The organism is Mycobacterium sp. E2497 (assembly GCF_001668695.1).
Taxonomy (GTDB): Bacteria; Actinomycetota; Actinomycetes; order Mycobacteriales; family Mycobacteriaceae; genus Mycobacterium.
Map to the genome: position 1 here is coordinate 1 of NZ_LZKD01000124.1, position 41,687 is coordinate 41,687.

Consider the following 41,687-nt stretch of genomic DNA (forward strand, 5'->3'; position numbering starts at 1 on the left):
CTCGTCACCCTCGACACCCTGCCCGTCACCCTCAACGGCAAACTCGACACCCGCGCCCTGCCCGCACCCGAATACACCAACTCCGGCTACCGCGCCCCGACCAATCCCACCGAGGAGATCCTGGCCGGCATCTACGGACAGGTGCTCGGCGTCGAGCGGGTCGGCATCGACCAATCGTTCTTCGACCTCGGCGGAGACAGCATTTCGGCGATGCGCGTGATCGCCGCGGTCAACACCGACCTCGACAAGTACCTCTCGGTGCGCGCCATCTTCGAAGCGCCCACCATCGCCCAATTGGCACCCCGGGTCGGCGAGGGCGCGGGAGGCCTCGCGCCGCTGGTGGCCGGCCCCAGACCGGCGGTGGTTCCGCTGTCGTTCGCCCAGAGCCGGTTGTGGTTCCTCGACCAATTGCAGGGCCCGTCACCGGTTTACAACATGGCCGCCGCCATGCGCCTGCGTGGTCGGCTCGACGCGCAGGCGCTCGGGGCGGCGCTGGCCGACGTGGTGGCCCGCCACGAGAGCCTGCGGACCGTGTTCGCCGCACCCGAGGGCACGCCACAGCAGGTGGTCATCCCCGCCGAGCGGGCCGACTTCGGCTGGCGGTTCATCGACGCGGCTGACTGGTCGGCGAGTCGACTGGACGAGGCCGTCAAGGCCGCGGCCCGCGAGACGTTCGACCTGGCCACCGATATCCCGTTGCGCGCCTCGCTTTTCCGCGTGGCCGGCGACGACCATGTGTTGGTGGCTGTCGTCCATCACATCGCCGCCGACGGTTGGTCGTTGCGGCCGCTGGCCGCCGATCTGGGCATCGCGTACGCCGCCCGCTGCGTGGGGGAGCCCCCGCAGTGGCCCGAATTGCCGGTCCAATACGTGGATTACACGCTGTGGCAGCGCGCGCAGTTCGGCGACCTGAAGGACAGCGACAGCCGCATCGCCGCCCAGCTGGCCTATTGGGAAGAAGCCCTGGCCGGCATGCCGGAGCGGTTGCAGCTGCCCACCGACCGGCCCTACCCGCAGGTCGCCGACCAGCGTGGGGCCACGGTGGCGATCGACTGGCCCGCCGACTTGCAGCAGCAGGTCACCGCGGTCGCCCGCGAGCACAATGCGACCAGCTTCATGGTGGTGCAGGCGGCGCTGGCGGTGCTGCTGTCCAAGGTCGGCGCGAGCAGCGATGTGGCGGTGGGCTTCCCGATCGCCGGACGCCGCGACCCCGCGCTCGACGACTTGGTCGGGTTCTTCGTCAACACCCTGGTGCTGCGGGTCGACCTGAAAGAGCTAGGCGGCGATCCCACCTTCGCCGACCTGTTGGACCGGGTGCGCACCCGTAGCCTGGAGGCCTTCGAACATCAGGACGTTCCGTTCGAGGTGCTGGTGGAGCGGGTCAACCCGACCCGGAGCCTGACCCATCACCCGCTGATCCAGGTGATGCTGGCCTGGCAGAACTTCGGTGGGCAGGACAACGACCCCGCGACCGGACTGGCGCTGGGCGACGTTCGGGTCAGCTCGATGCCGCTGGACACTCAGGTCGCCCGCATGGACCTGACGTTCTCGCTGGCCGAGCGCTGGACCGAGGCCAACGAGCCCGCCGGAATCGGCGGGCGGCTGGAGTTCCGCACCGACGTGTTCGACGCGGAGAGCATCGAGACACTGGTCGGACGGTTGCAGCGGGTGCTGGCGACGATGACCACGGATCCCGGCCGCTCCGTCTCGTCGGTCGACCTGCTCGACGCGGCCGAGCATGCCCGCCTCGACGAGATCGGCAACCGGGCGGCGCTGACCGCACCAGTTACCGCGCCGATGTCGATTCCCGAAGCGTTCGCCGCGCAGGTGGCGCGCACGCCGGATACGCCGGCGCTCGGTTGCGGTCAGTGGTCGTGGACGTATCGGGAGCTGGACGAGGCGTCGAACCGGTTGGCGCATGCGTTGATCGGCACCGGTGCGGGCCCGGGCGAGGTTGTGGCACTGATGTTTTCGCGTTCGGCCGAGGCGATCGTGGCGATCCTCGCCGTGCTCAAGACCGGCGCGGCCTACCTGCCCATCGACCCCGCCCACCCGGCGGCCCGCATCGGCTTCATGCTCACCGACGCCGCCCCCGTGGCGGTGGCCACCACCGCCGACCTGGCCCACCGGCTGGACGGCCACGACGTGGCGGTCATCGACGTGGACGATCCCGCCGTCGAGGCCCAGCCCGCCACCGCCCTGCCCGGGCCCAGCGCGGAGGACATCGCCTACCTCATCTACACCTCGGGGACGACCGGACTGCCCAAGGGCGTGGCGGTGAGCCACCGCAACGTGACGCAGCTGATGGCGTCGGTGGACGCCAGCCTGCCGGACGCCGGGGTGTGGTCGCAGTGGCACTCCTACGGCTTCGACGTGTCGGTCTGGGAGATCTTCGGCGCGCTGCTGCGCGGGGGGCGCCTGGTGGTGGTCCCCGACGCGGTGGTCCGGTCCCCGGAGGACCTGCACGCCCTGCTGATCGCGGAGCGCGTCACCGTCCTGAGCCAAACCCCTTCTGCCGCAGCCATGTTGGACCCGCAGGGCTTGGAGTCGGCCGCCCTGGTCGTCGCCGGCGAGGCCTGCCCGACGGACCTGGTCGACCGGTGGGCGCCCGGCCGCCTGATGATCAACGCCTACGGCCCCACCGAGACCACGGTGTACGCGGCGATCAGCGCAGCCCTCGACCCCGGTTCCCCGGTGGTGCCGATCGGCTCCCCGGTGGCCGGCGCGGCGTTGTTCGTCCTCGACGAGTCCCTGCGGCCGGTGCCGCCCGGGGTGGTCGGCGAGCTGTACGTGGCCGGGGCCGGACTGGCGCGCGGGTACTGGCGGCGCGCAGCGCTGACGGCGTCGCGGTTCGTGGCCTGCCCGTTCGGCGGGCCGGGGGCACGGATGTATCGCACCGGCGACCTGGTCTGCTGGGGCGCCGACGGGCGGCTGCAGTACCTGGGCCGCGCCGATGACCAGGTCAAGATCCGCGGCTACCGCATCGAACTCGGCGAGATCCAGGCGGCGCTGGCCGAGCTCCGCGGGGTGCGTCAGGCGGCCGTCGTCGCCCGTGAGGACCGGCCCGGCGAGAAGCGCCTGGTCGGCTACGTCACCGGGTCGGCGGACCCGGCCGAGCTCCGTACCGCCCTGTCCGAACGGCTGCCCGCGTACATGGTGCCGGCCGCCGTGGTTGCGCTCGACGCGCTGCCGCTGACAGCCAACGGCAAGCTCGACGTCCGCGCCCTGCCCGCGCCGGAGTACTCCGACGCCGATCGCTATCGCGCCCCGGGCAATCCCGTCGAGGAGATCCTGACCGGGATCTACGCCCAGGTGCTCGGTGTCGAGCGGGTGGGCGTCGACGACTCCTTCTTCGACCTGGGCGGCGACAGCATCTCCTCGATGCAGGTGGTGACGCGGGCCCGCGCCGCCGGCCTGACGTGCCGGACCCGCGACATCTTCGTCGAGCAGACCGTCGCCCGACTGGCCCGCGTGGTCGGAACGGCCGACGGCGACGACGGCGTGACCGACGAGGGCACCGGAGAACTGCCCGCAACGCCGATCATCCGGTGGTTGCAGGGCGTGCAGGGCCCGGTCGACCAGTTCAACCAGACCATGGTCGTGGAGGCGCCCGCGGGGACCGACGAGGCCGACGTGCTGGCGGTGTTGCAGGCCGTGCTGGATCGGCACGCCATGCTGCGGCTGCGTGTCGAGGACGGGTGGTCGCTGACGGTGCCCGAGCCGGGTGCGGTGGACGCCGCCGACTGCCTGCACACCGTGGAGGTGTTGTCCGCCGCGGCGGTGCTCGAGGCGCGGTCGCGGCTGAACCCGGCCGAAGGAGCGATGCTGAGCGCGCTATGGGCGGCCTCCACCCGCCAACTGGTGCTGATCATCCACCACCTGGCCGTCGACGGTGTGTCCTGGCGAATCCTGTTGGAGGACTTGAACATCGCTTGGGCGCAGCATCGGGGCGACCAGCCGGTGGCGTTGCCGCCGGGTGGAACGTCGTTCGCCCGCTGGGCCGCCCTGCTCAGCGAGCACGCGCACACCCCGGCGGTGGTCGAGCGGGCCGACGCCTGGAGGCGGATTGCGGCCACCCCGCCCGCGCTGCCGGCCGTGCACCCCGAGACCGACACGTACGAGACCGCCGAGCACCTCTCGGTGCAGCTCGACGCGGAGACCACCCGCACGCTGCTCGGGGAGGCGCCAGCGGCGTTCCATGCCGGCGTCAACGACATCCTGTTGATCGGCTACGCCCTGGCCTGGACGGAGTTCCTGGGCCCCGACCCTGCCCAAGTCGCGCCGATCGGCATCGATGTCGAGGGCCACGGCCGCCACGAGGAACTCGCGCCCGGAGTCGACCTGTCGCGCACCGTCGGCTGGTTCACCACCAAATACCCGGTCTCCTTGACGGTGGGCGAATTGCCTTGGGAGCGTGTGCTTTCCGGTGACCCGGCGTTGAGCGCGGTGCTCAAGGACGCCAAGGAACAGCTCCGGGCGCTGCCCGACCCGTTGACCTACGGGCTGCTGCGCTACCTGAACACCGAGGCCGGCCTGGATGGCCCCGACCCGACGATCGGCTTCAACTACCTGGGCCGGTTGGGCGGCGCCGCGGCCGAGCTGTCCGACGAGTTGTGGCGGATCTCCCGGGACGGCTCCTCGGTGACCGGCACCAGCACGGCGGTGCCCATGCCGCTGATGCACACCGTGGACCTCAACGCGGGCACCGCCGACACCGAGGACGGCCCGCAGCTGCACGCCAACTGGACGTGGGCTCCGTCGGTGCTGGACCGCGCGCAGGTGACCCGGCTGAGCCGGCTCTGGTTCGAGGCGCTGACCGGCATCTGCGCCCTCGTGCGATCCGGCGGGGGCGGGCTGACCCCGTCGGACATTCTGCCGGCCCGGTTGACCCAGCAGCAGATCGACGAGCTCGAGCGGCAAGCCCCGATCGCCGACGTGCTACCGCTGACACCGTTGCAGCAGGGACTGCTCTTCCACGCCACCACCACGCGGGGCGGCCAGGATTCCGGCGACCTGTATGTGGTGCAGCTGGACATCGGCGTCGTCGGCCCGCTCGATCGTGACCGGCTGCGCGATGCCGTGCAGACCGTGGTGAACCGGCATCCGCACCTGGTCGCCCGGTTCTGGGACCGGCCCGACGAACCGGTGCAGATCGTCCCCGCGAACCCGGCGATGGCATGGCGGTACGTCGAACTCGCCGAAGGCGGGGGCGACGGCGAGGGCCAGGACGACCGCCTCCGGGACCTGTGCGCCGCCGAACGCGCCGCGGTCTACGACGTCGCCCATCAACCCGCCTTCCGGGTCGCCATGATCCGCACCGCGGCCAACCGGCACCGGCTGGTGCTCACCATTCACCACATCGTGCTGGACGGCTGGTCGGTGCCGATCCTGGTGAACGAGACCTTCGCCAGCCTCACCGGGCAGCGGTTGGCCCCGCCGCCGCCGTATCGCGGATTCGTCACGTGGCTGGCCGAACGCGACCTGGACGCCGCGCGGTCCGCGTGGGGCGAGGTGCTCGCCGGCTTCGACACCCCGACGCTCGTCGCGCCACCGCACCACCTGGAGCCCGGCGCCCGGGGCCTCGAGACGTTCGCGGTCTCGGCCGACACCACCCGGGCGATCGCCGAGCTGGCCCGCTCCCGCCAGACCACGGTCAGCACCGTGCTGCAAGCCGCGTGGGCGCAGCTGCTGATCTGGCTGACGGGCAATCACGACGTCGCGTTCGGCACCACGGTCTCGGGCCGGCCGGCCGAGGTGGCCGGGGCCGAGTCGATGGTGGGCCTGCTGATCAACACGATCCCGGTGCGCGCGCACATCACCCCGGCAACAACCACGGCGGACCTGCTGGACCAGCTTCAGGGCGCGCACACCGACACCCTCGAGCACGAGCACCTGTCGCTCAGCGAAATCCACCGGCTGACCGGCCACGAGAAGCTGTTCGACACGCTGTTCGCCTACGAGAACTACCCGCTGGAAACGTCCGCGATGGCGGTCAACCACGAGCTGTCCATCACCGACTTCGACGTCTTCGAGCGCAACCACTACCCGCTGACGATGCAAGCCGCCCTGTCCGGCGACCGGCTCGGCCTCCGCGTGGAATACGACGCGGACGTGTTCGACCGGCGCACCATCGGGGCGCTGACCGACCGGCTGGAGCGGGTGCTGGTGGCGATGACCACCGACCCGGCCCGGCGGCTCTCCTCGGTCGACCTGCTCGACGGGCCCGAACACGCCCGGCTGGACGCGATCGGCAATCGGGCGGCGCTGACCCGGCCGGAGCCGGCGCCGGCGTCGATCGTGGACCTGTTCGCCGCGCAGGTCGCGCACCGCCCGGACGCGGTGGCGATCAGCTGGACCGACGTGTCCATGACCTACCGGGAGTTGGACGAGGCGGCGAACCGATTGGCCCATCTGCTGGCCGCGGAGGGCGCCGGCCCCGGGCAGTCTGTGGCGCTGCTGTTTTCGCGTTCGGCGCAGGCGATCGTGGCCATCCTCGCGGTGCTCAAGACGGGAGCGGCGTACCTGCCGGTCGACCCGGCCGCCCCGGTCTCCCGCATCGGCTTCATGGTCGGGGATGCCGTGCCGGTCGCCGCGGTCACCACCGGGGGATTGCGGTCGCGGCTGGACGGGTGCGACGTCCGGGTCATCGACATCGAAGACCCGCGAATCGGCGGCTGCCCGGACACCGCGTTGCCGGTGCCGGCGGCGGACGGTGTCGCCTACCTCATCTACACGTCGGGCACCACCGGCGTGCCCAAGGGCGTGGCGGTCACCCATCAGAACGTGACCCGGCTGATCGGCTCGCTCGACGCCGGCCTGCCCGCCCCCGGTGTCTGGACCCAATGCCACTCGTATGCCTTCGACGTGTCGGTGTGGGAGATCTTCGCCCCGCTGCTGCGCGGCGGGCGCGTCGTGGTGGTGCCCGAGGCGGTGGTGCGCTCACCGCGGGACTTCGGCGCCCTGCTGGTCGATGAAGGGGTCAGCGTGTTGACCCAGACCCCGTCGGCGGTGGCGATGCTGGACCCGGCCGGCCTCGAGGGCGTGGCACTGGTGATGGCGGGGGAGGCCTGCCCCGCCGAAGTGGTCGATCGCTGGGCGCCGGGCCGGGTGATGGTCAACGCCTACGGCCCCACCGAGACCACGATGTGCGTGGCGATCAGCGCCCCGCTCAACGCGGGGTCGGGGGCGCCACCGATCGGCTCGCCGGTGGCCGGCGCCGGGTTGTTCGTGCTCGACGCCTGGTTGCGGCCGGTGCCGCCCGGGGTGGTCGGCGAGTTGTACGCGGCGGGCACCGGGGTGGCCACCGGCTACCTCGGGCGGCCCGGGCTGACCGGGTCGCGGTTCGTGGCCTGCCCGTTCGGCGAACCCGGCACACGGATGTATCGCACCGGTGACCTGGTGCGATGGGGCGCCGACGGGCAGCTGGTCTACGTGGGCCGCGCCGACGAGCAGGTCAAGATCCGCGGCTACCGCATCGAACTGGGTGAGGTCCAGGCCGCGCTGGTCCGGCTGGACGGCGTCGACCAGGCGGTGGTGATCGCCCGCGAGGACCGCCCCGGCGACAAGCGGCTGGTCGGCTACATCACCGGGACCGCCGACCCCGCCGAGGCGCGCACCACGCTGGCCGGACGCCTACCGGTCTACATGGTGCCCAGCGCCGTGCTGGGGCTCGACGCGCTGCCGCTGACACCGAACGGCAAACTCGACACCCGCGCACTGCCGGCACCGGAATACACCGGCGGCGCGTACCGGGCCCCGTCGAACGCCACCGAGGAGATCCTGACCGGCGTCTTCGCCCGGGTGCTCGGCGTCGAGCGGGTGGGCGTCGACGACTCCTTCTTCGACCTGGGCGGCGACAGCATCTCCGCGATGCGGTTGATCGCCACCATCAACGCCGACCTGTCGGTCGACCTCGCGGTGCGCACCCTGTTCGACGCGCCCTCGGTGCGAAGCCTGAGCCGGCGACTGGCCACGGACACCTCGTCCGGCCAGGACGTCGTTCCGGTGCAGACCCTCAAGCGGGGCGCGGGCATCCCGGTGTTCTGCATTCACCCCGCGGGCGGTGTGAGCTGGCCGTACCAGGTGCTCGGCACCTACCTGGACTGCTCGATCATCGGGATCCAACAGGTGCGTGCGGGCGCCGAACGCGAACCGCGGTCGATCCGGGAGATGGCGGAGGTCTACGCCGACAGGCTGCAGGAGGCCTACCCGTCCGGGCCCTACAACCTGCTCGGCTGGTCGTTCGGCGGGGTCGTCGCACACGCAGTGGCGGTCGAGCTGCAGCGGCGCGGGTGCGTGGTCGCCCGGCTGATCCTGCTCGACGCCCAACCCACCATGGACGACGGGGCGGCCCCGCCGGAAGAGGCCCTCGGTGCGGGCCAGCTGCCGGAGGCCTCCCGATCCGGGCGGCTGTTCGACCTCCTCGCCGACAACCTCCGCAAGAACGTCGAACGCTACCGAGCTCACCGGCCCGGCGTGTTCACCGGGGACATCACCGTCTTCTCCGCCGCGCAGGACGGGGGCGACCGCAGCGCCTTCCTGTCGCGGTCCTGGCGGCCGCACGTGTCCGGCGAGATCCTCATGTACTCGGTCGAGTGCGGGCATGACGACATGTTGACCAGCGAGTCGGTGGGTCTGTACGGACAGCGGCTCAGGCGTTTGCTGGTGCTCGCCGAGCGCCGGCTCGAGCTGGCCCAGGATGCTCAGCGCGCGGCGGCGTCGCGGGAGGACAAGGTGTCCGGGGAGCGCGCCGGTTAGCGAATTCGACGCGGTGGCTCAGGAGGACGACGCGCCGACGCTGGCCTTGTGCTGGGGGCAATAGGACGCCACCGAGGCGCCGAGCAGGAAGGCGGCCTCGTGGGCCGACAGATCCGTGGCCCTGGCGACGCCCATCACCAGCGAGCTCGGCGTCCTGCCCTTGTCGAGTCCGGCGCACATGTTGTGTCCGGCGGCGATCGCGGCGCCCCGGTCGGTGACGACGACTCCGTGTCGCTGAATCTCCGCGATGAACGAATCGTCGTTCGGATCGGCGGACGCCGGCGCGGCGAAAAGCACCGCGGCGGATGCGAGGGCGACCGCGCCGAGCGCTGGCCAAGTCCCGCGATGCGCATTCTTTCGTGTCAAGGTCTTCCTCAATCTGCGGCCGGGCCGTGGTTGCCAGTGGTGGCTGAACGTTAACCAGAACCGAGGCGTGTTTCTCGCCGGAGCTAACCGCGCAGCTCACACAATTCGTCTCGCACCGCGGGGTCGGTTGGCGGTTCAAGGCCGGGTGCGCCGGACGGCCGCCTCAGGATGGAGATCGGAACCTGTTGCACGGCAGTCGGTTTCATCAGGAGGCAGCGGTCCGGGGGCCGGCCCACGGGCGGAACCCGCGGGGGCGGACGTCGCGACCGGCCCGGGAGCGTTCCGACGGCGAGAACACACCGCAACCAAGATTTAACCGTCGCGGGGCTCACCGCGCCCCAAATCCGATCCCGCGGGTGGCAAATCCCGGGCGGACGCCGCCGATCCATTTCACAGTGGCCGTACGGGCGCGCCGCGACCGCCTTCGGTATGGTCCAAGGAGTGTGCGGAGTCACCGGGGAGGTACGGCTCGACGGGCGGGTCCCCGATGTAGCAGCGGTGTCGGCAATGGCCGCCGTGATGACCCCAAGGGGCCCGGACGCGTCCGGTGCCTGGTCACAGGGCCGTGTCGCGCTCGGACATCGTCGCCTCAAAATCATCGACCTCAGCGAGGCCGGCGCCCAGCCGATGGTCGACTCGGAGCTGGGTCTGTCCATCGCCTTCAACGGCTGCGTTTACAACTACAAGGAGCTGCGCAGCGAACTCACCGGGCACGGCTACCGGTTCTTCTCGCACAGTGACACCGAGGTCCTGCTCAAGGCCTACCACCGGTGGGGCGACGACTTCGTCAGCCACCTGCACGGCATGTTCGCGTTTGCCATCGTCGAGCGCGACAGCGGCCGGGTGCTGCTCGGTCGCGACCGGCTGGGGATCAAGCCGCTCTACCTGACGGAGGACGCCCACCGGATCCGGTTCGCCTCGGCCCTGCCGGCGCTGTTGGCGGGCGGCGGCGTGGACACCCGCATCGACCCCATCGCGCTGCACCACTACATGACGTTCCACTCGGTGGTGCCCGCGCCGCTGACCATCCTGCGGGGGGTCCGCAAGGTGCCGCCGGCGTCGCTGATCGCCATCGAGCCCGACGGCCGGCGCACCACCACCACGTACTGGACCCCGGACTTCACCCGGCACGACGACCGCGCCGGCTGGTCGGAAACCGACTGGGAAGAGGCGGTGCTCGACGCGCTCCGCGTCGCCGTCAAGCGCCGGCTGGTCGCCGACGTGCCGGTCGGCTGCCTGTTGTCCGGCGGGGTCGACTCCAGCCTGATCGTCGGCCTCCTCGCCGAGGCGGGCCAGCACGGCCTGATGACGTTCTCCATCGGCTTCGAGGCGGCCGGTGGCGTCGAGGGCGACGAGTTCCAATGGTCGGACATCATCGCGAAGCGCTTCGAAACCGACCACCATCAGATCCGCATCGGAACCGACCGGATGCTGCCCGCGCTCGACGGCGCGATCGGCGCGATGAGCGAGCCGATGGTCAGCCACGACTGCGTCGCCTTCTATCTGCTCAGTCAGGAAGTGGCCCGCCACGTCAAGGTCGTGCAGTCGGGCCAGGGGGCCGACGAGGTGTTCGCCGGCTACCACTGGTACCCGCCGATGGGCTCACCGGCCGCGGCGTCGCTGGAAGGGGCGGTCGCCGAGTATCGCGGCGCCTTCTTCGACCGCGACCCGGCGGAGCTGGCGGGCCTGCTGGGGCCGGGCATCATGGCCCCGGGCGACCCCAGCGAGCGCTTCGTCACCGAGCACTTCGCGCGCGCCGGTGCCGAGACCGGCGTCGATCGCGCGCTGCGGCTCGACACCACCGTGATGCTGGTGGACGACCCGGTGAAGCGGGTCGACAACATGACCATGGCCTGGGGTCTGGAGGGCAGGGTGCCGTTCCTCGACCACGAGCTCGTCGAGCTGGCGGCGACCTGCCCCCCGCAGCTGAAGATCGCGCACGAGGGCAAGGGCGTCCTCAAACAGGCCGCGCGGCGGGTGATTCCCTCGGCGGTCATCGACCGGCCCAAGGGTTACTTCCCGGTCCCGGCGCTGACCCACCTGGAGGGGCCCTACCTCGACATGGTGCGCGACGCGCTGTATGCGCCGGTGGCCAAGGAGCGCGGCCTGTTCCGTACCGAGGCCGTCGACGCCCTGCTGGCCGACCCCAACAGTAAGCTGACCCCGCTGCGCGGCAACGAACTGTGGCAGATCGCCCTGCTCGAACTCTGGCTGCAACGGCATGGCATCACGGGTCCGGTGGCATGACCGTGGCCGATCCCCCCGGCGACCACACCGAGGCGATCACGATGGGCCTGCACGACGCCTCGCCGCCGGAGCTGGTGGAGGCGATGGCCAAGGATGTCGAGCTCGAGTTGGGCTGGGGCCGGCTCATCTTCGGCCAGACGTTCGCTGACTCCCAGCAGCTGGTGGAGGCGCTGCGCCGGGAGGGCCCCGGGCGCCGCGACATCTGTATCTACGCCCGCGAATCCCACGTGGTGGTGGCCGAGGCGCCGACGGAGCTCTTCATCGACCCCAGTCACACCTATCGCCTGCGTTTCGCCGACACCGCGCCGGAAGACCTGTCGGCGCCGCCGTTGGGCATCACCGTGCGGACACTGAACGACCCGGTCGACGCCGACGCGATGAACCGGGTCTACGTGCGCTGCGGCATGGTGCCCGCCGGTGTCGACGTCATCTGGAACAACCACCTGAACGTGCCGGCCGTGACTTATCTGCTGGCGGTGCGGGACGCGGACGGCGCCGTGGTGGGCACCGTCACCGGCGTCGACCACGAGTTGCTGTTCTCCGATCCCGAGCAGGGGTCGAGCCTGTGGACCCTGGCCGTCGACCCCGCGGCCGGGCTGCCCGGGATCGGCGCGGCCCTCACCCGGGCGCTGGCCGAGCGCTTCCGCAACGCGGGCCGCGCCTACATGGACCTGTCGGTCGCGCACGACAACGTCGCCGCCATCGGCCTGTACGAGAAGCTCGGCTTCCGCCGCGTCCCGGTGCTGGCGATCAAGCGCAAGAACGCGATCAACGAACCGCTGTTCAGCCCGCCGCCTGAGACGATCGACGACCTCAACCCCTACGCGCGGATCATCGCCGACGAGGCGCTGCGCCGCGGCATCTGGGTCGAGGTGCTCGACGCCGAGACCGGCGAGATGCGACTCACCCACGGCGGCCGCAGCGTGGTGACCCGCGAATCGCTGTCCGAGTACACCTCGGCGGTCGCCATGTGCCGCTGCGACGACAAGCGCCGGACGCGCCGCCTCGTCTCCGAGGCGGGCATCACGGTGCCGCGCGCCCGCCTGGCCACGTTCGACGAAGGCGACTACAACTTCCTCACCGAGGTCGGCGAGGTGGTCGTCAAACCGACCCGCGGCGAACAGGGGAAGGGCATCACCGTCGGCGTGACCGCCGAGAACGGTCCGCAAGACCTCGCCGACGCCCTGGCCCGCGCGCGTGAGCAATACCCGGACGTGCTGATAGAGCAGCGGGTGCAGGGCGACGACCTTCGGCTGGTGGTGATCGACGGCCGGGTGGTCGCCGCCGCGCTGCGGATGCCACCGGAGATCATCGGGACGGGGGAGCACAGCATCCGGGACCTGATCGCGGCCGAAAGCCGGCGGCGCTCCGCGGCCACCGGCGGCGAGTCCCGCATCCCGCTCGACGACCTCACCGAGGCGACGGTCGCCGAGGCGGGCTGGGCGCTGGACGACGTGCTGCCCCAGGGCAGCCGCCTTCGCGTGCGCCGCACCGCCAACCTGCACCAGGGCGGCACCATCCACGACGTCACCGCCGTGGTGAATCCCGAACTGTGCCGCGTCGCGGTGACGGCGGCCGAGGCAATCGGTATTCCCGTGACGGGCATCGACCTGCTGGTGCCCGACGTCACCGGCGCCGAGTACGCCTTCATCGAAGCCAACGAACGGCCGGGGCTGGCGAACCACGAACCGCAGCCCACGGCCGCGGCTTTCATCGACTTCCTGTTCCCCGGCCACCCGGGTCAGCCGGCGGCCTGGACACCCGAGGAGTCGCGCGCCGACCGCGGCTGAGGCTTGCCATCTGCTTCGCTTGGGTAATTCTGAAGATCACTCAGAGAGGAGCCAGATGAGCGGAAGCGTGCAAACCGGGACCATCACCACGCACGTGCCGGCGCGGCTGGACAGGCTGCCCTGGTCGCGATTCCACTGGCGCGTCGTGATCGGGCTGGGCGGGGTGTGGATCCTGGACGGGCTCGAGGTCACGATGGTGGGCAACGTGTCCGCCCGCCTGACCGAAAAGGGCAGCGGCATCGACTTGAACGCCGCGCAGATCGGCCTCGCGGCCGCGTTCTACATCGCGGGCGCCTGTCTGGGCGCGCTGTTCTTCGGGCACCTGACGGACCGGTTCGGCCGGCGCAACCTGTTCATGCTGACCCTGGCGGTGTACCTGGTGGCCACCGTCGCGACCGCCTTCGCTTTCGCCCCCTGGTATTTCTTCGTCGCGCGGTTCTTCACCGGCGCCGGCATCGGCGGCGAATACGCCGCGATCAACTCGGCCATCGACGAGCTGATCCCCGCCCGCCTGCGCGGCCGCGTCGACCTGATCATCAACGGCACGTACTGGCTGGGCTCCGCCGCGGGCGCGGCCGGTGCGCTCGTGTTGCTCGACACGTCGCACTTCGCGCCCAACATCGGCTGGCGGCTCGCGTTCGGCGTCGGCGCCATCTTCGGCATCTTCGTGCTGCTCGTGCGGCGCAACGTCCCGGAGAGCCCGCGCTGGTTGTTCATCCACGGTCGCGACGAAGAGGCCGAACGGGTCGTCGGCGAGATCGAGGAGGCGGTGCGGCAGGAAACTGGCGAGCCGCTGCCCGAGCCGCAGGGCCGCAAGCTGAAGATCCGCCAGCGCGAGGCGATCTCGTTCCGCGAGATCGCCCGGGTGGCGTTCAAGCTCTATCCACGGCGCGCGATCCTCGGGCTGGCGCTGTTCACCGGGCAGGCCTTCCTCTACAACGGTGTGACGTTCAACCTCGGCACGCTGTTGAGCGGGTTCTACGGGGTGCCGTCGGGGAAGGTGCCACTGTTCTTCATCCTTTGGGCCCTGAGCAACTTCGTCGGGCCGCTGGCGCTCGGGCACCTGTTCGACAGCATCGGGCGCAAGCCGATGATCACCGCCACCTACCTCGGCTCCGCGGTGGTCGCGGTCGTGCTCGCGATCCTGTTCGTGACCCAGCTCGGCGGCGTCTGGGCGTTCATGGGCGTCCTCGCGGTCGCGTTCTTCCTGGCCTCGGCGGGCGCCAGCGCGGCCTACCTGACGGTCAGCGAGATCTTCCCGATGGAGACCAGGGCGCTGGCGATCGCGTTCTTCTACGCGGTGGGCACTGCGATCGGCGGCATCACCGGCCCGTTGCTGTTCGGGCAGCTGATCAATTCCGGGGAGCGCGGCCAGGTGGTGTGGTCGTTTGTGACGGGCGCGGCGGTCATGGCGATCGCGGGTCTGGTCGAATTGCGGCTGGGCATCGCGGCCGAACGGCGCCCGCTCGAAGAGCTGGCGTTGCCGCTGACGGTCGAGGACGCCGACCACCACGAGCGCGACCACGGGGCGTCTTCTGTTTGAAACCATCGCGGCGATACCGGTGACGCGGGTGTAACAAATTCGCCATCGAGAGTTCCTAAAGTGAGCCGGTCCACCCGTCCGTCGAGGACAAGCGGTGGGCCCCCTTGAGCGATAGGAATTCCATTGAGCGGCAACGCAGTCCGCCTGCAGGCGATCAACAACGTCGAGGCATACGTCCCTCCTGCCATCAGCTTCGTCCCGGGTGAACTGCCGGGCGAGATCTTCGGCTCCAACGTCTTCACGAAGGCCGAGATGCAGGCGCGGCTGCCCAAGGCGGTGTACAAGTCGGTCGTGGCGACCATCGACAAGGGCGCCAAGCTCGACCCGGCTGTCGCCGATGCCGTCGCGGTCGCCATGAAGGATTGGGCGTTGGAGAAGGGCGCCACCCACTACGCGCACGTCTTCTATCCGATGACCGGGCTGACCGCCGAAAAGCACGACAGCTTCCTCGAACCCGTCTCCGACGGGCAGACGCTCGCCGAATTCGCCGGCAAGACCCTGATCCAGGGCGAGCCCGACGCCTCCAGCTTTCCCTCGGGCGGGCTGCGCAGCACCTTCGAGGCGCGCGGCTACACCGGTTGGGACGTGACCAGCCCCGCCTACGTGCTGGAGAACCCGAACGGCAATACGCTATGCATCCCAACGGTTTTCGTGTCGATGACCGGCGAGGCGCTCGACTACAAGACACCGCTGCTGCGCAGCCAGCAGGCCATGGGTGTCCACGCCGAGCGCATCCTGAAGCTGTTCGGTCACCAGGACCTGAACAAGGTGGTGTCCTTCTGCGGGCCGGAGCAGGAGTACTTCCTCGTCGACCGCCACTTCTTCCTGGCACGGCCGGACCTGATCAACGCGGGGCGCACCGTGTTCGGCGCCAAGCCGCCCAAGGGCCAGGAATTCGACGACCATTACTTCGGCTCGGTGCCCGAGCGGGTGCTCGGCTTCATGATGGACACCGAGCGGGAGCTGTTCAAGCTCGGCATCCCGGCCAAGACCCGGCACAACGAGGTCGCCCCCGGCCAGTTCGAGGTGGCGCCGATGTTCGAGCGGGCCAACATCGCCTCGGACCACCAGCAGCTGCTGATGACCGTGTTCAAGACGCTGGCCAAGAAGCACGGCATGGAGTGCCTGTTCCACGAGAAGCCGTTCGCCGGTGTCAACGGCTCGGGCAAGCACGTCAACTTCTCGGTGGGCAATGCGGAGTTGGGTTCGCTGCTGGTGCCCGGCGACACCCCGCACGAGAACGCCCAGTTCCTGGTGTTCTGCGCGGCGGTGATCCGCGCGGTGCACAAGTTCGCCGGGCTGCTGCGCGTCTCGGTCGCGTCGGCCACCAACGATCACCGGCTGGGCGCCAACGAGGCGCCGCCGGCGATCATCTCGATCTTCCTCGGTGAGCAGCTGGCCGACGTGTTCGAGCAGATCGCCAAGGGCGCGGCGACGTCGTCGAAGGGCAAGGGCACAATGATCATCGGCGTCGACACCCTGCCGCCGCTGCCGACCGATCCGGGTGATCGCAACCGGACCAGCCCGTTCGCGTTCACCGGCAACCGATTCGAGTTCCGGGCGCCCGGTTCGGGGCAGACGGTCGCCGTCCCGATGATCGTCCTGAACACCATCATGGCCGACTCGTTCGACTACATCGCAACGATTTTGGAGAAGGCCGTCGAAAGCGGCGAGGACTTCGACGCGGCGGTGCAGAAGCTGCTCACCGAGATCATCACCGATCACGGCGCGGTGGTGTTCAACGGGGACGGGTATTCGGAGAACTGGCAGATCGAGGCGGCCGAGCGCGGCCTGCCCAACCTGAAGACCACGCTGGACGCCATCCCCGAACTCATCAAGCCCGAATCGATCGAAGTCTTCGAGAAGTACGGCGTTTTCAACGAACGCGAGCTGCACAGCCGCTACGAGGTGCGGCTGGAGCAGTACGCGCTGACCATCGGGGTCGAGGCGAAGCTGGCCCTCGAGATCGGGACGACCGTGATCCTGCCGGCGGCCCTGCGCTACCAGACCGAGCTGGCCCAGAACGTGGCGACGCTGAAGGCCGCCGGGGTGGACCCCAACACGGCGGCGCTGGAAGCGGTTTCGGCCCCGCTGTCCGACCTCACCGCCGCGCTGGCGACGCTGCGCTCGGCGCTGTCGGACCACTCGGCGTCCTCGGCGCTCGAGGAGGCCACCCACGCGCAGGAGGCGCTGCTGCCGGCGATGGAAGCGGTGCGCGCCGCCGCCGATGCGCTGGAAGGCGTTGTGGCCGACGACTTGTGGCCGTTGCCGACCTACCAGGAGATGCTCTACATCCTGTGAGGGTCAGCCGTACGCGTCCCACCACGTATGCAGGTCCTCGACGGTGGCCGGGTCGCCGGAGACGTCGCTGAGCATGAGCTTCTCGTCGTTGGTCCAGATGACGTTCGGGTGGTTGTTGTAGGTGCCGCAGGCGATCAGGCCGGCCGTGTCGTTGGGCGTCTGGTCGTAGTGCCAGCTGATCGGTGAGCGTCCCTCGCCGGGGCAGTTCACCAGGCTGACGTTGCCGATGTCGTCGGTGAAGGCCCTCTTGAGCCGGTCGGGCGTGGGGAACAACCCGTAGGTGGCGTGGCTGGGGCCGCCGGGTTGGGTGTTCGGCCCGCACGTCACCATAGCCACCGCGTGCACCCAGATGCTGCCCGACTCCGGGGTCGCGGGCACGCACGTTCCCGCGAGGTAGCCGGGCGGCAGCAGGCTCATCAGCCGCGCCTGGTCGTCGTTGGGGGCGGCGCTGGACGGCGGCGGGGTTTTCGCGACCGTCGACTTGGCGTGCCGCTGTCCGCCGGGTTGCAGCAGCAGCCAGCCACCGACGGCGCAGGCCGCCAGGACGGCCACCGCCCCGGCCGCCACGATCGGCCAACGGTTGCGCTTGCGCGGCGCGGCGGCGGCCGATGGCGGCGCCGGCGCCTGTGGCAGCGGCGGGTCCGCCGACGTCTCGGTGTGGAAGCTGGTGGGCGGCGCACCGGCGGTTTCACCGCGCCGCAGGATCGTGTCGGCGCGCTCGCGTTCGGGGCTGCTGAGCGCCTTGTGTGCGGCATCGGCCAGGGCCCCGGCGGTGGGATAGCGTTCGATCGGATCCTTGGCCATGCCGCCGGCGATCACCGCGTCGAAGGCCGGGCTCACCCCGGATCCCTGCTCGCTGGGTTTCGGGATGGGCTGCATCATGTGCCCGGCGACCAACACGCCCGTGCTCTCGGCGGGATACGGCGGCGTCGCGGTCAGGCACTCGTAGAGCACGCAGGCCAGCGCGTAGACGTCGGCGCGAGGGGTCACCTCGTCGCTTGAAAACCGTTCCGGCGCCATGTATTTCAACGTTCCCACGGCGGTGCCCAGCTGGGTGAGCTTCTCGTCGGTTTTCGCGCTGGCGATGCCGAAGTCGACGAGATAGGCGAAGTCCTCGCCGGTGATGAGGATGTTCTGCGGTTTGACGTCGCGGTGCATCACCCCGGCCGCGTGGGCGGCATCGAGGGCCGACGCGACCTGGCGCACGATGGCCACGGCTCGCGGGGCGGGGAGCGGTCCGTGCCGTTCGAGCAGGCTGCCCAGGTCGACGCCCTCGATGAGCCGCATCTCCAGATACAGTTGCCCGTCGATCTCGCCGTAATCGTGGATGGGGACCACGTGCGGTTCCAACAACCGGCCGGTGATGCGGGCCTCGCGCTCCATCCGCTTGCGGAAAACCGGGTCCTGGCTGAACGTGTGCGACATCAGCTTGAGCGCCACCGTCCACTGCTTGACGGTGTGCTCGGCTTCGTACACCTCGCCCATTCCGCCGCGGCCGAGGAGTCGCTTGAGGTGGTAGGGGCCGAACATCGTCCCCACCCGCGACCCCTGCGCGCCGGTCATCGAGTGACTCCCATCGACTCACAACACCCTCGGGGGGCGCTCGTGCGGCCCACCCATCTCATCGCACGAAAAGTACAGCATCACCGTTCGGCATGCGATCGCGTCGGTCACCAGGCGGTATGGCCGGCTCGGCCCGCGCGGCGCGCGGTGTCCCAGGGCGGCGAATCATGATGTGCGGTAACGCCTGTCACGCCGGCCCGCCACCGATTCCTCGATCGGCCCCGTGGGGCCGCACGGCGTGGCGGCTCAGTCGGTTTGCACGGGCGTTTCCGCGGTCGTGTGACCGTCCCCCTCGGCGGTGGGGGGTCCGGCGAGGTCCATGCCGGGAACGGTTGTGGTTCCCGCGGTCCGGCGAGCGATGACGGGGAAGACGGTTTCCCGCCCACGCCGGCCCTTCAACTCCACCTTTTCGCCTTCGCCCCAGGTGAAGTGGCCGTCCACCGTGCTCCGGACGCCGCTCGTCACGATCACCGCGGCCCGGCCCTGGCGGCCCGCCAACCCGGCCAATCGGAACGCCACGTTGGTCGAATCGCCAATCACCGCCTCCACCGAACGTGTCATGGCCGCCAGCGCCACCGTGCCCACCACCACCCCCCACCCCATGCGGATCGGCGAGTCGTCGGGGCCACGCAACGGCAGTCCCGGCCCGAGTTCCTGGACGAGCCCGTTGGCGGCGAGTGCGAAATCTATTGCCCGCTCGGCGGCGTCGGCGAATTTGCTCGCCTCCCAGATCGCGAATATCGCATCGCCCGCGTAGTGGTTGAGCGTGCCCTGGTGGGCGCGCAGCACAGCGCCCACCTCGTTCCAGAGCGTGTGCAGGCTCCTGGCGACGACGCTCTCCTCCGTCACTTGGGAGATCGTCGAGTAGTTGATGATGTCACCGACCACCATCACCAAGGCGGCTTGGCTGATCCGGGTGCGTGTCAGGCCGTGGGGCATGGCGGCAGCGGCGGCGTTGAACCGTTGCGAGCGGAAGATCAGGGCCACGTCGCCGATTCGGATCTCGTCACCCGGGCGGATCGGCCGTGGCACCGCGCGCTCCAGGCGCATCCCGTTGACCATCGTGCCGTTGGTGCTGGTGTCGATGGCGAAAGCCTGGTCGGCGGCGGCGTCCAACCGGATCTCGAGATGGGTGCGCGAGATCTCCGGATCGCGAATCATCAGCCTGCGTGGTTCGCTGATCCCCGCGCATTCGCGGCCGATGAACAGCTGATCGAAAATGGGCACGCTGCGTTCGGAACCACCGTCGTTGACGACCAGGTAGCCGAGCGGCTCACCCGGCCCCCCACCGGGCATCTCGATCGCTGAAGTCATGGTTGCCTCGCCGCGTCTCATCACCTCGTGCCGGCGGTTTGCTGCGGACAATACCGCAAGGCGCCGCGGTGATCGCGGGAACCGAAGGCGTCCAAGCGGTGTGGCACCCCGTGGGTGAATACGGCGTGAACCGCAGGCGGCGTTCAACCCGGGGTTTGGCGACTAACGAGCGGCGTCTCGATGTTTCGACGGCTCAGCGCCACAACGACTTTCGATTGCCGCGGACGGCGACGCGGTCTGCCGATAAGCTCCCACTACACCTTTCCGTGATCGGTCGGAGGAGCGATGATGCGTCCGGCGGCTTATGAGCGCTAACCAGCAGTGGCATGCGGCCGACGCGCGGACCGCTTTGCGCAAGGTTCCGATACTGGCGGACATCGACGACGAACAACTCGACCGGCTCTGCGCCGCCGTGGAGCGCCGGCATGTTCCCGCCGGCGAGTGGCTCTTCCGGCTGGGCGACCCATCGGATGCCATCTTCGTGATCGACTCGGGCCGATTCGCGGCCTTCGGCGCCGACGGCAGTCTCCTGCGCGAGATGGCCTCGGGTGACTCGATCGGGGACCTGGGTTTGATCGCCGGGGCCGCTCGGTCGGCAGGAGTGCGCGCCATCCGGGACGGCGTCGTGTGGAGGATCGCCGCCGACGTGTTCACCGCGGTGCTCGAGAAGGCGCCGCGACTGCAGTTCGCGATGCTCCGGGCGATGGCACGGATGCTCCGCGAGTCGCGTTCCGTGCACGGTTCGCTGCGTCCCCGCGTGATCGGGGTGTTGGCCACCGGGGAGGTCGGCGCCGGGCCGACGGTCGACGCGCTCGTGGCCCGGCTGACCTGTTACGGCCGGGTTGACGCGCTCGCGCCACCGCCCGAGACGACGGCCGCGGCGGGCGGCGGCGGCGCCTTCGTCGAGGCGTTCAGCGAGGTGCTCGACCGAGTCGAGCGCGGCAACGACTGGGTGCTGCTGGTGGCCGACCGCGGTTCCGGCGAGCAATGGCGACGATACGTTGTCTCGCAATGCGATCGGGTCGTCGTTTTGGTGGATCCCACCCGTCCGCCAACCGACCTCGATCGACCCGACACCGGGCGGCCGATCCACTTGATCACCACGGCCGAACCCGACCCCCGCTGGTGGGACGCCTTGCATCCGGTGTCGCATCATCCGGACAGCGACGACGGCATCGCAGCCCTCGCCCGCAGGATCGCGGGCCGCTCCCTCGGCTTGGTGTTGGCCGGCGGTGGGGCGCGCGGGCTCGCGCACTTCGGGGTGTACGAGGAACTCACCCGGGCGGGGATCGCCATCGATCGGTTCGGCGGGACGAGCGCCGGCGCCATCGCGTCCGCCGCGTTCGCGTTGGGCCTGCCCCCAACGGAGGCGACCGCCGCGGCGCGCAAGTTCATCGCCCAGACCAGCCCCCTGAGCGACTACACCCTCCCCGCGGTGGCGCTGACCAGGGGAGCCCGTGTCGATCGGTTGCTGCGCGAGTTCTTCGGAAGCGCGTTGATCGAGCACCTGCCCAAGGAGTTCTTCTCCGTCTCGGCGGACATGATCACCGGGAACCAGATCGTGCACCGGCGCGGGCCGCTGTCGACGGCGGTGCGCGCATCGATTTCGATCCCTGGCCTCCTGCCGCCGGTGCCACGCGGCGAGCAGCTCCTCGTGGACGGGGGACTGCTGAACAACCTTCCGGCCGACGTGATGTGCGCCGATCAGGACGGTGAGGTCATCTGTGTCGACTTGCGTCGAAAGTTCGTGCCGTCCAACGGTTTCGGCTTGCTTCCGGCGGTCCTTCAGCCACCGCGCCTCGTTCGGCATCTGCTCACCGGGACCGACGCCGCCGTGCCGCCACTACAGGAGACCCTGCTTCGCGCCGTCGACCTGGCGGCCTCGCGCGGGGATCTGCGCGCACTTCCGCGGGTCGCGGCCGTCATCGAGCCCGACATCTCCGCCATCGGGCCGTTGGACTTCAAGAAGATCGATGCGGCACTGGAGGCCGGGCGGGCCGCCACCCGCGCGGCCCTCGAAGCCCAGCCGCACCTCGTCGCGTGACGGCCTAGGCGGGCGTCGCGGCCGCCGCGGGCACGGACTCCAGCGGAAGTCGGACGACGAAGCGGGCGCCGGAACCGGGCTGGCTGCTGACATCAAGCTGCCCATGGTGAAGGTTGTCGATGATGTTCTTGCTGATCGACAGCCCGAGTCCAGTGCCGCCGCTGCCGTGTTTGGTGGTGAAAAACGGCTCGAAGATGTGGGGTAGTGCTTCCGGATCGATGCCGGGCCCGTTGTCGGCGACGACGACGGTCGCCCAGCCGTCCTCGTGTTGCACCGAAACCCGCACCTCGCCCACGCGATCGGTGACCGAAGCGGCGGCCTCGAGCCCGTTCATCACCAGGTTGATCATCACCTGGACGAGGTCGCCTTCGACGCCGCGTACCACCGGGTCAGCGTCGTCGAGTTCGACGTGAATCGCGCATCGCGCACCCTGGTGGCCGGCTCTCCAGGAATGCTCGGCGAGCGCGGCGCTCTGCTCGACGATCTGGTCGAGACGACACGAATGGGCGTCGCCGGCCGCCGATCGACCGACCTGAAGCATCGTCGCCATGACGGCCAGCGCCCGTTCGGCGTGGTGGAGGATCTTGGTGGAGTTCGCCTGGAGATCCGACAGGAGGTCCGACACCGGCTCGTCACCGTCGCCGGTCGTGATCTCGCGGAGTTCGTCGCACAGCTCGAGGTTCAACTCGGCGAAATTCACGACGAAGTTGAGCGGGTTCTTCGTCTCGTGAGCGACGCCGGCGGTGAGTGTCCCCAGGGCGGCGAGCTTGGCCTGTTCGACCAGGCTCAGGCGGAGTTCGCGTTCGGCCGCCCGGCTCCAATCGATGGAACTCAGCAGATAGTTGAAGCACGCCGCGGTCCGGCCGAAGTCGTCCTGGCTGTAGACGGGCAACCCGTAACGGTCCGCCAAGGGCTGCCACGAATCGGTTCCCACGCTGTCTGCGATGTCCCGGCGGGCCGCCGACAGCCGTGTGGAGACCGCATGTAACCGGTGGCCGACGACGCGGCTGACGATGAGGAAGTTCACCAGGCCCACCAGAATGCCGGCGCCCGTGGCGACGGCGAACGGGAACGGTCGCATCGCATGGGCGGCGGGCACGCCGTCCGCCACGGCGATGAACGGATCCCACACGCCGATGGCCAAACCGAAACCGATCATCGCCGCGGCGAGGTTCCAGAAAATCCTCCTGGTCGGCCAGGGGCGCCGCACCTGCGGGACACTGGTTTCTGGTTCCACTTCGCCTCACCGAGTCAGCGTTATTCATGCGCAGTGTAGGACATTTCGCCTGGGGGGCCACGGCACAAAGTGAAGAATTGATGACCGCCGAGTGGCCGGATGCGGTACGTTGAGGGGCGAATCCGGTTGCCGCAGAAAGGGTGTGGTGGAGGGTCGGCGTGGCCTGCCGGACACCGAGCGTTCACATTCGAGATATGTTGCGGCGGTTAGCCATTCCGCATGTGCGGATGCTTTGACTCGGTTACGATACGCGGGACCTTTGACACCCGGACCAGGAGGTGTGATGCAGGCGCACGAACCGCACCGCGGGCTGGGGGTTGAATTGGCAGAGAAGTCACAACCGGTGCGCCTGTTGGTCGTCGACGACGAAGAGGACGTTCAGGCGCTCTTTCGGGGGCGTTTTCGCAAGGAGCTGCAGCGGGGGGAGTACACCCTCAGCTTCACCACGGACCCGCTGCAGGCCCTGAAGATGGTCGACGAGAGCCCCGACCTGGAAGTCCTGATCACCGATCTCAACATGCCCGCGATGAACGGGCTTGAATTGCTGGCCGAAGTCGCAAAGCTGCGCCGGCCCCTCAAGACCATCGTGCTCACCGCCTACAACGACGCCAGGAACATCCGGGGCGCGATGATGCGCGGCGCCTTCGATTTCCAGGTGAAGCCGCTTGACCTGGAGGACCTCCGAGCCACCATCGCCAAGGCCGTCACGATCGTGCGGGAACTCCAGGCCGGCGAGGAGGCCCGCCGCCGCACCGTCGAGCTGGTGGAGCAGAAGCGCCGCGTCGAGGAGATCTTCGGGCGGTACGTGTGCGAGGAGGTGAAGGCCCAGCTGCTGGCCTGCCCCGAGGGACACCTGGGTAGTGAACGCCGCACGCTGACCGTGTTGATGGCTGACATCCGCGGATTCACCGGACTGTCCGAAGTCCTCCCGCCCGAGCAGGTCGTGCAGGTGCTGAACGGATATCTCGAACGCGCGACCGAGGTCATGTTCCGCCGGAACGGCACGATCAACGAAATCCTCGGAGACGGGATGCTCGTGTTCTTCGGCGCGCCGATCAGCGACGACGACGCCACCGCGAACGCCGTCGCGGCCGCCCTCGAACTGCAGCTGGCCATGAATGACCTCAACGCCACCCATCGGCGCGAAGGGCTTCCCGAACTCGCGCTCGGCATCGGCGTACACACCGGGGAGGCCGTCGTCGGCACCATCGGGTCACGGCGGCGGCAGAAGTACACCGCGATCGGCAAAACGGTCAACCTGGTCGCCCGAATCGAATCGCACTCCGTCGGTGGTCAGGTCCTGGTGTCCGACTGGGCATATCGCGAGATCCGTGATGTGGCATCCACGTTGGCGTCGTTCCAGGTGCGCGTCAAAGGCATCACCGAGCCGGTCACGGTACACGACGTCCGAGGGCTGGCCGGCGAATACAACCTCCAGCTACCCACCGTCGAACGCGCCCTGACCCGCCTGCCGGCACCCATATCCATCGGTGTGGCGGTCATCAAGGACAAGGTCATCGGCGACCCGTTTCCCGCCGAGCTGATCGCGAGCGGTGCGGAAGCGGTCCGGGTCCGCTCGCAACGGGTGATCCCCCCGTTCGACGACCTCATGCTCGACGTCGCGGGCGCGACGATCTTCGCCAAGGTCGTCGAAAGCGATAGTCAGCAAGGGTTTTGCGACGTGCTCGCCGTATACACCTCGGTCGCCGACGATGCCCGGCGGGCACTGGCCGCCCTCGGGTCGTAGTGGTTCGGCTCCCGCGACGCGATCACCCGAGCAGCTTGGTCAGCCAGGTCGGGTCGGAATAGTTCACCGACGCGGTGCCGTCCCACACGAACGGGGTGGAATTGGCGTTCAGCCCCGACAGCGTCGCATACCCGTTGGCGGACTTCGCCTTTCCCGTGCCGACATCGTCACCGGATTTGATGCAGGTCATGACGTCGGCATCCGCGCCGACGGACTTGGCCAGCGAAGCGAGCTCCCCGTCGGTGCGGTCCTCGGCGGCGTCCTCGGCCGGCTGGAAGCTGCTGGCGAACAAGCCCGAATAGAAAGCGGTGTACAGCTTGGGATCGTTCTGCGCGGCCACGCAGTACGACGCCGCGACTGCCCGGGTCGAGTAGTTCTTGCTGTGCGACTTGTCGTCGAGGAAGTCCAGCAGGTGGTAGCGCACCGCGAGCTTCTTGTTGTTGACCGCGGTGTCGATGTCGCCCGCGTTCGACCGGATGAAACTGCCGCACGGCGGGCAGATGGGTTCGTTGAAGATGTCGATTGTCATCGGCGCCGCCGAGCTGCCCACGTACACGCCGTCGTCGAGCACCCGCAGCGCGACGGCGTCCGGTGGCGGCGGTTGCGAGGTCGGCGCGGTCGGGGACGACGACTCCCACGGCCGGACGATGGCGAGGACCAGACCCACGACGGCCAGCACGGCGACGCCGGCGATGCCCACCCACAGCCACGGCTTCCGGCGCGGGCGCGGTGGTTGGCCCCAGGGCGGCGCCCCGACGGGGCCGGCGGATCCCCATGCGGGGGCCCCCGCCCAGCCCGTCGGCTGGGGGACCGGGGCCGGCGGCGACGCCCACATCGGGCCGGACGCCGGGGCGTGCGCCGGGGGTGCCTGGGCGACTCCGGCTGCTTGCTGGCTGGCGAGCGCGGCCGGTATCCGCGCCACCTGGCTGCGCTGCAAGATGTCGGTGGCGCGGTCCCGGTCGGGTTCGGCCAGCGCCGCGTAGGCGGCCACGGACAGGTCACCGCAGGTGGCGTAGCGGTCCGCGGGATCCTTGGCCATCCCGCGCGCGATCACCGCGTCGAACGCGGCCGGGATGCCGGGCCGCGCGGCGCCGGGCTGGGGGATCGCCTGGTGCAGGTGGGCGCCCATCACGCTGACCTGGTCGCCGGTGTACGGCGGGGATCCGGTCAAGCACTCGTAGAGCACGCAGGCCAGGGCGTAGATGTCGGCCCGATGGGTGATCTCGGCGTCGCTGAACCGCTCGGGGGCCATGTACTTGACGGTTCCCACCGTGGTGCCGAATTGCGTCAGCTTCTCGTCGGACGTGGCGCTGGCGATCCCGAAGTCGACGAGGTAGGCGAAGTCGTCGCCGCTCACCAGGATGTTCTCCGGCTTGACGTCGCGGTGCAGCACCCCGGCGGCGTGCGCGGCGTCGAGCGCCGAGCCGATCTGGCGCACGATGGCCACCGCCCGCGGCGGGGACAGCGGCCCGTACCGGCTCAGCATGGTGCCCAGGTCCTTGCCGTCGATCAGCCGCATGTCGACATAGAGCTGACCGTCGATCTCGCCGAAATCATGAATCGGGACGACGTGCGGTTCCTGCAGCCGGCCCGCGGTGCGCGCCTCGCGCTGCATGCGGGAGCGGAAGACGGGGTCGTTGGACAGCGTCTGCGACATCAACTTCAGCGCCACGATGCGCTCCCGGACCGTGTCCTCGGCCTCGTAGACGTCACCCATGCCGCCGCGGCCGACCAGCCGCCGCAGCCGATACGGACCGAACTGCGAGCCCTCCCGCGAATCCGCGGTCGTGTCACCCATCCCGACTCCTCAGCCACCGACCGTGCGCAGGCATAAGGCTAAGGTCTCACTGGCCGCCAAGCACGGCGAATAGCGAAAGCCAGCTAATTCGACGGTGCGTGGTCAACGGGGTTCGTCGTCACCGCCGCTGCGTTCGGTGAGCCCCTCGCGGGACAGCGCCCGGACGAATCCGAAGGCCTGCATCCCGGCGGGGCCGGGGTTTTCGGTGATCCAGTTGTTGATCTTGCCCAGCGCGTTGGCCAGGTCGTCGCGCCGGACGCGGATCAGGTACGTCAGGCGGTCGTCGTCCGGATCGTCGATGGACTCGGCGACGGCGACGGGATTCTTGAAGGCGTACGCGATCCCGTGCACGGAGTCATGGTTCAGCGCCCACTGAAGTTCGCTGGGCCGCAGCCGGTTCACCGCCAGGTTGCGGTAGTCGTGATCGTCTTTTGAGCTGCTCACCTGGCCGATGGTCCTCCTCTGTGTGGCTCGAGAAAGTGGACGGCGAGGGACTGAAAACGATGCCGCGCAGGCGATTCGATGTGAGGGTGAAACCGGGCATTTCCATCATAGGAAGCGAGCGCATTCGCTGCATTTCGAGCGCTGCCCGACAGCTCGGCCGGCCGGGCCACCTGCTGCCACCTGCTGGGCCGAGATCAGGACATCAGGTGGCTGACGAATGCCGGGTGCACCAGCAACGCGATGCCGAGAGGTATCAGGGCCGCCGCCGTCACGCGCCTCAGTTGATCGCCGAACGGGGTCGACCTCTCCAGCCAGATCGCCACCGCCAGCGCCAGCATCCACGCCAATTGCATTGTGCCGAAGGCGATCAGCAACAGCATCAGCATCCAGCAGGAACCGACGCAGTAGAGGCCGTACCGGCCGCCGGCGACAAATGCGCGGCCGGCCCCGCTGAGGTGGGCGGACCCGGCGGGGGCGGAGACCGGCCGGCGGCAATGCCGCAGGCACGTCGCCTTGAAGGGCGTGAGCTGGTGCAGACCCGCGAGCACGGCCACCGCGCCGGCGACGCGGCCAACCCATGAGCACGTGTGGACCATCGGATCCAGGCGGACCGACGCCAGATAGGCCGGAATGCCCACCGCGGCCCACAAGCCCAGATATCCGCTGACGAACATGATCGCCGGCGCGACCTTGCCGGCGGCGGTGTGGGCGTAGCGCCGGACGACGGGCAGGACGGGAGGCAGCATCATCGCGGCCATCATCGCCACCCACGCGATGAGGAATGCGGCCAGCGACATCGCGGACTGGGCATCCATCTGCATCGAGTCGCCCCGCATGGTCGCGGCGCTGGCCACCGACCACCACCAACCCAGACCCGCTACGGCCAGCAGGATCGCCGGCAACCAGATATCGGTCCACGACCACGCCCGTCGTCGGCTTTCCTCCACCCGCCCAGCTCCCTTCCTTGATGTCCCGACCATCATCTTGGTCGTCACCCTACCCCACCCCCGGTGGGGTAGGGTATGTTGGCGGCAGAGGTCCGGACGACGACAGTTGGAGAGCGGATATGGGCGAAGACCTGACGGACAAGAAGCGCGCGGCGCTGAATCGGCTCAAGACGGTCCGCGGCCACCTCGACGGGATCATCCGGATGGTGGAGTCCGACGCCTACTGCGTCGACGTGATGAAGCAGATCTCCGCGGTTCAGTCCTCGCTCGAACGCGCGAACCGGGTGATGCTGCACAACCACCTGGAGACGTGTTTCTCCGCCGCGGTGATCGATGGCCGTGGTCAAGCCGCTATCGACGAACTGATCGACGCGGTCAAGTTCACACCCGCTTTGACCGGCCCGCAGGCGCAACTCACCGGTGCCGCGGTCGGCGAGGCCAACGACAACGAGCCGGCGACGGCCGGAAGCGGCAGTTGACGACAGGATTTGCCGTGCCGACGACGGCACGCTGTGACCGGGCAACGAGACGAAGGGATGGGTAAACCATGGCGCTGCATGGATTTGTGGCAAAGGCGATGCCGACGGTGGTGACCGGGGTGGTGGGGGCCGCCGCCTACGAGGCCTTGGCGAAGGCCCCGTGGCGGAAGGTCACCGTGGTGGCCACGGCCTGGGGCATCCGGGTCGCTCGCGAGGCGGAGCGCAAGGCGGGGCGAAGCGCCGAGCAGGCTCGACTGACCGTCGCCGACGTGATGGCGGAGGCGAGGGAGCGTGCCGGTCAGGAAGGTGCGCCGCTGACGGTGGCGGGCCCGGGCGACGGCGAATGACCACTGCTGTCCTGGGCGGCGTCGACGTCGCCCTGAAGGTGGTATCGGACGCATCCGGCCGGATGCGGGTGCACGTCAAGGGATTTCCTGTCGACGCGATCCGTGCCGTCGCGATCGAGGAGAGTGTCGCCCGGGTGGCCGGCGTGCAAGCCGTGCAGGCCTATCCGCGAACGGCGTCGGTGGTGATCTGGTATTCGCCCGAGCAGTGCGACACCACCGCCGTGCTCACGGCGATCGCCGAAGCCGAACACGTCCCCGCGGAGCTCGTGCCCGTGCGCGCTCCGCACTCGGTCGACATCCCCAAGACGGGGGTGGTGAGCAGGATAGCGAGCGGCATCGGGTTGGCGCTCTTTGGCCTGCGGCCTCGCGCGTCGGAGGATTCGGCCGATGCCGCGAGTTGCGGCGGCTGCGGTGCCGCGCCGGTCACCGGGGGAACGCTGTCGGCCGACGAGCAGAGCAGGCGCGAGCGACGCAGGTGGCTGCGCCGGGTGTTGCTGGCCTTCCCGTTGGGGCTGGTGGCGATGGCGTCGACGATGGTCTTCGGCGCCTATCCGTGGGCCGGTTGGCTGGCCTTCGCCGCGACGGTGCCGGTGCAGTTCGTCGCCGGGTGGCCCTTCCTCAAGGGGGCGGCACAGCAGGCGCTGGCGGGGACGTCCAGCATGGACACGCTCGTCGCGCTGGGCACACTGACCGCGTTCGTCTACTCCACCTACCAGTTGTTCGTCGGTGGACCCCTGTTCTTCGACACCTCGGCGCTGATCATCGCGTTCGTCGTGTTGGGGCACTATTTCGAGGCACGCGCCCAAGGCAAGGCGAGGGAGGCCATCACCAAGCTGCTCGAGATGGGTGCGAAGGAGGCCACCCTGCTCGTCGACGGCGCGGAGCTCCTCGTACCGATCGATCAGGTCCGGGTCGGCGACCTGGTGCGGGTGCGCCCCGGCGAGAAGATTCCCGTCGACGGCGAGATCGTCGACGGGCGCGCCGCCGTCGACGAGTCGATGCTGACCGGCGAGTCGGTTCCCGTCGAGAAATCGGTGGGCGACCACGTTGCCGGAGCGACGGTCAACACCGACGGAATCTTGACCGTGCGCGCCACCGCAGTCGGGGCCGACACGGCCCTGGCCCAGATTGTCCGCCTGGTGGAGCAGGCACAGGGCGGCAAGGCCCCGGTACAGCGACTGGCCGATCGCGTCTCGTCCGTGTTTGTCCCCGCGGTGATCGGGGTCGCCGTCGCGACCTTTGCGGGTTGGACGCTGCTCGCCGCCAACCCGCTCGCCGGCATGACCGCCGCGGTCGCGGTCCTGATCATCGCCTGCCCCTGTGCGCTGGGCCTGGCCACCCCCACGGCGATCATGGTCGGCACCGGGCGTGGCGCCGACCTCGGGATCCTCGTCAAGGGTGGCGAGGTGCTGGAAGCGTCGAAGAGGGTCGACACGGTGGTGTTCGACAAGACCGGCACCCTCACCCGCGCCCAGATGCGGGTGACCGACGTCGTCGTGGGCAAGCGGCGCCAGCCCGATCCGGTGCTGCGGATCGCCGCCGCCGTCGAGTCGGGCTCCGAACATCCCATCGGCGCGGCGATCGTCGCCGCGGCGCGGGAGCGGGGGCTGACAGTTCCGGCCGCCATCGCGTTCAACAGCATCGCCGGGCACGGGGTGCGCGCCGAGGTGGACGGCAAGTCCGTCGTCGTCGGGCGGCGCAAGCTGGTCGACGAGCAGGATCTGCAGCTGCCCGACGACCTCGCGGCGGCGGCCGCCGAGCTGGAGGGGCAGGGGCGGACGGCGGTGTTCGTCGGCCAGGACGGCCACGTCGTCGGCGTGCTCGCCGTGGCCGACACGGTGAAAGACGACGCCGCCGGCGTGGTCCGGCAGCTGCATGACATGGGGCTTCAGGTCGCCATGATCACGGGTGACAACGCCCGCACGGCTCACGCCATCGCCGAACAACTCGGCATCGACCGCGTGCTCGCCGAGGTGCTGCCGCAGGACAAAGTCGCCGAGGTGCGCCGGCTTCAGGACGAGGGTCGGGTTGTCGCCATGGTCGGCGACGGGGTCAACGACGCCCCCGCCCTGGTGCAAGCCGATCTGGGCATTGCAATCGGCACGGGTACCGACGTGGCCATCGAGGCCTCCGACATCACGCTGATGTCCGACCGGCTCGACGGTGTGGTGCGCTCGATTCAGCTGTCCCGGCAGACGCTGCGCACCATCTACCAGAACCTCGGGTGGGCCTTCGGCTACAACACCGCCGCCATACCGCTCGCCGCCCTGGGGTCACTGAATCCCGTGGTGGCCGGCGCGGCGATGGGCTTCTCCTCGGTCAGCGTCGTGACAAATTCGTTGCGGCTCCGCCGTTTCGGTCGTGAGGTAGCCCAGCAGGTGGACGTCTCCGGTTCGAAAACCGTTGACGGTTAAGGCTTTCGGAGAGCTTTGAGCTAGGAGGCCAGGATGGCCGGATTCAGCCGACGGGCGGCACTCGCGGCGCTCGGCGCGAGCGCGGCGGTGGGCATCGGATACGCGGTGCGCGTCGCCGCCGGGCCCGGCCTGCGGATCCGCCTGGCCGACTGTGGCGGCATGATGGGCGCCGGTCACGCCGACATGCGGCTCTACATGGACATGTTCAACCGGCACACGGAGATCACCCGCACGGTTGAAGAGATCCCGGGCGGCGTTCGCACCACAACGCAATCGGCGGCTCCCGATCTGACCGCGCAACTGCACGCGCACGTGTCGAGCATGTATGCGCATCTCGACCAGGGCACCGAGGTGATGTGTATGAGCCAGAGCCTGCCGACGCTGTTCCGCAACGCCGGTGGTTACCGCCGGCAGCTGACGCTGACTCCCACGGGCGTCATCGCCGAGGAGACCTCCGATGACCCCGCGCTCGCCGAGGTGATCCGTGCCCACGCCCGTGAGGTGACGGGGTTCGTCCAAGACGGCATGCCGGCGATGATGCGGGGAATGATGGGGCCCGGGTGCATGCGAGGGCCCGGCGGGATGATGGGCCCCGGCGGGATGATGGGGCCGCGCTGACAGCACCGGGCGCTCGCGGCCCCGCTTGATCAGCGGCGGTACCTCAGGAACAGGTAGTCCTCCAAGACCAGCGCGTGTTCGAGGCGCATCGCGACCGGGGTGCGCAACGGCGACGGCATCAGGCGGTGGCCCACCGGCTGGCTGGCCGCGAGCTTGGGGGCCAGCGTCACGCAGATCTCGTCGACCAGGCCGGCCTCCACCAGCTCGTCGAGCACAGTCGGGCCGCCCTCGCACAGGATGCGGCGCATGCCCCGCTCGCGCAGCAGCGCGACGGCGCGCGCCACGTCCACGGAGTCCTCGCCGGCCAGCAGCACCTGCCGCCCGCCGTCGTCGCCGGGGTGGTCGCGCGCCGCCGCGGCCTGCGCGCAGGTCACCACGATCGGTGGCCGGTCGGGGTCCGCCAACAGCCTCGACGGCAGTTGGCCGCTGCGGCTGATCACCGCGACCGGGGGCGGCGCGGTCCGCCCCGGCTCGGTGAGCCGCACCGGGCCGTAGTTCTCGGCGCGCGCGGTCCCGGCGCCCACCAGGACGACGTCGGCGAAGCCGCGCAGGATTTTCAGCAGCTGCTGATCGGCGGGACACGACAGCGGACCGGCCCGGCCGCCGAACGCGGCGGCCCCGTCGGCGCTGAAGATCATGTTGGCCCGCACCCCGTGCGGGGGATCGGCGTAGAACGACGCGAGTTCGGTGACGCCGGCGACGGTGCCCACCCGGGGACCCACGGCTACGCCTCGTGGCCGGGTTCCAGGTGGCGGACGTCGCCGAAGGACACCCAGCGTTCGAGCTCATGCGGCGGGCGGCCGTCCACCGGTGCGAGCAGGTGCCCGACGTGGTCGCCCAGCGAGAACCTGTCGAGAATCTCGCCGACGAACCATGCGGCGGCGTCGTCGAGAATGGGCACCCCCGCCGGGCCGGTGTGCCAGGAGCAGCGGTCGAACTTGTTGACCGTGTCGCCGGTCTGGCTGCCGAACAGCTCCACGACGTCGAGGTGGTCGTGGTCGAACAGGTGCACCGCCAGGTGAGTCGCCTCGGTGGCGACCCGGAACGTGTGGTTCTTCTTGGACAGGCCGACCAGGAATCGGGGCGGGTGGATGCTGGTCTGGCTGGCGAACCCGACCAGACAGCCCGCCGAGACGTCGTCGGCCCGCGTGGTCACCACGTACATCGGGTAATTCAGCAGGCCGACCAGTTTCTCGAACGCGTCTTCTCCCGGGTTGGTCATCCGGTCAGTCTTCCCAATCGAACCGAGGGGCAACCACCCGGCGGTGCCCCTAGGCCTGGCAGCAGGGCTCGTCGGCGGTGTCTCCGAAGGTCTCCGAGTCGGCGATGACGGTGTAGACCTCCCACCGTTCCCCGCCGGGACCGCTGACCCACACCTTGTCCTGCGTGGCGAAGCAGCAGGTGGTGTCGAGCTGCTCGTCGGTGACCAGCCCCCGGTCGCCGAGCCGGGCGATTTCGGCGTGCACGGTCTCACTGGAGCCGACTTCCACGCCGAGGTGGTTGAGGCTGCCGCCGTGGCCGGGGTTCTCGAGCAGCACCAGCTTGAGCGGGGGTTCGGCGATCGCGAAATTCGCGTAGCCGGGTTTGACCTTGGCCGGTGCGGTGTCGAACAGCTTGGAGTAGAACGCGATCGCCTCCTCGAGGTCGTCGACGTTGAGGGCGAGTTGCACGCGAGACATGAGGTGTCCTTTCTTTCGGGTGCGGGCTAGGGGGTGGGGGCGGGCAGGAGTTCGGCGATCAACGCCGCCACCCGCTGGGCGATGTCGTCGCGGATGGCGCGCACGGTGGCCAGCGGTTGGCCGGCGGGGTCGGGCACTGTCCAGTCGCGGTAGGACACCCCCGGAAAGTAGGGGCAGGTGTCGCCGCAGCCCATGGTGATCACCACGTCGCTGGTCTGCACGTCGTCGCCGGTGAGGAGCCTCGGGCTGGCGGCCGTGATGTCGATGCCCCGCTCGGCCATGGCGGCGATCGCAACGGGGTTGATCTCGTCGGCGGGCTGGGTTCCGGCCGAACGGACTTCGATGCGACCGTCGGACATCTGGCTCAGCAGGGCGGCGGCCATCTGTGAGCGGCCGGCGTTGTGCACGCAGACGAATAGGACGCTGGGCTTACCGGTCATCGGGGGCTCCTTGGGTTGAATCGGCCCGGAACAGCCGGGGGCGCAGCGCGAGCGAAACGTAGACCAGCCCGACCAGGACGGGCACCTCGATCAGCGGGCCGACCACCCCGGCGAGGGCCTGCCCGGACGTGACGCCGTAGGTCGCGATGGCCACCGCGATGGCCAGTTCGAAGTTGTTGCCGGCGGCGGTGAACGCCAGGGTGGTCGTGCGGGCGTAGCCGAGGCGCAACAGGAGTCCCAGAGCATACCCGCCCGCCCACATGATCGCGAAGTAGGCCAGCAGCGGGATGGCGATCCGGGCCACGTCCCATGGCCGGGAAGTGATCTCGTGGCCCTGCAGGGCGAACAGGATCACGATGGTGAACAGCAGCCCGTACAGGGCCCAAGGCCCGATGCGGGGGAGGAACCGCGTCTCATACCAGTCGCGGCCCCGGAATCGTTCGCCCAGCCGGCGCGAGAGGTATCCGGCCAGCAGCGGGATGCCGAGGAAGATGAGCACGGCCTTGGCGATCTGCCAGGGCGAGACGTGGATGCCGGTTTGGGGCAGGCCCAGCCAGCCGGGCAGCACCGACAGGTAGAACCAGCCCAGCGCGGCGAACATGACCACCTGGAACAGCGAATTCAGCGCGACCAGCACGGCGGCGGCCTCGCGGTCCCCGCAGGCGAGGTCATTCCAGATGATGACCATGGCGATGCAGCGGGCCAGCCCGACGATGATCAAGCCGGTGCGGTACTCGGGCAGGTCGCCCAGCAGGGACCAGGCCAACGTGAACATCACCGCGGGACCGACCACCCAGTTGAGCAACACGGACGACACGATCAGCTTCCGGTCGGCGGTGACCTCGTCGAGCCGGTCGTAGCGGACCTTGGCCAGCACCGGATACATCATGACCAACAGCCCGAGCGCGATCGGCAGCGAAATGCCCTGAATGGCAACGGCGCTCAGGGCCGAACCGAGGCCCGGAACGACTCGGCCGAGCAACAGGCCGGCGGCCATCGCCGCGCCGATCCATAACGGCAGCAGCCGGTCCAGCGTGGGGAGGCGGGTCGCCGCCGTGGTGGGCGCCGGGGCGCGGGTGTCGGTCATGGCCGCAGCACCGACGAAAGCCGCTGCAGCGCAGCGGGAATCACCCAGTAGTACACCCAGGTGCCGCGCCGCTCGCAGTCCAGCAGCCCGGCTGAACGCAGCAGCTTGAGGTGATGGGAAATTGTTGGCTGCGACAGATCGAAGGTCGCCGATATCTCGCAGACGCAGGCCTCGCCGCCGGGGTGGCTGGCGATCAGGCTCAACAACCTCAGGCGTACCGGATCGCCCAGCGCCTTGAACATGCCCGCCAGTTCGGACGCCTGCGACTCATCCATGGCGGCCGACCCCAGCGTCGCACAGCACGTCTGCGCTTGATTCGACATTCTTCTATATAAACACTTCTCGAATCAGCGCGCAACCTCACGTGGCCGTCGGTGGCGACCGCAGCGCCGACCCGGCGAGCCGGGCGTCCAGCGACAGGGCGCCGGCCCCTGCGAACAGCAGGAACAGGCTGCCGCACAGCTGGGCCAGGTCGACGCGGGATTCGTGGATGAAGTCCCACCACCCGTGTTCGCCGCCGAAGAGCGGGGCCTGGCACCAGAAGAGGGGCAGCTTGGTGATGAACAACGCCCCGAGCATGTCGACGATCATCGGCACGGTGGCCAGCCGGGTCAGCAGCCCGAGGAGGATCAGCGTGCCGCAGCCGATCTCGAAAGCTCCGTCCAGGGTGGCAAAGAACGCAGGCGCCGGGATGCCCGCCTTCTCGAACCTGCCGGTGCCCAGTGCGGCCGGTCGAAGAAACTTCAGAACGCCCTCGCAAGCGAACACCAGTCCCACATAGAAACGAATCAGCACCACCGCGGCCGGGGCGCGCGTCGAGAGCACCGGTGTGAGTCGGGATCCGGGGCTAATCATGTGCGGCCTCCTGGTGATCGGAATCCCTTAAGGCCCGCCGAATCGCGTAGGCGGCGACGCCGACGGCGAGCACCACGAGGCCGGAGAGCACCGACGACAGCGGCATCGCGAACGCCAGAACGACACATCCGAGAAGCCCGATCGCGGGGATCGCGCGGACCGGACGGCCCTCGTCCGGCCGGAGGGTGAACGCGGAGGCGTTGGCGACCGCGTAATAGATCAACACGGCGAACGAGGAGAAGCCGATCGCGCCCCTGAGGTCGACGGCGGCGGCCAACACCGCCACGACGGCGCCGATCAGCAACTCGGCGCGGTGCGGCACCCGGAAACTGGGGTGCACGGCGGTCAGCCCGTGGGGGAGGTGGTGGTCGCGGGCCATGGCCAAGGTGGTGCGCGAGACGCCGAGGATCAATGCCAGCAGCGAGCCCAGCGCCGCGACCGCCGCGCCCACCTGCACGACGGGAACGAGCCAGCCGGTCCCGGCCGCCCGCACGGTGTCAACCAGTGGCGCCGTCGCCTGGCCGAGCCGGCGGGGCCCCAGCATCGAGACCGCGGCCACCGCCACCAGGGCGTAGACGGCCAGGGCGATGCCGAGCGCCAGCGGGATCGCCCGCGGAATGGTGTGCGCCGGGTCGCGCACCTCCTCGCCCAGGGTCGCGATGCGCGCGTAGCCGGCGAAGGCGAAGAACAGCAGCCCGGCGGCCTGAACCACCCCACCGATCGTGGTACCGAACGGGCGAAGTTGTTCGGCGTCGGCCGTTCCCGACGCGAATGAGGCGACGATCACCGCGGCCAGCACGGCCAACACCAGCGCGACGATGACGCGAGTCAGCCACGCCGACTTCTGCACCCCGGCATAGTTCACCGCCGTCAGCGCGACCACCGAGGCGACCGCCACCGCGTGCGCCTGCGACGGCCACGCGTAAGAGCCGACGGTCAGGGCCATCGCCGCGCACGAGGCGGTCTTGCCGACGACAAAACCCCAACCCGCCAGATATCCCCAGAAGTCGCCCAACCGCTCGCGGCCGTACACGTAAGTGCCGCCGGAGGCGGGGTAGCGAGCGGCCAGCCGGGCCGAGGAGGTGGCGTTGCAATAGGCCACCAACGCCGCCAACGCCAGGCCCAGCAGCAGGCCGGATCCCGCGGCGCGGGCGGCCGGGCCGAGAGCGGCGAAGATCCCGGCGCCGACCATGGACCCCAGCCCGATCACTACCGCGTCGAACACACCCAGGCTTCGGCGAAGCTCGCCGGTGTCGTTGTCGCCCAATCGGTCTCCTCCCCGCGCACGCAGCGTCTAACCTATCAAATCAACTTGATGTATTGTCCGAGGGGTGCCGGCGACCGATCGGGCTGTGGTTCCCCAGCTGATGCAGATGGCGTCGCACCCGGTGCGCTGGGCGCTGCTGACCGAACTCGCGGGCGGCGACCACCGGGTGCGGGAATTGGCCGCCGCCGTGGGCGAGCCGCAAAACCTCGTCTCGTATCACCTGCGGCTACTGCGCTCGGCCGGCCTGGTCGACGCGCGGCGCAGCAGTTTCGACGGCCGAGACACCTACTACCGCCTGAACCTGGCAGGGTGCGCGGGGGCGTTCCGCGACGCGGCCGCGGCGCTGCATCCCGCCCTGGCGGCCGCGCCGCTCGCCCCGCCGGCGGGACGGTCGGTGCTGTTCCTGTGCACCGGCAACAGCGCGCGCTCACCCATGGCCGAAGCGCTGCTCGAGAGGCGAGGGCAGGGCCGCATTCGCGCCGCGAGCGCGGGCAGCCATCCCAAGCCGCACCTGCACCCGAACGCGGTACGCGTCATGCGTGACAGGTACGGCATCGACCTCGCCGGGCGCCGGCCCCGCCCGTTGACCGCGGTCGCCCGGCGCAGCTTCGATTGCGTGATCACCCTCTGCGACAAGGTCCGCGAGTACGCGCACGACCATGGCCTGGACACGACGACGCACTGGAGCCTGCCCGACCCCTCGGCCGACGGCGCTGGGTACCCGGAATTCGACCGGGTGGCAAGCGAATTGGACGACCGCATCGCATTCCTGCTGCCCGCCCTCGACGCTTCTCCGCCAAGGTGATCACCGTGCCCCTCGATCGGCGTGACTTCTTGAAGTGGGGCGGCCTGGCCGCGCTGGCCGCAAGCGGAAGCACCGGCGCCGTGGCGGCGTGCGCGCCGCCCGTACCGCCCGGCGGCAAGCCCGATTACACCCTGCGGATCGGCACCGCCGCCGTGGAATTGGCCCCGGGTCACGTCGTGTCGACCGTGACCTACAACGGCCAGTTCCCGGGCCCGCTGCTGCGGTTCACCGAGGGCCGTCGAACCACGGTGGAGATCTTCAACGACACGGATTCACCCGAGCAGTTGCACTGGCACGGCCAGCACGTCGGCGTCGACGTCGACGGCTCCGCCGAGGAGGGAACGCCCTACATCCCCGCACACGGCACGCGGCGGGTTTCCTTCGTGCCGGGCCCGGCGGGTTTCCGCTTCTACCACACCCACGTGGTGCCGCGCGCCGACCTGTCCCGCGGCCAATACAGCGGTCTGGTCGGCCCCGTCTACATCGAGCCCCGGCAGAACGTCGGCGCCTACGACCAAGAGATCTTCCTGACGCTCAAGGAATTCGAGCCCAGTCTCACCCGCGGGGGCGACATGGCCGCCGACTTCCTGGCCGGCGACCAGGAGCCGGACCTGAAAGACAAAGGCGAGTCGTCGATGGCGGCGTCGCTGGCCCGCGGCGACCCGCGTGGCTACGAGGTCGGTTATGGGGCGTTCGCCGTCAACGGGCGGATGCTGGGCCACGGCGAGCCGATCCGGGTGCGCACCGGTCAGCGGGTGCTGCTGCACGTGCTGAACGGCAGCGCCACGGAAACCCGGAGCCTGGCGCTGCCGGGCCACACTTTCACCGTGGTCGCGCTGGACGGAAACCCGGTACCCAACGCCGCGTCGGTGCCGGTGCTGTGGCTCGGTGCGGCCGAACGGATTTCGGCCCTGGTCGCCATGACTAACCCGGGCGTGTGGGTGCTGGGGGACGTGTCCGACGACGACCGAAACCACGGGATGGGCGTCGTCGTGGAATATGCCGGGCGGGGCGGGGATCCGCAGTGGGCGCCGCCGCCGTCGTTCAAGTGGGATTACCGGCTGTTCGCGCAACCCGCCCCCCTCCCGCCGCCCGAGCGCACGATCGAGCTGCTGATCGAGAAGCGCAATGCCGCCGACAACGGGTTCAACGTCTGGACCTTCAACGGCACGCCGTTTTCCATGGACACCAATCGGCCGGTGCTCGACGTGCAACGCGGCAAGCGCTACCGGCTGCGCTTCCGCAATGCCAGCGACGACATGCACCCCATGCACCTGCACCGGCACACGTTCGAGATCACCCGAATCGCCGGCACGCCAACGGCCGGCGTGCGCAAGGACGTCGCGATGCTCGGCGGCTACCAGAGCATGGACGTCGACTTCGTCGCCGACCAGCCCGGCCCGTCACTGCTGCATTGCCACCAGCAGATCCACATGGACTACGGGCTCATGCTGCTGCTCAACGGCGGCTGATCCGGCCACTCCTCACGCCAGCGGATTGTTCTCCCGCACACCGCGATACATGCCCCACCTCACGATCCACGGCATCACGACGCGCTCGACCGACCACGACGGGAACCGGAACGCGTGGCCGGTGGGCAGAAAGACCTCCAACCCGTCGGGTTGTATCCCCACCAGCGAGCCCCATCGCCGCGCCGGCGCCCGGTAGGCCCCCAGCCGCCCGCCGCTGAGCTCGGCGCGCACGTTGCGGGCCACCAGCGCGTCGCCGCGGTTGCGGGCCGAGCTGCGCAGAGGATCGGTCGCCGCGACGTCGCCGACCGCGAAGACGCCTCGGTGACCGGGCACTCGCAGCTCCGGCGTCACGCGCACGAAGCCGCGCTCGTCGAGCAGGTCAGGCGGCAGCCAACCGGTGTTGGGCCGCACCCGCCCGATCGCCCACAGCACCGCGTCGGCGCACGCCGGGGGCTGCCCGGTGATCCAGCGCACCGGTTCGCCGGTGATCTCGTCGCCCGCGAACCCGTCGGGCAGTACCGCGCGGTGCCCCGGATGGATGCCCACGCCCAGGCCGCCGAGCCGTCCGCGAAGCCGGCGCCAAATCCGGGGATGGTGCCCCTCCAGCGCGCCTTCCCCGGGGAAGTACAGGTCGATCCGCTTGCCCGGCCAGGTGGTGGCCATGTTGAGCGCGCTGCTCACCGCGGCCGCGCCGCCGCCCACGACGATGATCGAACCGGCGGCCGCCAGCCGGTCATGCGCGATGCGCAGCTCCGCGCCGACCTCGGCGGCCGACTGCAGCGTCGGGCGGCGCCAGAAGCCGTTGCTCACCCCGGTCGAGATGATCAACGCGTCGTACTCCTCGGCCAGGGTCGAGCCGTCGGCGCGTTTGCCAAAGACGGTGCGGGCGGCCAGGTCCACCCCGTTAAGCTCCGCCTGCACCGTCCGCACCCGGTCCAGGCGCCGGAACCGGTCGAACGGAATCCAGTAGTCGCGAGCCCAGTCGTGCGGGCGGGACAGCCGGACGCCGAGTTCCTGACCGCTGACCAGCGCGGGCTTGACGGAAATGCCGACGACATCGGCGTACCCGGAGAGCCGGATCGCGGCCAAGACACCCGCATCTCCGAGCCCGGCAATGACGACGCGCTTGCGGTTCATGCCGTTATCCTGCCTGGGATGGACTTCGGGCCCGCCCGCCGCTCGACCGATTGCCAGGAGCACACCACTTGATCACCTCGCCCAGGAGTGGTCACGCCGAACGCATGACCGACTTGCCGTCGTCGATGCACCCGCGCGCGCGTGCCGCGCTGCGCGCCGCCGTGCGCGCGTCCGCCCCCCGCCCGGCCGCCGCGCGGCGGGCCGCCGGGGGCTTGCAGACGCCGGGCTTGCGGGCGGCGGTGGCGGCGGAGATCCGGTGGGCCTTCACGCCGCCCCGAACCTGGTTGATGGGCGTGGTCGCCAACGTCGTGTTCGCCGCGGCGTGGCTGCTGGTGCAGCCGCTGACGATCGGCCTCCACCACACCGACTGGGTCATCCTGGTGGGCACCTACTTCTCGTCGTGGGTGCTGGCCGACGTCACCACCACCAACCTGCTCGGCGCCGATCACTACCGCGTCCGGCAGGCCCTGGCCGACGGCGTGCCCGTCGGGCGGATCCTGCTGGTCAAGAACCTTGCCCTGCTCGCCATCGTGGGGCTGCCCACCTTGGTGACCGCGATGGTGTTGACGCTCTACCTGGAAACACCGGCACGGCTGGGGATCACGATCCCCACCGTTGCAGTGCCCATCCTGTCCTGGCTCGGGTTGGGCAACCTCATCTCGGTGCTGCACCCGGTCGGCGTCGAGCCGCTGATCCGGCGGTGGCGCCAGCGCGGCGACCGGCGCCGCATCGGCGGCTGGCTGGCGGCCCTGACGCTGCCGTACCTGGTGTACTACGTCGCCGACCCGATGAACGGGGTTGAGCACAAAGTGCTCTGGACCCAGGTGCCGTCGTTGATCTGGCCGGTGTTCGGGCGCGACACCAAGAGCTTCGTGCACCTGGCCATCGCCGTGGCCATCTGGGTCGCCGGAACGGTCGCCGCGCTGGCGTGGGTGCGCAGGCGCGGGGTGACGATCAGGTGATCGGTCACGGCCGGGGCTACCCGGGGC

The 41,687-nt window shown here is 69.8% G+C and carries 28 protein-coding genes and 1 pseudogene; 14 read left to right on the plus strand and 15 right to left on the minus strand.

Annotation, left to right across the window (positions count from 1 at the left end; translation table 11 throughout):
• A partial coding sequence (locus tag A5713_RS09810) for a non-ribosomal peptide synthetase (protein WP_156751826.1) occupies window positions 1-8,757 on the plus strand: 8,757 nt, incomplete at its 5' end.
• A gap of 18 nt (window positions 8,758-8,775) precedes the next feature.
• Here the strand turns inward: A5713_RS09810 and A5713_RS09815 are convergent.
• Window positions 8,776-9,123 (minus strand): DUF732 domain-containing protein, encoded by a 348-nt coding sequence (locus tag A5713_RS09815; RefSeq protein WP_068095066.1) that lies wholly within the window; start codon window positions 9,121-9,123, stop codon window positions 8,776-8,778.
• Between the two features lie 441 nt (window positions 9,124-9,564).
• Here A5713_RS09815 and A5713_RS09820 point away from each other — a divergent pair, with 441 nt between their 5' ends.
• The 4 genes from A5713_RS09820 (at window position 9,565) to A5713_RS09835 (ending at window position 17,004) form a co-directional block, all read left to right on the plus strand.
• The gene (locus A5713_RS09820; protein ID WP_068095069.1) at window positions 9,565-11,370 is read left to right on the plus strand and encodes an N-acetylglutaminylglutamine amidotransferase; all 1,806 of its coding nucleotides are present in this window, start codon (window positions 9,565-9,567) and stop codon (window positions 11,368-11,370) included.
• Window positions 11,367-13,160, plus strand: a complete 1,794-nt coding sequence (gene ngg / locus A5713_RS09825) for an N-acetylglutaminylglutamine synthetase (protein ID WP_067924470.1) — start codon at window positions 11,367-11,369, stop codon at window positions 13,158-13,160. The genes A5713_RS09820 and ngg overlap by 4 nt, the downstream gene beginning before the upstream one ends.
• Before the next feature lie 55 nt (window positions 13,161-13,215).
• Window positions 13,216-14,703: an MFS transporter gene (locus A5713_RS09830; RefSeq protein WP_068095071.1), complete on the plus strand. Its 1,488-nt coding sequence runs from the start codon at window positions 13,216-13,218 to the stop codon at window positions 14,701-14,703.
• A 123-nt stretch (window positions 14,704-14,826) separates the two neighbouring features.
• Complete coding sequence (locus tag A5713_RS09835) at window positions 14,827-17,004, plus strand: glutamine synthetase III (RefSeq protein ID WP_068095073.1); 2,178 nt, start codon at window positions 14,827-14,829, stop codon at window positions 17,002-17,004.
• A gap of 3 nt (window positions 17,005-17,007) precedes the next feature.
• On the opposite strand, the gene A5713_RS09840 is transcribed toward A5713_RS09835, so the two are convergent.
• On the minus strand, window positions 17,008-18,567 hold the full coding sequence (locus A5713_RS09840) for a serine/threonine-protein kinase (RefSeq protein WP_068095076.1): 1,560 nt from the start codon (window positions 18,565-18,567) through the stop codon (window positions 17,008-17,010).
• A gap of 246 nt (window positions 18,568-18,813) precedes the next feature.
• Window positions 18,814-19,881, minus strand: a complete 1,068-nt coding sequence (locus tag A5713_RS09845; RefSeq protein ID WP_231980320.1) for an adenylate/guanylate cyclase domain-containing protein — start codon at window positions 19,879-19,881, stop codon at window positions 18,814-18,816.
• A 304-nt stretch (window positions 19,882-20,185) separates the two neighbouring features.
• On the opposite strand from A5713_RS09845, the gene A5713_RS09850 reads away from it, so the two are divergent.
• Window positions 20,186-21,925: a patatin-like phospholipase family protein gene (locus A5713_RS09850; RefSeq protein ID WP_068095081.1), complete on the plus strand. Its 1,740-nt coding sequence runs from the start codon at window positions 20,186-20,188 to the stop codon at window positions 21,923-21,925.
• A 4-nt stretch (window positions 21,926-21,929) separates the two neighbouring features.
• On the opposite strand, the gene A5713_RS09855 is transcribed toward A5713_RS09850, so the two are convergent.
• Window positions 21,930-23,135 (minus strand): sensor histidine kinase, encoded by a 1,206-nt coding sequence (locus tag A5713_RS09855; RefSeq protein ID WP_156751827.1) that lies wholly within the window; start codon window positions 23,133-23,135, stop codon window positions 21,930-21,932.
• A gap of 310 nt (window positions 23,136-23,445) precedes the next feature.
• On the opposite strand from A5713_RS09855, the gene A5713_RS09860 reads away from it, so the two are divergent.
• Window positions 23,446-24,909, plus strand: coding sequence for an adenylate/guanylate cyclase domain-containing response regulator (locus tag A5713_RS09860; protein WP_067924439.1), 1,464 nt, complete (start codon window positions 23,446-23,448; stop codon window positions 24,907-24,909).
• Between the two features lie 22 nt (window positions 24,910-24,931).
• Here A5713_RS09860 and A5713_RS09865 read toward each other — a convergent pair whose 3' ends face one another.
• The 3 genes from A5713_RS09865 to A5713_RS09875 form a co-directional block, all read right to left on the minus strand.
• Window positions 24,932-26,707 (minus strand): serine/threonine protein kinase PknE, encoded by a 1,776-nt coding sequence (locus A5713_RS09865; RefSeq protein WP_068095089.1) that lies wholly within the window; start codon window positions 26,705-26,707, stop codon window positions 24,932-24,934.
• A 102-nt stretch (window positions 26,708-26,809) separates the two neighbouring features.
• A complete protein-coding gene (locus A5713_RS09870) occupies window positions 26,810-27,151 on the minus strand; it encodes a hypothetical protein (RefSeq protein ID WP_067924436.1) in 342 nt (113 codons plus the stop codon).
• A 194-nt stretch (window positions 27,152-27,345) separates the two neighbouring features.
• Complete coding sequence (locus A5713_RS09875) at window positions 27,346-28,098, minus strand: DUF2182 domain-containing protein (RefSeq protein ID WP_068095092.1); 753 nt, start codon at window positions 28,096-28,098, stop codon at window positions 27,346-27,348.
• Between the two features lie 119 nt (window positions 28,099-28,217).
• Between A5713_RS09875 and csoR the strand changes: the two genes are divergently transcribed.
• The 4 genes from csoR (at window position 28,218) to A5713_RS09895 (ending at window position 31,956) form a co-directional block, all read left to right on the plus strand.
• Window positions 28,218-28,577, plus strand: coding sequence for a copper-sensing transcriptional repressor CsoR (csoR, locus tag A5713_RS09880; RefSeq protein WP_067924430.1), 360 nt, complete (start codon window positions 28,218-28,220; stop codon window positions 28,575-28,577).
• Window positions 28,578-28,645: 68 nt separating this feature from the next.
• Entirely contained in the window at window positions 28,646-28,924 is a 279-nt protein-coding gene (locus A5713_RS09885) for a DUF1490 family protein (RefSeq protein ID WP_067924427.1), read from the plus strand.
• A gap of 62 nt (window positions 28,925-28,986) precedes the next feature.
• Window positions 28,987-31,338, plus strand: a complete 2,352-nt coding sequence (locus A5713_RS09890) for a copper-translocating P-type ATPase (RefSeq protein ID WP_156751828.1) — start codon at window positions 28,987-28,989, stop codon at window positions 31,336-31,338.
• Window positions 31,339-31,371: 33 nt separating this feature from the next.
• Window positions 31,372-31,956, plus strand: coding sequence for a hypothetical protein (locus A5713_RS09895; RefSeq protein WP_067924421.1), 585 nt, complete (start codon window positions 31,372-31,374; stop codon window positions 31,954-31,956).
• 29 nt (window positions 31,957-31,985) lie between these two features.
• Here the strand turns inward: A5713_RS09895 and A5713_RS09900 are convergent, their stop codons facing one another.
• The 7 genes and pseudogenes from A5713_RS09900 to A5713_RS09935 all read right to left on the minus strand — a co-directional run bounded on the left by A5713_RS09900 (window position 31,986) and on the right by A5713_RS09935 (window position 37,284).
• Window positions 31,986-32,678 (minus strand): pyrimidine reductase family protein, encoded by a 693-nt coding sequence (locus A5713_RS09900; RefSeq protein ID WP_068095099.1) that lies wholly within the window; start codon window positions 32,676-32,678, stop codon window positions 31,986-31,988.
• Window positions 32,679-32,680: 2 nt separating this feature from the next.
• Window positions 32,681-33,178: a flavin reductase family protein gene (locus A5713_RS09905; protein WP_067924415.1), complete on the minus strand. Its 498-nt coding sequence runs from the start codon at window positions 33,176-33,178 to the stop codon at window positions 32,681-32,683.
• A 49-nt stretch (window positions 33,179-33,227) separates the two neighbouring features.
• Window positions 33,228-33,635, minus strand: a complete 408-nt coding sequence (locus A5713_RS09910) for an ArsI/CadI family heavy metal resistance metalloenzyme (RefSeq protein ID WP_067924407.1) — start codon at window positions 33,633-33,635, stop codon at window positions 33,228-33,230.
• Window positions 33,636-33,661: 26 nt separating this feature from the next.
• Window positions 33,662-35,162 (minus strand): annotated as a pseudogene (gene arsB / locus A5713_RS09920) (ACR3 family arsenite efflux transporter).
• On the minus strand, window positions 35,159-35,485 hold the full coding sequence (locus A5713_RS09925; RefSeq protein WP_067924398.1) for a helix-turn-helix transcriptional regulator: 327 nt from the start codon (window positions 35,483-35,485) through the stop codon (window positions 35,159-35,161). Before A5713_RS09925 ends, arsB begins: the two are co-directional and overlap by 4 nt.
• A 37-nt stretch (window positions 35,486-35,522) precedes the next feature.
• Window positions 35,523-36,017, minus strand: coding sequence for a DoxX family protein (locus tag A5713_RS09930; protein ID WP_068095104.1), 495 nt, complete (start codon window positions 36,015-36,017; stop codon window positions 35,523-35,525).
• Entirely contained in the window at window positions 36,010-37,284 is a 1,275-nt protein-coding gene (locus tag A5713_RS09935) for an APC family permease (RefSeq protein ID WP_068095106.1), read from the minus strand. Before A5713_RS09935 ends, A5713_RS09930 begins: the two co-directional genes overlap by 8 nt.
• 64 nt (window positions 37,285-37,348) lie before the next feature.
• On the opposite strand from A5713_RS09935, the gene A5713_RS29525 reads away from it, so the two are divergent.
• Together A5713_RS29525 and A5713_RS09945 are read left to right on the plus strand one after the other, a co-directional pair.
• Window positions 37,349-38,089 (plus strand): metalloregulator ArsR/SmtB family transcription factor, encoded by a 741-nt coding sequence (locus tag A5713_RS29525; protein ID WP_082972874.1) that lies wholly within the window; start codon window positions 37,349-37,351, stop codon window positions 38,087-38,089.
• Window positions 38,089-39,561 (plus strand): multicopper oxidase domain-containing protein, encoded by a 1,473-nt coding sequence (locus tag A5713_RS09945; protein ID WP_068095113.1) that lies wholly within the window; start codon window positions 38,089-38,091, stop codon window positions 39,559-39,561. Before A5713_RS29525 ends, A5713_RS09945 begins: the two co-directional genes overlap by 1 nt.
• 12 nt (window positions 39,562-39,573) lie before the next feature.
• Here the strand turns inward: A5713_RS09945 and A5713_RS09950 are convergent, their stop codons facing one another.
• The gene (locus A5713_RS09950) at window positions 39,574-40,698 is read right to left on the minus strand and encodes an FAD-dependent oxidoreductase (RefSeq protein ID WP_068095110.1); all 1,125 of its coding nucleotides are present in this window, start codon (window positions 40,696-40,698) and stop codon (window positions 39,574-39,576) included.
• Window positions 40,699-40,802: 104 nt separating this feature from the next.
• Here A5713_RS09950 and A5713_RS09955 point away from each other — a divergent pair, with 104 nt between their 5' ends.
• Window positions 40,803-41,660 (plus strand): hypothetical protein, encoded by an 858-nt coding sequence (locus A5713_RS09955; RefSeq protein WP_197516350.1) that lies wholly within the window; start codon window positions 40,803-40,805, stop codon window positions 41,658-41,660.
• Window positions 41,661-41,687 lie beyond the last annotated feature (27 nt).

Coding starts and splice junctions, on each gene's coding strand:
- ngg (WP_067924470.1), top strand. CDS start 11,367: ATGACCGTGGCCGATCCCCCCGGCGACCACACCGAGGCGATCACGATG.
- A5713_RS09830 (WP_068095071.1), top strand. CDS start 13,216: ATGAGCGGAAGCGTGCAAACCGGGACCATCACCACGCACGTGCCGGCG.
- A5713_RS09840 (WP_068095076.1), bottom strand. CDS start 18,567: ATGACCGGCGCGCAGGGGTCGCGGGTGGGGACGATGTTCGGCCCCTAC.
- A5713_RS09845 (WP_231980320.1), bottom strand. CDS start 19,881: ATGACTTCAGCGATCGAGATGCCCGGTGGGGGGCCGGGTGAGCCGCTC.
- A5713_RS09850 (WP_068095081.1), top strand. CDS start 20,186: ATGAGCGCTAACCAGCAGTGGCATGCGGCCGACGCGCGGACCGCTTTG.
- A5713_RS09860 (WP_067924439.1), top strand. CDS start 23,446: ATGCAGGCGCACGAACCGCACCGCGGGCTGGGGGTTGAATTGGCAGAG.
- A5713_RS09865 (WP_068095089.1), bottom strand. CDS start 26,707: ATGGGTGACACGACCGCGGATTCGCGGGAGGGCTCGCAGTTCGGTCCG.
- csoR (WP_067924430.1), top strand. CDS start 28,218: ATGGGCGAAGACCTGACGGACAAGAAGCGCGCGGCGCTGAATCGGCTC.
- A5713_RS09885 (WP_067924427.1), top strand. CDS start 28,646: ATGGCGCTGCATGGATTTGTGGCAAAGGCGATGCCGACGGTGGTGACC.
- A5713_RS09890 (WP_156751828.1), top strand. CDS start 28,987: ATGCGGGTGCACGTCAAGGGATTTCCTGTCGACGCGATCCGTGCCGTC.
- A5713_RS09895 (WP_067924421.1), top strand. CDS start 31,372: ATGGCCGGATTCAGCCGACGGGCGGCACTCGCGGCGCTCGGCGCGAGC.
- A5713_RS09905 (WP_067924415.1), bottom strand. CDS start 33,178: ATGACCAACCCGGGAGAAGACGCGTTCGAGAAACTGGTCGGCCTGCTG.
- A5713_RS09910 (WP_067924407.1), bottom strand. CDS start 33,635: ATGTCTCGCGTGCAACTCGCCCTCAACGTCGACGACCTCGAGGAGGCG.
- A5713_RS09925 (WP_067924398.1), bottom strand. CDS start 35,485: ATGTCGAATCAAGCGCAGACGTGCTGTGCGACGCTGGGGTCGGCCGCC.
- A5713_RS09930 (WP_068095104.1), bottom strand. CDS start 36,017: ATGATTAGCCCCGGATCCCGACTCACACCGGTGCTCTCGACGCGCGCC.
- A5713_RS09950 (WP_068095110.1), bottom strand. CDS start 40,698: ATGAACCGCAAGCGCGTCGTCATTGCCGGGCTCGGAGATGCGGGTGTC.
- A5713_RS09955 (WP_197516350.1), top strand. CDS start 40,803: ATGACCGACTTGCCGTCGTCGATGCACCCGCGCGCGCGTGCCGCGCTG.